The 55,507-nt window shown below is 62.5% G+C and carries 59 protein-coding genes (2 of these 59 cut by a window edge); 25 read left to right on the top strand and 34 right to left on the bottom strand.

The features are described from left to right. Positions 1-820, top strand: the 3' portion of a protein-coding gene (hemB, locus tag ACP2AV_RS06840; protein WP_426371952.1) for a porphobilinogen synthase. Its footprint begins 179 nt before the window's first position; only the last 820 of its 999 coding nucleotides appear in the window; its start codon lies off the left edge, out of view; it ends in the stop codon at positions 818-820. A gap of 45 nt (positions 821-865) precedes the next feature. Here hemB and ACP2AV_RS06835 read toward each other — a convergent pair whose 3' ends face one another. Next, the gene (locus ACP2AV_RS06835; protein ID WP_426371951.1) at positions 866-1,276 is read right to left on the bottom strand and encodes a DoxX family protein; all 411 of its coding nucleotides are present in this window, start codon (positions 1,274-1,276) and stop codon (positions 866-868) included. A 209-nt stretch (positions 1,277-1,485) separates the two neighbouring features. Here ACP2AV_RS06835 and ACP2AV_RS06830 point away from each other — a divergent pair, with 209 nt between their 5' ends. Continuing rightward, positions 1,486-2,049 (top strand): YSC84-related protein, encoded by a 564-nt coding sequence (locus ACP2AV_RS06830; RefSeq protein ID WP_426371950.1) that lies wholly within the window; start codon positions 1,486-1,488, stop codon positions 2,047-2,049. A 78-nt stretch (positions 2,050-2,127) separates the two neighbouring features. Here the strand turns inward: ACP2AV_RS06830 and ACP2AV_RS06825 are convergent, their stop codons facing one another. Next, positions 2,128-3,000: an NAD(P)-dependent oxidoreductase gene (locus tag ACP2AV_RS06825; protein WP_426371949.1), complete on the bottom strand. Its 873-nt coding sequence runs from the start codon at positions 2,998-3,000 to the stop codon at positions 2,128-2,130. Between the two features lie 86 nt (positions 3,001-3,086). On the opposite strand from ACP2AV_RS06825, the gene ACP2AV_RS06820 reads away from it, so the two are divergent. After that, entirely contained in the window at positions 3,087-5,558 is a 2,472-nt protein-coding gene (locus tag ACP2AV_RS06820) for a penicillin acylase family protein (protein WP_426371948.1), read from the top strand. Positions 5,559-5,943: 385 nt separating this feature from the next. Here the strand turns inward: ACP2AV_RS06820 and hflX are convergent, their stop codons facing one another. The 9 genes from hflX to dusB all read right to left on the bottom strand — a co-directional run bounded on the left by hflX (position 5,944) and on the right by dusB (position 17,908). After that, on the bottom strand, positions 5,944-7,230 hold the full coding sequence (gene hflX / locus ACP2AV_RS06815; protein ID WP_426371947.1) for a GTPase HflX: 1,287 nt from the start codon (positions 7,228-7,230) through the stop codon (positions 5,944-5,946). A gap of 2 nt (positions 7,231-7,232) precedes the next feature. Beyond that, positions 7,233-7,466 carry an RNA chaperone Hfq gene (hfq, locus tag ACP2AV_RS06810; RefSeq protein ID WP_426371946.1) on the bottom strand — a complete coding sequence of 78 codons (234 nt, stop codon included), beginning with the start codon at positions 7,464-7,466 and terminating at the stop codon, positions 7,233-7,235. A gap of 148 nt (positions 7,467-7,614) precedes the next feature. Then, positions 7,615-9,147 (bottom strand): TrkH family potassium uptake protein, encoded by a 1,533-nt coding sequence (locus ACP2AV_RS06805; RefSeq protein ID WP_426371945.1) that lies wholly within the window; start codon positions 9,145-9,147, stop codon positions 7,615-7,617. Next, complete coding sequence (trkA, locus tag ACP2AV_RS06800; RefSeq protein WP_426371944.1) at positions 9,147-10,523, bottom strand: Trk system potassium transporter TrkA; 1,377 nt, start codon at positions 10,521-10,523, stop codon at positions 9,147-9,149. Before trkA ends, ACP2AV_RS06805 begins: the two co-directional genes overlap by 1 nt. Positions 10,524-10,677: 154 nt before the next feature. Next, positions 10,678-12,084, bottom strand: a complete 1,407-nt coding sequence (locus ACP2AV_RS06795) for a sigma-54-dependent transcriptional regulator (RefSeq protein WP_426371943.1) — start codon at positions 12,082-12,084, stop codon at positions 10,678-10,680. Between the two features lie 15 nt (positions 12,085-12,099). Then, the gene (locus ACP2AV_RS06790; protein WP_426371942.1) at positions 12,100-14,358 is read right to left on the bottom strand and encodes an ATP-binding protein; all 2,259 of its coding nucleotides are present in this window, start codon (positions 14,356-14,358) and stop codon (positions 12,100-12,102) included. Between the two features lie 81 nt (positions 14,359-14,439). Next, a complete protein-coding gene (locus tag ACP2AV_RS06785) occupies positions 14,440-15,822 on the bottom strand; it encodes a response regulator (protein WP_426371941.1) in 1,383 nt (460 codons plus the stop codon). A gap of 38 nt (positions 15,823-15,860) precedes the next feature. Next, entirely contained in the window at positions 15,861-16,934 is a 1,074-nt protein-coding gene (locus tag ACP2AV_RS06780) for a two-component system sensor histidine kinase NtrB (protein ID WP_426371940.1), read from the bottom strand. Next, positions 16,931-17,908 (bottom strand): tRNA dihydrouridine synthase DusB, encoded by a 978-nt coding sequence (dusB, locus tag ACP2AV_RS06775; protein WP_426371939.1) that lies wholly within the window; start codon positions 17,906-17,908, stop codon positions 16,931-16,933. Before dusB ends, ACP2AV_RS06780 begins: the two co-directional genes overlap by 4 nt. A 185-nt stretch (positions 17,909-18,093) precedes the next feature. On the opposite strand from dusB, the gene ACP2AV_RS06770 reads away from it, so the two are divergent. The 4 genes from ACP2AV_RS06770 to ACP2AV_RS06755 all read left to right on the top strand — a co-directional run bounded on the left by ACP2AV_RS06770 (position 18,094) and on the right by ACP2AV_RS06755 (position 21,539). Continuing rightward, complete coding sequence (locus ACP2AV_RS06770) at positions 18,094-19,227, top strand: bifunctional 2-C-methyl-D-erythritol 4-phosphate cytidylyltransferase/2-C-methyl-D-erythritol 2,4-cyclodiphosphate synthase (RefSeq protein WP_426371938.1); 1,134 nt, start codon at positions 18,094-18,096, stop codon at positions 19,225-19,227. After that, entirely contained in the window at positions 19,224-19,721 is a 498-nt protein-coding gene (locus tag ACP2AV_RS06765; RefSeq protein WP_426371937.1) for a phosphatidylglycerophosphatase A family protein, read from the top strand. The genes ACP2AV_RS06770 and ACP2AV_RS06765 overlap by 4 nt, the downstream gene beginning before the upstream one ends. After that, positions 19,718-20,191, top strand: a complete 474-nt coding sequence (locus ACP2AV_RS06760) for a CinA family protein (protein ID WP_426371936.1) — start codon at positions 19,718-19,720, stop codon at positions 20,189-20,191. Before ACP2AV_RS06765 ends, ACP2AV_RS06760 begins: the two co-directional genes overlap by 4 nt. A 169-nt stretch (positions 20,192-20,360) precedes the next feature. Then, on the top strand, positions 20,361-21,539 hold the full coding sequence (locus ACP2AV_RS06755; protein ID WP_426371935.1) for an ammonium transporter: 1,179 nt from the start codon (positions 20,361-20,363) through the stop codon (positions 21,537-21,539). Positions 21,540-21,792: 253 nt separating this feature from the next. Here the strand turns inward: ACP2AV_RS06755 and ACP2AV_RS06750 are convergent, their stop codons facing one another. Next, on the bottom strand, positions 21,793-22,248 hold the full coding sequence (locus ACP2AV_RS06750) for a type II toxin-antitoxin system RatA family toxin (protein ID WP_426371934.1): 456 nt from the start codon (positions 22,246-22,248) through the stop codon (positions 21,793-21,795). A 71-nt stretch (positions 22,249-22,319) separates the two neighbouring features. Between ACP2AV_RS06750 and hpt the strand changes: the two genes are divergently transcribed. From hpt to ACP2AV_RS06735, 3 genes are all read left to right on the top strand, one after another. Continuing rightward, entirely contained in the window at positions 22,320-22,862 is a 543-nt protein-coding gene (gene hpt / locus ACP2AV_RS06745; protein WP_426371933.1) for a hypoxanthine phosphoribosyltransferase, read from the top strand. Continuing rightward, positions 22,859-23,026 carry a hypothetical protein gene (locus ACP2AV_RS06740; RefSeq protein WP_426371932.1) on the top strand — a complete coding sequence of 56 codons (168 nt, stop codon included), beginning with the start codon at positions 22,859-22,861 and terminating at the stop codon, positions 23,024-23,026. Before hpt ends, ACP2AV_RS06740 begins: the two co-directional genes overlap by 4 nt. Before the next feature lie 183 nt (positions 23,027-23,209). Then, the gene (locus tag ACP2AV_RS06735) at positions 23,210-24,094 is read left to right on the top strand and encodes a c-type cytochrome (protein WP_426371931.1); all 885 of its coding nucleotides are present in this window, start codon (positions 23,210-23,212) and stop codon (positions 24,092-24,094) included. 24 nt (positions 24,095-24,118) lie between these two features. Here the strand turns inward: ACP2AV_RS06735 and lipA are convergent, their stop codons facing one another. Together lipA and ACP2AV_RS06725 are read right to left on the bottom strand one after the other, a co-directional pair. After that, the gene (lipA, locus tag ACP2AV_RS06730) at positions 24,119-25,075 is read right to left on the bottom strand and encodes a lipoyl synthase (protein ID WP_426371930.1); all 957 of its coding nucleotides are present in this window, start codon (positions 25,073-25,075) and stop codon (positions 24,119-24,121) included. Between the two features lie 191 nt (positions 25,076-25,266). After that, positions 25,267-26,358: a DUF6456 domain-containing protein gene (locus ACP2AV_RS06725; protein ID WP_426371929.1), complete on the bottom strand. Its 1,092-nt coding sequence runs from the start codon at positions 26,356-26,358 to the stop codon at positions 25,267-25,269. A gap of 277 nt (positions 26,359-26,635) precedes the next feature. On the opposite strand from ACP2AV_RS06725, the gene ACP2AV_RS06720 reads away from it, so the two are divergent. The 9 genes from ACP2AV_RS06720 (at position 26,636) to ACP2AV_RS06680 (ending at position 35,161) form a co-directional block, all read left to right on the top strand. Next, entirely contained in the window at positions 26,636-26,929 is a 294-nt protein-coding gene (locus tag ACP2AV_RS06720) for a DUF6477 family protein (protein WP_426371928.1), read from the top strand. Positions 26,930-27,372: 443 nt separating this feature from the next. Then, positions 27,373-28,944, top strand: a complete 1,572-nt coding sequence (gene guaA, locus ACP2AV_RS06715; protein ID WP_426371927.1) for a glutamine-hydrolyzing GMP synthase — start codon at positions 27,373-27,375, stop codon at positions 28,942-28,944. Further along, entirely contained in the window at positions 28,941-29,828 is an 888-nt protein-coding gene (locus tag ACP2AV_RS06710; protein ID WP_426371926.1) for a DMT family transporter, read from the top strand. Before guaA ends, ACP2AV_RS06710 begins: the two co-directional genes overlap by 4 nt. A gap of 41 nt (positions 29,829-29,869) precedes the next feature. After that, the gene (locus ACP2AV_RS06705) at positions 29,870-30,793 is read left to right on the top strand and encodes a DMT family transporter (RefSeq protein ID WP_426371925.1); all 924 of its coding nucleotides are present in this window, start codon (positions 29,870-29,872) and stop codon (positions 30,791-30,793) included. A 52-nt stretch (positions 30,794-30,845) separates the two neighbouring features. Beyond that, a complete protein-coding gene (locus ACP2AV_RS06700; protein ID WP_426371924.1) occupies positions 30,846-31,721 on the top strand; it encodes an ATPase in 876 nt (291 codons plus the stop codon). Between the two features lie 57 nt (positions 31,722-31,778). After that, complete coding sequence (locus ACP2AV_RS06695; protein ID WP_426371923.1) at positions 31,779-32,702, top strand: homoserine O-succinyltransferase; 924 nt, start codon at positions 31,779-31,781, stop codon at positions 32,700-32,702. Next, complete coding sequence (locus tag ACP2AV_RS06690; protein ID WP_426371922.1) at positions 32,683-33,654, top strand: alpha/beta fold hydrolase; 972 nt, start codon at positions 32,683-32,685, stop codon at positions 33,652-33,654. Before ACP2AV_RS06695 ends, ACP2AV_RS06690 begins: the two co-directional genes overlap by 20 nt. A gap of 33 nt (positions 33,655-33,687) precedes the next feature. Beyond that, the gene (gene ppk2 / locus ACP2AV_RS06685; RefSeq protein ID WP_426371921.1) at positions 33,688-34,551 is read left to right on the top strand and encodes a polyphosphate kinase 2; all 864 of its coding nucleotides are present in this window, start codon (positions 33,688-33,690) and stop codon (positions 34,549-34,551) included. Continuing rightward, positions 34,544-35,161: a TetR/AcrR family transcriptional regulator gene (locus tag ACP2AV_RS06680; RefSeq protein WP_426371920.1), complete on the top strand. Its 618-nt coding sequence runs from the start codon at positions 34,544-34,546 to the stop codon at positions 35,159-35,161. The genes ppk2 and ACP2AV_RS06680 overlap by 8 nt, the downstream gene beginning before the upstream one ends. Here the strand turns inward: ACP2AV_RS06680 and ACP2AV_RS06675 are convergent. The 5 genes from ACP2AV_RS06675 to rplM form a co-directional block, all read right to left on the bottom strand. After that, a complete protein-coding gene (locus tag ACP2AV_RS06675) occupies positions 35,122-36,261 on the bottom strand; it encodes an ABC transporter ATP-binding protein (RefSeq protein WP_426371919.1) in 1,140 nt (379 codons plus the stop codon). The genes ACP2AV_RS06680 and ACP2AV_RS06675 overlap by 40 nt on opposite strands. Next, the gene (locus ACP2AV_RS06670) at positions 36,258-37,064 is read right to left on the bottom strand and encodes an ABC transporter permease (protein WP_426371918.1); all 807 of its coding nucleotides are present in this window, start codon (positions 37,062-37,064) and stop codon (positions 36,258-36,260) included. Before ACP2AV_RS06670 ends, ACP2AV_RS06675 begins: the two co-directional genes overlap by 4 nt. Continuing rightward, complete coding sequence (locus ACP2AV_RS06665) at positions 37,061-37,939, bottom strand: ABC transporter permease (protein ID WP_426371917.1); 879 nt, start codon at positions 37,937-37,939, stop codon at positions 37,061-37,063. The genes ACP2AV_RS06670 and ACP2AV_RS06665 overlap by 4 nt, the downstream gene beginning before the upstream one ends. A 115-nt stretch (positions 37,940-38,054) precedes the next feature. Next, on the bottom strand, positions 38,055-38,543 hold the full coding sequence (gene rpsI / locus ACP2AV_RS06660; protein WP_426371916.1) for a 30S ribosomal protein S9: 489 nt from the start codon (positions 38,541-38,543) through the stop codon (positions 38,055-38,057). A 2-nt stretch (positions 38,544-38,545) separates the two neighbouring features. Then, entirely contained in the window at positions 38,546-39,010 is a 465-nt protein-coding gene (rplM, locus tag ACP2AV_RS06655; protein ID WP_426371915.1) for a 50S ribosomal protein L13, read from the bottom strand. Between the two features lie 485 nt (positions 39,011-39,495). Here rplM and ACP2AV_RS06650 point away from each other — a divergent pair, with 485 nt between their 5' ends. Beyond that, entirely contained in the window at positions 39,496-40,092 is a 597-nt protein-coding gene (locus ACP2AV_RS06650; RefSeq protein ID WP_426371914.1) for an outer membrane beta-barrel protein, read from the top strand. Positions 40,093-40,192: 100 nt separating this feature from the next. Here the strand turns inward: ACP2AV_RS06650 and ACP2AV_RS06645 are convergent, their stop codons facing one another. Further along, positions 40,193-40,612 (bottom strand): PaaI family thioesterase, encoded by a 420-nt coding sequence (locus ACP2AV_RS06645; RefSeq protein WP_426371913.1) that lies wholly within the window; start codon positions 40,610-40,612, stop codon positions 40,193-40,195. Positions 40,613-40,671: 59 nt separating this feature from the next. Between ACP2AV_RS06645 and ACP2AV_RS06640 the strand changes: the two genes are divergently transcribed. Together ACP2AV_RS06640 and ACP2AV_RS06635 are read left to right on the top strand one after the other, a co-directional pair. Continuing rightward, positions 40,672-41,457, top strand: a complete 786-nt coding sequence (locus ACP2AV_RS06640; protein ID WP_426371912.1) for an enoyl-CoA hydratase — start codon at positions 40,672-40,674, stop codon at positions 41,455-41,457. After that, positions 41,454-41,852: a DUF1801 domain-containing protein gene (locus ACP2AV_RS06635; protein WP_426371911.1), complete on the top strand. Its 399-nt coding sequence runs from the start codon at positions 41,454-41,456 to the stop codon at positions 41,850-41,852. The genes ACP2AV_RS06640 and ACP2AV_RS06635 overlap by 4 nt, the downstream gene beginning before the upstream one ends. Before the next feature lie 12 nt (positions 41,853-41,864). Here the strand turns inward: ACP2AV_RS06635 and ACP2AV_RS06630 are convergent, their stop codons facing one another. Together ACP2AV_RS06630 and ctaA are read right to left on the bottom strand one after the other, a co-directional pair. After that, the gene (locus ACP2AV_RS06630; RefSeq protein WP_426371910.1) at positions 41,865-43,337 is read right to left on the bottom strand and encodes a carboxypeptidase M32; all 1,473 of its coding nucleotides are present in this window, start codon (positions 43,335-43,337) and stop codon (positions 41,865-41,867) included. Between the two features lie 2 nt (positions 43,338-43,339). Continuing rightward, on the bottom strand, positions 43,340-44,479 hold the full coding sequence (gene ctaA, locus ACP2AV_RS06625; RefSeq protein ID WP_426371909.1) for a heme A synthase: 1,140 nt from the start codon (positions 44,477-44,479) through the stop codon (positions 43,340-43,342). Positions 44,480-44,675: 196 nt separating this feature from the next. Here ctaA and ACP2AV_RS06620 point away from each other — a divergent pair, with 196 nt between their 5' ends. Next, on the top strand, positions 44,676-44,867 hold the full coding sequence (locus tag ACP2AV_RS06620) for a hypothetical protein (protein ID WP_426371908.1): 192 nt from the start codon (positions 44,676-44,678) through the stop codon (positions 44,865-44,867). Here ACP2AV_RS06620 and ACP2AV_RS06615 read toward each other — a convergent pair. After that, positions 44,864-45,595, bottom strand: coding sequence for an RNA methyltransferase (locus ACP2AV_RS06615; RefSeq protein ID WP_426371907.1), 732 nt, complete (start codon positions 45,593-45,595; stop codon positions 44,864-44,866). The genes ACP2AV_RS06620 and ACP2AV_RS06615 overlap by 4 nt on opposite strands. A 134-nt stretch (positions 45,596-45,729) precedes the next feature. Here ACP2AV_RS06615 and ACP2AV_RS06610 point away from each other — a divergent pair, with 134 nt between their 5' ends. Further along, complete coding sequence (locus ACP2AV_RS06610) at positions 45,730-46,350, top strand: thiamine phosphate synthase (RefSeq protein ID WP_426371906.1); 621 nt, start codon at positions 45,730-45,732, stop codon at positions 46,348-46,350. 3 nt (positions 46,351-46,353) lie between these two features. Here the strand turns inward: ACP2AV_RS06610 and ACP2AV_RS06605 are convergent, their stop codons facing one another. From ACP2AV_RS06605 to ACP2AV_RS06590, 4 genes are all read right to left on the bottom strand, one after another. After that, a complete protein-coding gene (locus tag ACP2AV_RS06605) occupies positions 46,354-47,160 on the bottom strand; it encodes a hypothetical protein (protein WP_426371905.1) in 807 nt (268 codons plus the stop codon). 137 nt (positions 47,161-47,297) lie between these two features. Next, on the bottom strand, positions 47,298-48,128 hold the full coding sequence (locus ACP2AV_RS06600; RefSeq protein ID WP_426371904.1) for a lysophospholipid acyltransferase family protein: 831 nt from the start codon (positions 48,126-48,128) through the stop codon (positions 47,298-47,300). Next, on the bottom strand, positions 48,125-48,892 hold the full coding sequence (locus tag ACP2AV_RS06595) for a GNAT family N-acetyltransferase (RefSeq protein ID WP_426371903.1): 768 nt from the start codon (positions 48,890-48,892) through the stop codon (positions 48,125-48,127). The genes ACP2AV_RS06600 and ACP2AV_RS06595 overlap by 4 nt, the downstream gene beginning before the upstream one ends. 137 nt (positions 48,893-49,029) lie before the next feature. Then, the gene (locus ACP2AV_RS06590) at positions 49,030-49,215 is read right to left on the bottom strand and encodes a DUF3553 domain-containing protein (protein WP_426371902.1); all 186 of its coding nucleotides are present in this window, start codon (positions 49,213-49,215) and stop codon (positions 49,030-49,032) included. 38 nt (positions 49,216-49,253) lie between these two features. On the opposite strand from ACP2AV_RS06590, the gene ACP2AV_RS06585 reads away from it, so the two are divergent. Further along, positions 49,254-49,850, top strand: coding sequence for a histidine phosphotransferase family protein (locus tag ACP2AV_RS06585; RefSeq protein WP_426371901.1), 597 nt, complete (start codon positions 49,254-49,256; stop codon positions 49,848-49,850). Positions 49,851-49,860: 10 nt separating this feature from the next. On the opposite strand, the gene ACP2AV_RS06580 is transcribed toward ACP2AV_RS06585, so the two are convergent. The 7 genes from ACP2AV_RS06580 to ACP2AV_RS06550 all read right to left on the bottom strand — a co-directional run. Next, the gene (locus ACP2AV_RS06580; RefSeq protein WP_426371900.1) at positions 49,861-51,135 is read right to left on the bottom strand and encodes a glutamate-5-semialdehyde dehydrogenase; all 1,275 of its coding nucleotides are present in this window, start codon (positions 51,133-51,135) and stop codon (positions 49,861-49,863) included. Between the two features lie 96 nt (positions 51,136-51,231). Continuing rightward, positions 51,232-52,338, bottom strand: a complete 1,107-nt coding sequence (proB, locus tag ACP2AV_RS06575) for a glutamate 5-kinase (RefSeq protein WP_426371899.1) — start codon at positions 52,336-52,338, stop codon at positions 51,232-51,234. Beyond that, positions 52,326-53,375: a GTPase ObgE gene (gene obgE / locus ACP2AV_RS06570; protein ID WP_426371898.1), complete on the bottom strand. Its 1,050-nt coding sequence runs from the start codon at positions 53,373-53,375 to the stop codon at positions 52,326-52,328. The genes proB and obgE overlap by 13 nt, the downstream gene beginning before the upstream one ends. 142 nt (positions 53,376-53,517) lie before the next feature. Further along, positions 53,518-54,060: a GNAT family N-acetyltransferase gene (locus ACP2AV_RS06565; protein ID WP_426371897.1), complete on the bottom strand. Its 543-nt coding sequence runs from the start codon at positions 54,058-54,060 to the stop codon at positions 53,518-53,520. A gap of 176 nt (positions 54,061-54,236) precedes the next feature. Further along, positions 54,237-54,506, bottom strand: coding sequence for a 50S ribosomal protein L27 (rpmA, locus tag ACP2AV_RS06560; RefSeq protein ID WP_426371896.1), 270 nt, complete (start codon positions 54,504-54,506; stop codon positions 54,237-54,239). 21 nt (positions 54,507-54,527) lie between these two features. Next, positions 54,528-55,154, bottom strand: coding sequence for a 50S ribosomal protein L21 (locus ACP2AV_RS06555; protein WP_426371895.1), 627 nt, complete (start codon positions 55,152-55,154; stop codon positions 54,528-54,530). Between the two features lie 228 nt (positions 55,155-55,382). Further along, positions 55,383-55,507: the 3' end of a DUF2059 domain-containing protein gene (locus ACP2AV_RS06550; protein ID WP_426371894.1), read on the bottom strand. Its footprint extends 700 nt past the window's final position; the window shows 125 of its 825 coding nt (coding positions 701-825); its start codon lies beyond the right edge, outside the window — the gene reads right to left on this strand; its stop codon occupies positions 55,383-55,385.

Below are 55,507 nucleotides of genomic sequence, written 5' to 3'. Positions count from 1 at the left end.
TCTGACCATCGACCGGCTGGTTGCCAAGGCCGCCGAGGCGTATGCGTTGGGCATCCCCGCCATCTGCCTGTTTCCCTACACCAGCCAAGAGGCGCGAACCCTAGACTGCGCCCAGGCCTGGAGCGCGGACAACCTGTCCAACACGGCCATTCGCGCGATCAAAGACCGGGTGCCCGAGCTGGCAATCATGACCGACGTGGCGCTGGACCCCTATAATATCAACGGCCATGACGGGTTCGTCGTGGACGGCGAGATCATGAACGACGAAACCATCGAGGCGCTGGTCAAGATGACGCTGGCCCAGGCCGAAGCGGGCGCCGACATCATCGGCCCGTCGGACATGATGGACGGGCGGGTCGGGGCGATGCGCCGGGCGCTGGAAGCCGACGGCCATCGCAACGTATCGATCATGAGCTATTCGGCGAAATATGCCAGCGGGTTCTATGGCCCCTTTCGCGACGCGGTTGGCGCCTCGGGCGCGCTGGTCGGCGACAAGAAAACCTATCAGATGGATCCGGGCAATGCGGACGAGGCGTTGCGGCTGGTCGAACGTGACCTGTCCGAAGGGGCCGACATGGTGATGGTCAAGCCCGGCATGCCCTATCTGGATATCTGCCGCCGCGTGAAGGACGCGTTTGGCGCGCCCACCTTTGCCTATCAGGTGTCCGGCGAATACGCGATGATATCGGGCGCGGCGAACAATGGCTGGATCGACGGCGAAAAGGTGATGATGGAAAGCCTTCTTGCGTTCAAGCGTGCAGGCTGCAACGGGGTGTTGACCTATTTTGCCCCCGCCGCCGCCAAATTGTTGAACGAATAGGGCCGTACGGCACCGTATGGGTCTGCCATACGGCGCCGTAGGGGCTCAGGCGCGGGCCATGCGCCCTTCCATGGACACCGGGCCTGCGCCCATGGCGATCACGAACAGCAGACCGCCGGTGATCGACAGGTTCTTCAGGAACATGATCATCTGCATTTGCGCGGCCATGCCTTCGGCGGCGCCAGCGGGGATCAGGTGATAGAGCACGCCAGCCAGCAGCGTGAACCCGGCCAGCGCCAGGGCCGCCAGCCGCGTCTGATATCCGACGATCAACGCAATGGCACCGATCAGTTCGACGGCAATCGTGGGCCAGACCAGAAATCCGGGCAATCCGCCGCTTGCGATATAGGCGGCGTTGCCGGCCGGATCGCCCAGCTTTTGCAGACCTGAAATCAGGAAAATCAGGGCCAGAAGAACGCGCCCTGCCGGCGCGGCGTAAATCTTGAGAGTGTCCATTTTCGTCTCCTTGGGTCAGTTGGGATATGGCTAGCCGCTCAAAATTCAGCGCGCAATTATGGGATAAAGCGCGCGCGCTGTGCATCAGCGCACATATGCCAGCCGCTCAGGTTAACGATGACAGCCGCGCCTGCACGGGCTATAGTGCCCCCCAATTGGCCCGCTATGAGGCCGAACTGGCATCTACAGGCAAACAAAGAGAGCTTCCCATGACATATCTTCCCCGCCGCCTTTTCCTGGCCGGTCTGGCCGCGACCGGCCTGATGGGTACCGCTGCGTGCGACAACGGGCTGCAAAGCTCGGGCGCGGCCACGATTGACGCGCGCGCAGATGCGACGCTGAACTATCTGTACAGCAACTACCCGGAAACACGCGATCTTGCCGACAAGGCCGCGGGCGTGCTGGTCATGCCGCTGGTTACCAAGGCGGGGCTGGGGTTTGGCGGCGCCTATGGGCGCGGCGTGCTGCAGGTCGGCGGCGTGCCGGTCGATTACTATTCCACCACGCAAGCCAGCTTCGGTCTGCAGATCGGGGCCCAGCAATACGCCCATGTGCTGATGTTCATGACCGATCAGGCGCTGGCCGAATTCCGCAATTCGCCCGGTTGGGTCGCAGGGGCCGATGTGGAATATGTCGCCGCGAACCAGGGCGAAAACCTGTCCGCCGACACCACCACCACCCTGTCGCCAGTTCTGGCGTTTGTGTTCGGTCAGACGGGCCTTGGCATCGGCGCCAGCATCGAAGGCACGAAATACACCCGCATCATTCCCTGAGCGGGTCCTGCCGCGCGCCGCGTGCGGCGCGGCGAAACACGCAAGGCACGGCCCGCAGGGTCGTGCCTTTCCTTTGGATCACCCGATCGCGTTCAGACGCGCCAGCAATGACGATGTATCCCACCGTCCGCCGCCCAGTTTCTGCACGTCCTTGTAGAACTGGTCGACCAGCGCGGTGACCGGCAGTGACGATCCGTTCCGGTCGGCTTCCTCCAGGCATATCCTCAGGTCCTTGCGCATCCAGTCGACCGCGAAACCGTGTTCATAATCGCCCGCCAGCATGCTCTGATAGCGGTTTGACATCTGCCAGCTGCCCGCTGCGCCCTGGCTAATCACTTCGACCACGGCGGCGCCATCCACACCGGCCCGCTGGGCAAAATGCAAGGCCTCGGACAGGCCCTGGACCAGCCCGGCAATGGCGATCTGGTTGCACATCTTGGTGGTCTGGCCTGCGCCGACCTCGCCCATTCTGCGGCAGATCTTGGCATAGGCGTCGATCACGGGTTGGACGCGGTCATAATCGGCCTGATCGCCCCCGCACATGACGGACAGCGCCCCGTTTTGGGCGCCTGCCTGCCCACCGGACACCGGCGCATCGACAAAGCCCAGCCCCTTGGCTTTGGCATCGTCGTACATCTCGCGCGTGATGGCGGCCGACACGGTGGTGTGATCCACGAAAATCGCGCCCGCGTCCATCGCCGAGAACGCGCCGTCCGGCCCGCAGCACACGGCGCGCAGATCGTTGTCGTTGCCGACGCAGGCAAACACGATTTGCGCGCCTTTGGCGGCTTTGGCCGGGGTGGCGGCGGCCGTGCCCTTGTGCTCGGCGCACCAGCGTTCGGCCTTGCTGGCGGTACGGTTATACACCGTGACCTGGTGACCGGCGGCGGCCAGATGCCCGGCCATCGGATAGCCCATGACCCCCAATCCCAGAAACGTAACTTTCGCCATGGCTTTCCCCTCTTGCGGCTTTGTCCTAAACAGGTTCAATCCTTCGTACCTGCCACGTGCACCCACTTCAATCATCGCCCGGCTGAATGCTCCGACTGTTTCGTATCGCTGCCAATCTCTTTACCGCGCTGATCCTGCTGGGATTGGGCGCTGCGGGGCTGTTTTACTGGCTCGCGGCGCGATCCCTGCCCGATTATGACGGCCAGTACAGCGTGCGCGGGCTGGATGGGCGCGTCGAAATCGTGCGCGACAACGTGGCCGTCCCGCATGTCTTTGGCGACACCGAGGCGGACGTGTATTTCGGGCTGGGATTCGCCCATGCGCAGGACCGGCTGTGGCAAATGATGATGCTGCGGCGCACAGTGCAGGGCCGTTTGTCGGAAATGTTTGGCGAACGCACGTTTCGCAGCGACGAGCTGATGCGGCGGCTGGCGCTCTATCCGGCGGCGCGCGCCAGCCAGGCGCATCTGGCCCCCGAAACGCAGCGTGCGCTGCGCGCCTATGCCGATGGGGTCAACGCGTGGCTGGAACAGGTGAACCGCGGCGCCCTGGGGCGCGGCGCCCCCGAAATGTTCGTATTCAAAAGCGACATCGCGCCCTGGGCCCCGGCGGATTCGCTGGCCATCCTGAAGCTGATCGCCTTTCGCATGACCGGACACCTTGAAGACGAGGTGCTGCGGATGCGCACCGCGCTTTTGGTGCCCGACCGGGTGCAGGATCTGATGCCCGATGCGCCCGGCAACGGCATCGCCGCCCTGCCCGAATTTGCCGCGCTGCGCGACATCGTGCCCGGCGATGCCCCCGGCGTCCCCGTGCGACAGGCCCTGGCCGAAGATCCGCTCTATCCGCTGGCGGCCGCCCCGCTGAGCGGCGCGTCGAACGCCTGGGCCGCCGCGCCAAGCCGCTCGGCCACGGGGTCAACCCTGCTGGCCAACGATCCGCACCTGGATTTTACCGCCCCCGGCCTGTGGTATCTGGCGCGGCTGGACCTGCCCAGCGGCGGGGTGATCGGCGGCACGATCCCGGGCATTCCGGCGGTCATGGTGGGGCGCAGCCAGGGCTTTGGCTGGGGCATGACGGCGTCTTTCGCGGACACGCAGGACCTCTTCCTGGAACGGCTGAACCCCGCCAACCAGGACGAGGTGCAGACCCCCGACGGCTTTGCCCCGCTGACATTGCGCCAGTCGATCATCCGCATGCGCGAGGCGGCGCCGATTACCATCGACATGAGCTGGTCCGACAACGGCCCGGTGCTGCCCGCCGACCAGTTCAACATTGCCGCAATCACCCCGCCCGGCCATGTGGTATCGCTGGCCTGGACCGGCCTGTCCGAACGCGACACGACGCTGGACGGCTACATGGCCTTGATGCGGGCAGGCGATATCGACGCTGGGATCGAGGCCGGGCGCGCCATCGTAGCCCCGGCCATCAACCTTGTGCTGGCCGATCAGGACGACATCGCGATGAAACTGACCGGCGCCCTGCCCCGCCGGCAAGCCGACCACCAGTCGCAGGGCCGCATCCCGTCGTATGGCTGGGTTGCGCAAAACCGGTGGGACGGCACGCTGCCCTATAGCGCGAACCCCGAGTTTCGCGCGCCGCGTGGCGGCATTCTGGGCAACACGAACAACAAGGTGATCGACCGTCCCTTTCCCAACCATGTCAGCTTTCACTGGGGTGACACGCAACGCATCCAGCGGTGGCAGCGCCTGATGCAAAACCGCGAGGTTCACACCCGCGAAAGCTTTATGGAAACCCAGCTGGACATCGTGTCGCCGTCGGCCCGGGCGCTGTTGCCGCTGATCGCGGCCGAGTTGTGGTTCACTGGCGATCCTGCCCCCGAAGGCACGCCCGAACGGCGCCGTCAACGCGCGCTGGAAATGCTGGCGGAATGGAACGGGGAAATGAACGAACACCTGCCCGAGCCGGTGATTTATTCGGTTTGGGTGCGCGCGCTGCAACAGCGGCTGATCCGGGACGATCTGGGCCCGCTGGCGCGCGCCTTCACCCATGTCGAACCGATTTTTCTAGAGCGGGTGTTTCGCGATGTGGACGGGGCCAGCGCGTGGTGCGATGTGTTGCAATCGGCCGCGATTGAGAATTGTCCTGACATGGCGCGGCTTGCCCTGGATGACGCGCTGCTGTGGATCGACGAACGCATGGGCGGATCTCTGGAAAGCCTGCGGTGGGGGGATCTGCATCAGGCCACCCACGACCACCCGGTGCTGGGGCGCGTGCCGGTGCTGCGCTGGTTCGTGAACATCCGTCAGAGCACGTCGGGCGGGGACAACACGCTGATGCGCGGGGTGGTGCGGGGCATGGGCGCGCAGCCTTACGAAAATGTGCACGGCGCGGCCTATCGCGGGATCTATGATTTCGCCGATCCGGACAGTTCGGTCTTTGTTACCGCGACCGGCCAGTCGGGCCATTTCCTGTCGCGCCACTATGACGATCTGGGCGAGCTGTGGCGGCGCGGCGAATATGTCCCGATGAGCCTGGATCCCGGTCTGGCCCGCGCGGCCGGCGTCGGCGTGACCCGATTGACACCCGCGCCCTGACCCCGCCCTGACCCCGCCCTGACCAAGCCCTGAGACCCGGCCCTGGCGCGGTATCGCGACAGCCGGCAGGGCGCGCGTATCGTCTGGCCGCCTGCCCGGCGGTTCAGAAACGTCACCCCCGGCGGATCATCACCGACACGATTGCTGCCCGGCGCCCGATGGTGCGAGGGTTTGAAGACTTCGATGCGTTTTGCGACATGGAATTTTCGAAACGGAATACGCGCGGCGACACGCAGATTGATCGTTTTCGCCGCTTGATCGTTTTCGCCGCGTGGATGCCTCTGCTACGGCTTTTCCCAACGCCAAGTTTCCTGTTGACCCGCGGGGCGGTGGCATAGCCATCGCGCCCGCCACGACCGCCGGGATCTTCGACAAATCCGGCTGATCACAGATCGCGAAAGCGTTTTTCCTGCCGCGCCGACCACGTGACCGACAGGCGGTAGCCATCTTCGGTCTGCTCTTCGCCGGTCACCAAGTCCTGATCATAGAGCCAGGCGCGCTGCTTGCCCGCGCTGAACGGCAGGTCCAGCACCGTGTCAAATGTTTCGTCCGACAGCGCGTCCGATATGGCGTCGAACACCGCTTCCAGCCCTTCGCCCGTCAAGGCCGAGGTGACAAGTATGCCATCGCTGCGGTCTGCTTGTGTGCGCAAGGCGTCGGCCTGTTCGGGCGTCACCCGGTCGATCTTGTTCCAGACCTCAAGGCGTGGCGTGTCCTTGTTCACCCCGAGAGACGCCAAAATCGTTTCGACATCGGCGGCCTGTTCCGCGCTCTGGGGGTGGCTGATGTCGCGCACATGCACGATCAGATCGGCCGACAGAACCTCTTCCAGCGTGGCGCGGAAGGCGGCGACCAGTTGCGTGGGCAGGTCGGAAATGAACCCGACCGTGTCCGACAGGATCACCTCGCGGGCCTGGCCCTTGCCCGTGGGCAGCTTGACCGCGCGCATGGTGGGATCGAGCGTGGCAAAGAGCATATCCTTGGCCATCACATCGGCGCCCGTGGCCCGATTGAACAGCGTCGATTTTCCGGCGTTGGTATAGCCCACCAGCGCGACGATGGGGAACGGCACCTTGGCGCGCGCGGCGCGGTGCAATTCGCGCGTCTTGACCACCTTGGCCAGTTGCTTGCGCAGCCGGGTCAACTGGTCGTCGATGGCGCGCCGGTCCGCTTCGATCTGGGTTTCCCCCGGCCCGCCGACAAACCCCAGTCCGCCGCGCTGGCGTTCAAGGTGGGTCCAGGCCCGCACCAGCCGCGTGCGCTGATAGGACAGCGCCGCCATTTCCACCTGCAGTACACCTTCGCGGGTGCGCGCCCGGTCGGAAAAAATCTCAAGGATCAATCCGGTCCGGTCGAGAAGCTTGACCTTCCACGCCTTTTCCAGATTGCGCTGCTGCACCGGGCTGACCGGCCCGTCCACCAGCACCAGTTCGATGTCGTTGGCGCTCAGGCGCGCGGCAATCTCTTCGACTTTGCCCGACCCGAACAGCATGCCCGGCTGCACCTTGGACAGGCGCACCACTTCGCTGCCCACGACGTCAAGTTCGGGCATGGCGGCGGCCAGCGCAACAGCTTCGTCCAGCGCCGGTTCAGCAGCGCGGCGATCCGGGTTGCTCAGAATGTCGGGGTGGATGACCCAGGCCCGCGTATTGCGAACCTCATGCTCGGGCAAGGTTACTCGTCACCTTCATAAAGACTTATCGGCTGGGATGGCATGATTGTCGAAATCGCATGTTTGTAGACCAGTTGCGATTGTCCGTCACGGCGCAGCAGCACGCAGAAATTGTCGAACCAGGTGATCACGCCCTGCAGCTTGACACCGTTGATGAGAAAAATTGTCACCGGAACCTTGGCCTTGCGGACGTTGTTCAGGAATGCGTCTTGCAGATTCTGTCTGTCACCAGCCATCGTTCAGTTGCCTATGTTTTTGCGCAGTTATGTGCGGTCTGCCTCTCGCGCGGCAGGGTTTGATTTGACAGGGATCAGTATGGCGCGGCGAATCAAAGGATTCCACCCCAAAAAACAGTCCGTTAGGGTAAATGGCTGTAATAGTGACCTATTGCCGCCAGTTCAACGGGTTGATCAGCGCCACGATGACCAGCATTTCCAGCCGCCCCAACACCATGGTTCCGGCCAGGATCGCCTTGGCCCCGGCGGGCAGCGCGGCGTAGGACAGCGGCGTGTCGGCGGCGACGCTTGCCAGCGGCCCGGTGGTCGACAGGGCGGCGACGGTCAGCACGGTGACCTCTTCGAACGACAGGTGGAAAAAGCCAAGCATGGCCATCACCATCGCGATCGACATCGCGAACAACATGAAAAAGACCCAAGCCACATAGGCCCCTTGCCGGCGAAAATGACGGTCGCGCGCACCCGCACCGGCGACCGAATTGGGAAACACCAGCTTGTCCAGTTCGCGCTGACCATGACGATAGAGCGCATAGACCCGCAGCAGTTTCACGCCCCCCGCCGTGGTCGCCACTCCGCCGCCGAAAATGGACAGCCCGAGCAGCATCAGACCGGGCGTTTCCAGCCCCGACCACAGCTGCGCGGCATCCCAATAGTCGCTTTCAAAGCCCGCCGTGGTCAGGAACGACATGGTGGTGAACAACCCGCCCCAGAATGCCGCCAGCCCGCCGGGCCGTTCGGCCCCTTCGGGCAAATCCAACACGCCCACCCAATGGTGCAGGAATATCAGCACCGGAACGACCAGCACGATCAGCAGCCCTAGGCGAAATTCGGGATCGGTGCGCAATGCTTCGGTGTCGTCGCCGCGCGCATCGGTGGTAAAGGTCTGGCGCGACAAGGCAAAAAGAAGAAACAGGAACACCAGCCCTTCGCCAATCACGCCGGACGCGCCCGACAGCCCGCCGACAGGCGAAATGCCCGATGTCGCCATGGTGGACATCGCATGACAAAAGGCCACGAACGGCGTTTCACCCAGAACCGTCAGCGCCACCCAGAGCACCGTCGTCAGCCCGGTATAGACCGGCAAAAGGCGCGTGGTGAAATGCATCAGCCGCTCGGCAGCGGTCGGCGTATCGCCGGGCAATGCGGACGCCGTGGTGCCAAACACCCGGTTGCCGCCACCGACAGGCGCGGGGTTCAGAACCTCGAACCCGCCAAGATTCAGCGGCGCCATGATCGCGATCGCCGTGACCCAGGCCAGAAATCCCCCCAACCACCCGACCAGCGCGCGCCACAAATGAACCGAGCGGCCGAGACGCTCGGGGTCTTCGAACACGGTGGCCCCCGTCGTCGTCAGGGCCGAAACCATTTCAAACCAGGCGTTCATGAAACTGGTGTCGCGCACCGCTTCGACGACCGGCACCGCCAGCACCACCGGGATGACCAGATAAGTCGCCAGCAAGGTGATCAGATGGGTCCGGCCCTGACGGCGGACCGGGCGGCCGTGCGTTGCGATCGCGGCAAAACCGCTGACAGTGCCCAGCAAGACGGCCGAATAAAAGAACGCCCGCATCTCTTGATGTTCGCCCACAGTGGCGGCGAACCCGGCCGGCACCAGCATGGCCAGCGCGGCCACCGCCAACAGCAGGACGAACAGCGGCAGATCCAGAAGCAGGCGGCGCATCAGAAAAAGTCGATCGAGACCTGGAGCAAGCGCTCGACCTCGGGCACGTCGCTGGCCATCGCAAAGATCGCAATCACATCGCCTTCTTCGATCCGCGTCTCGCCGGTGGGTTTCACCAGCTTTTCCCCCTTCATGATCGCGCCGACCAGAACGCCTTCGGGAAAATCGATGTCGCGGATCGAATGCCCCGCAATGGGCGAGGTCGACAGAACCTGCGCTTCGATCACCTCGGCCTCGGCGTCGCCCACCGAATAGACCCCGCGCACGCGCCCATGGCGCACATGACGCAGGATCGACGACACAGTGGTGGCGCGCGGGTTGATATAGGCATCGATGTGCAGCGGGCGCAGCAGCGGAACCAGTGTGGGATCGTTGACCAGACAGATGGCCATCGCGCAGCCCGCTTCCTTGGCGCGCACGGCGGTCAGAATGTTGGTCTTGTCGTCGTCCGTTACGGCCAGAATTGCGTCGGCGCGGTCGATCCCCGCCTCGTTCAGCAGTTCGCTGTTCAACCCGTCACCGTGCAAAACGATCGTGCGCTCTAGCGTGTCGGCGGCGGATTCGGCAACGTCGCGGTTCTGTTCGATCACCTTGGCGCGCACCCGTTCGGTCCGGCTTTCCAGGGCCTTGGCCACAGCCAGACCGACGTTTCCGCCCCCCACGACCACCACGCGCTCTTGCTTGCGGCTGGTCTTGCCGAAAATCTCGATCAGGCGGTTGAGGTCCTGCGAATGGGTGAACACATAGACCTGATCCCCTGCGAAAAGCTGATCGCCCGGATCGGGCGCGAACAGTTTCTTTTCACGCCGGATCCCCACAACGATGGCCCGCAAAGTGGAAAACAGATCGGTCAACTGGCGCAGCGGGGTGTTGATCACCGGGCAGTTTTCATCCAGCGAAATGCCGACCAGCTGCGCGGTGCCGCCAAGAAAGCTCTGGGTGTCGAAAGCGGCCGGGGCGGCAAGGCGGCGCAGCGCCGCTTCGGCTACCTCACGTTCGGGGCTGATCACGACGTCGATCGGCATGTGATCGCGCCGGTAAAGGTCGGAATAGATCGCCGTCAGATAGCTTTGCGAGCGCAACCGCGCGATCTTGCGCGGTACCGCGAAAATCGAATGGGCCACCTGGCAGGTGACCATGTTGACCTCGTCCGAGTGGGTCGCGGCGATCACCATGTCGGCGTCGCGCGCGCCGGCCCGGTCCAATACATCGGGATAGGACGCGAACCCGGCAATCCCCTGCACATCCAGCGTGTCTGTGGCCCGGCGCACCAGTTCGGGGTTGTTATCGACCACCGTAACGTCGTTTTTCTCACCCGACAGGTGCCGTGCGATCTGCCAGCCGACCTGGCCTGCCCCGCAAATGATGACTTTCATGCATCCCGTCCTGAAATTGCCAGCACCGCCTTGGCATGGCACGCGCGGCCCCTGGGGTCAATTGCGCGCCCGCGCCTTCTGTTGTGCGCGCGCACTACGGCGCGCGGGGGCTGGCGCATCACGCAGCGGCGCGGCGCAAGAGCGCGCGCTTGCGTTACTGCGCCGCTTCCTGTTCGACATAGGCCACACGGGCCCCGGCCTTGTTGGCCGTTACCACACCCAGCGACTTGAGCTTGCGGTGCAGCGCGCTGCGTTCCATCCCCACGAAGGTCGCGGTCCGGCTGATATTGCCGCCAAAACGATTGATTTGCGTCAGCAGGTATTCGCGTTCGAACAGCTCGCGCGCCTCGCGCAGCGGCAGCGATGCCAATCCCCCTGAAATCGTCATCCGGCCGGCGTCGCTCGGGCCGTCTTCGGCGGTGGGCAGATCGCTTGCTGCAATTTCGCCCGTGCCATCGCCCAGGATCAGAACCCGCTCGATCACATTGCGCAGCTGGCGCACGTTGCCCGGCCATTGCATGGTCTGCAGCATGGCGGCGGCATCATCGGAGAGCACGCGGGCAGGCAGGCCCTGGGTTTCGTTGAACTGCTTGATGAAGAGCGCGACCAATTCGGGGACATCTTCCAGCCGCTCTTGCAGGGACGGCACGGAAATCGGGACCACGTTCAACCGGTGAAATAGCTCTTCACGGAACCGGCCCGCTTCAATTTCGACTGGTAACACCTTGTTGGTACTCGAAATAAGGCGCACATCTACCCGTACCTTGTCGCTGCCACCGACCCGCGTGAAACTCTGATCGACCAACACGCGCAGGATTTTCGATTGGGTGCCCAACGGCATGTCGGCCACTTCGTCAAAGAACAAGATACCGCCGTGGGCCTCTTCCAGCAGACCCTTTTCGATCCCCCGTTCGGTGCCTTCGCGCCCGAACAGAACCTCTTCCATGCGGTCGGGTTCGATCGAGGCGGAATTGACCACCACGAAGGGCGCGTCGTTGCGGTTGGAATGGGCGTGAATATAGCGCGCGGCAACTTCCTTGCCCGACCCGCCCGGCCCGGTCAGCATCACCCGGCTGTTGGATTTGGTCACCTTGTCCAGTTGCGTTTTCAATGACTTGAACGACGCGCTTGATCCAACCATTTCGACTGCGACGGTCTCGCGGCGGCGCAGGGCGCTGTTTTCCCGGCGCAGGCGCGAAATTTCCATCGCCCGTCCGATGACGACCATCAGTTGATCAATATTGAAGGGCTTTTCGATAAAGTCATAAGCCCCCTGTTTGATCGCGGCGACGGCAATTTCGATATTGCCGTGACCGGAAATGATCACCACCGGGACATCGGGGTTGTCCCGCTTGACGTGTTTGAGAATGTCGATCCCGTCCATCTGGCTGTCCTTGAGCCATATATCCAGGATCATCAGCGCAGGGGCTTCGGCGTTCAACTGTGCCATGCATTCGTCTGAGTTGCCTGCCAGACGTGTCCCGTACCCTTCGTCTTCCAGAATATCCGCGATCAACTCGCGAATGTCCCGTTCATCATCCACGATCAGGATATCACCCATTGCTCATCTCCGCTCTCATACTGCCAGCTCCTGTTTTTCAGTGTCGGCGACCTCGCTGCTGAGACGCAGCCGCATTTCGGCGCGCGCGCCGACCTGCCCCGACCCGTCCAGCGGGTCGGCATCGGTCAAAATCAACGTGCCGCCGTGTTCTTCGATGATCTTCTTGACGATGGGCAGACCCAGCCCGGTGCCCTTTTCGCGCGTGGTCACATAGGGTTCGAACAGGCGCGATCGATCCTGGGGCAGCCCGATCCCGTTGTCCGAAATCGTGACGGCCACATCGCCGTCGTCCAGCATCATGGCCACATGAACCCGTGGTCTGTAGCCATCGGGTACGCCCAATTCCTGCAGGCTTTCAATGGCTTCCCCGGCGTTCTTGATCAGGTTCGTCAAGGCCTGCCCGATCATGGTCGTGTCCACGTCGGCCAGGACGCGGCCGGTGGGAAGATCGGCTGTGATATCGATGCCGACCTGGGCGTTTTGTTGCAGCAGGACCGCGCCGCGCACCAGTGCGACCATGTCTTCGGTGCGCCGCTCGGGTTCGGGCATCCGGGCAAAGCGCGAAAATTCATCCACGATGCGGCGCAGATCGTTGGTCTGGCGCACGATGACATCGGTGTATTGTTCCAGCTGGTCGGCATCCTCGGTGTCCAGTTTGCGGGAAAACTTGCGCTTGATACGCTCGGCAGACAGCTGGATCGGGGTCAGGGGGTTCTTGATCTCGTGGGCGATCCGGCGCGCCACGTCGCCCCAGGCCGCCATCCGCTGGGCACTGACCAAATCGGTCACGTCGTCGAAGGCCACCACGTAACCTTCCAGCGTGCCATCCTTGTCGCGCCGGGGCGACATGCGCACCAGCAGGCTTTCCAGCTTGCCGCCCCGCACCAGGCGAATTTCCTCTTGGGCGACTTTGCCGCCTTCGCGCAAGCGATTGAAAAGATCGGTAAATTCGGGAACGACATCCGACAGCAGCTGATCGCCCGCCCCATCGCCATCAATACCCAAAAGCGCTTCGGCCGAGCGGTTGACCACGGTCAGGCGGCCGTCAGGATCAAGCCCCAGAACGCCGGCGGTGACCGATCCCAGCACGGAATCGAACAGGCGCCGCCGTTTGTCGATCTGCTCGGAATGTTCGATCAACGTGTCGCGCTGCGTTTTCAGTTGCCGGGTCATCTGGTTGAAGATCTTGCCCAGCATGGCGATTTCATCGCCGCCGTCGTCTTCGATCACCTGCACATCCAGATCGCCGTCGCCCACCCGCTGCGCCGCCGAGGTCAGCCGCCCCACCGGGCGCGACAGGCGGTCGGCAAACAGCAGGCCAAGAAAGGTCGCCGCCAGGATCAGAATCAGCGCAAACCCCAGATAGATCAGCGCGAATTCGAACAGCACCTGCCCGCGTTCGCTTTCCAGCTGGTTATACAGCTGCACCGTTTCCTGCGTGCTATCCAGCAGCGACAGGATTTCGCCATCGACGTCGCGCGTGACATACAGATAGCGATCGGCAAAGCCCGGCATTTTCATGAGGGCGCGAAATTCGTTGATGTCCCAGTCTTCGATGATCACGACATCGCCGGTGGCCGCATCCGCCAGCGCCGCATCCGAAGGACGCTCGTAGTCAAACAGGTATGACCGGTCACCGCGCACCTTGATGTCCCCGGTGGCGTCAATGACATAAGCCTCGCGCAGGCCACGCTGGACCAGCGGCTGGCCCTGGCTGAGCACCCGTTGCAGCCCGCCATCGTCCAGAAAAAGGGATTGGCGCCGCGCCTCGGTGATCAGCGCCGACAGCGCGCGGATATCTTCGGTCAGGTCCTCAAGATGTTCCTGTTCATAGGCTTGCGCCGCGGTCAGCGACGTGCCGACCACATCGCGCACCCGCTCGGAAAACCAGCCCTCAAGCCCGATGTTGATCGTGATGGTGGCGAATACGGCGACGGTGACCGTGGGGATCAGCGCCAACAGGGCAAAGACGCCTGTCAGGCGCAGGTGCAGGCGCGCACCGGCCGAATGGGCGCGCCGGGCCGCGATCATCTGCACCACCCGGTATGCCACAAGGGCCGCGACCGCCAGCACATAGACCAGATCGAGAAGCAGCACCGCGCGCAGCAGCGGCGATGTCGCCCCCTGCCCGCCCGGCCCCACGACAAGGAAGGTCGCAAACACCAAGATGGGTCCCAGAATTACGAGCCCGATGGACATCGCATTCTGATAGCGCCGCAATCGACGCAACCGGATCAACCTTTCCCAGGTTACGGATCGGACAGATGTCCGCACGCATCACCTCATGACTACCGCTCAGTGCCGTGGTTCTTTTTCAGGGCTGCGCCCGATTTGCCACAGTCTTATGTTGCGGTTTTACATCAATTTACGGCGGCGTGTCACCTGAATATCGAGGTCGGTGATCTTTTTTCTCAAGGTATTGCGGTTGATGCCAAGCAGATCGGCACATTTGGCCTGGTTCCCGCCCACCGAATCCAGTGCGATTTCAATCAACGGTAGTTCGACTTCGCGCAGCACACGCTGATAGAGACCCGGCGGCGGCAGCACGCCCCCGTGCAAATCGAAGTACCGGCGCAGGTGTTTGGCCACGGACGCGCTCAGCTTGTCGCCGCTTGCGCCCTGGGCGATCGGCTCCATCGCGGGCTGGTTGCCCAGCACCATTTCCACTTCGGTGCGGGTGATCATTTCGTCCGACGCGGTGACCATCAGCCGGCGCACGGTGTTTTCCAGCTGCCGCACATTGCCGGGCCAGCTGTAGGTGCGGATCAGGTCGATCGCATCGGGCGCAAACCGCCGGGGGCTGAGCCCGTCGCGTTCCGAGCGGGCAAGAAAGTGTTCGGCCAGCAACGTGATGTCATCGACCCGTTCGCGCAGACTGGGGACGTTCACCGTCACGCCGCCCAGCCGATAGAACAGATCCTGGCGAAAATCGCCTGCTTCCATCTTGGCCGACAGGTCCGATTGGCTGGCGGCCAGAATGCGCGGTGCATTGTCTGTGAAACTGTCGAGCATGCGCACGATACGTCCCTGCGCCTCTTCGGACAGATCGCCGACCTCGTCAAACAGGATCGAGCCGTTCTTGGCGCGGCTGAGGATCGCGGCGGGGCCGTCCATTGTGGCCAGATCGGCCGCCCCGGCCACAACAAAAGGCAAGGTGCGCCGGTCTGACAGGTCATGAATGGCCCGCGCGATCAGCGATTTTCCGGTCCCGCTTTCGCCCGTGATCAGAACCGGCAGATCGCTGTTCATGACCCGCGCGACAAGACGATACAGGTTCTGCATCGCCGGGGTGCGGCCCACCAGCGGCAGTTCGCTGGCGTCTTCGCTGGTCAGCCCGCTGCCATTGGCCCTGGATTTGGGCGGGTTGGCGCGGCGCTTGACCTCAAGCGCGCGGCTGGCCCGTTTCATCAGGTCGGGCAGGTCAAAGGGTTTGGGCAGGTAGTCAAAGGCGTCGGCCTCGGCGGCCTGAATGGCGGTCATGATCGTGTTCTGGGCGGAAATGACGATGACCGGCAGACCGGGGCGGCGTTCGGCGATCTGGGGCAACTGGTCCAGACCGTTGCCATCGGGCATGATCACGTCTGAAATCACCAGATCGCCCTTGCCCTCGTCGACCCATCGCATCAGCGTGACCAAAGAAGACGTCGCATGCACCTTGCACCCGGCGCGCGTCAGCGCCTGGGTCAGAACGGTGCGGATCGTGCGGTCATCATCCGCAACAAGTACGGTGCCATCCATGGCTCAGAACTCCCTCGGTTCAGTGGATTTGCAAGGTCTCATCCGGCGTCCCTTGGAGCGACGGGCAAGGAAATGCGAAAAACGGTCTTGCCGGGGACGGACTCGACGCCGATCCAGCCTTCGTGGTCGGAAATAATCTTGGACACCAGCGCCAGGCCCAGCCCGGTGCCATTCTCGCGGCCCGAAACAAAGGGCTCGAAAATATCGGCGGCGATTTCGGGCGGCAGGCCCGGCCCGTCGTCGATGATTTCGACCTGGAGCGGCAGCGCCCCGCCGGTGCCATCCTTGCGGCGCAAACGCAGGGACAGATCGTAAAAGGTGCGGATCTTGATCGTGCCGCCGTCCTTGCCTGCTGCCTCCGAGGCGTTCTTGAGAAGGTTCAGGAACACCTGCAAAAGCTGATCGCCATCCACATAGGTGGGGGGCAGAGACGGGTCGAATTCTTCTACGATGCGCATGTTGGCGGCATAAGACAGCATGGCCGACTTGCGCGCCCGATCCAGCAGGTCGTGGATATTGACCGCCTTGCGTTCGGGCGGGCGCAAATTGCCGAATTGTTCGACCTGGTCCAGTAGCGCCACGATGCGGCGGCTTTCGGCCACGATCAGATCGGTCAGTTCCAGATCATCGGCCGTCAGGTTCATCGACAAAAGCTGCGCTGCCCCGGTGATCCCGGCCAGCGGATTCTTGATTTCGTGGGCCAACATCTCGGCCATGCCAATCGCCGAGCGGGCCGAAGATTTGACCGATTGCGCCTGGCCCAGCCGGTCGGCGATCTGGCGCGGCTCCATCACCAGAAGGATCGATCCGGCATGGCCCGACAGCGGCGCCATCTGCACGTTGCAATGGACCGGCGGCGCGTTGCCGCCCGACACATCGACATTGTTGATGAACAGCGGCGCGTTGTGTTCACGCACACGCGCAAAGCTTTCTTCCAACGGGGCGTCGATCACGATGCGGTCCAGGATCGGATGCCCGCGCAACGCCTTGGCCGACGAATTCAGGAAATCCTCGGCGGCGGGATTGGCATCGAAAATGGCGCCCTCGGCATCGACGATCAGCGTCGGGACCGGCAGCGACAGCCAGATGGTGGAATCGGAAATGGCTGTCATGCGGCCTCCATCGCGCCGCACAGCGCGTCGGGCAAAAGGGTCAGAACCTGGGGCGGCTCGGCGGTCAGCACACGGCGGCGCAGGTCGAGCGGGGTGTCGGCGTGGTCCATGTACCAGCCAAGGTGCTTGCGCACGACGCGCTTGCCCAGGTCGGTGCCATAAAAGCCCAACGTATCCTGGTAGTGGCGCGCCACCAGATCCACCAGCGCCTGCCCTGAGGGCGCCGGGCCGGGATCTTGCCCGCCCAGACGCGCGGCGATGTGGGCGATTTGCCAGGGCCTGCCCTGAATTGCGCGCCCAACCATCACCCCTTGCGCGCCCGAATTCTCAAGCGCCATGCGCGCGTCGTCGGCTGTGCAAATGTCGCCATTGGCGATGACCGGGATGTTGACCGCCTGCACCACCGGCGCGATCGCGGCCCAATCCGCGCGGCCCTTGTAGAACTGGCACCGGGTGCGGCCGTGGACCGTCACCATTTGCACGCCCACGTCTTGTGCGCGGCGCGCGATGTCGGGGGCGTTCATCATCTGCCCGTCCCAGCCAAGACGCATTTTCACCGTCACCGGCACCTGCACGGCGCTCACCACCGCGTCGATCAATTCCAGCGCCAGATCCGGTTCCCGCATCAGCGCCGAACCCGACATCCCGCTGACCACCTTCTTGGCCGGACAGCCCAGATTGAAATCGATGATTTGCGCGCCATTGGCTTCGACCATCCGCGCCGCCTCGGCCACCCATCGCGGGTCGCGGCCGGCCAGTTGCACGGCACTGGCCCCGGCGCCCAAAGCCAATTCGGCCCGTTCGCGGGTGCCGGGTTTGGCCTGTACCATTTCCTGGCTGGCCACCATTTCGCTGACCACCAGTCCGGCGCCAAAGCTCTGAACCAGTTGGCGGAACGGAAGGTCCGTGATGCCAGCCATCGGGGCCAGGAAAACCGAAGGGTCGAATTGCAGATGTGCGACTCGCACGGGCAAGTGATTAATCCTTGAGCAGTTACTCAAGAGCTAGCGAAGCATTGGGCAAAGCGCAATTCTAGAGCCACCAAAAAAGATCGAAAAACAGCATCTGCTCATTTTTTAGGCAGCGCTGCTGCCGGTTCGCCCCATTGTCACATCTGCATCAACCACTTAGACACTTCGCGACACCAGCCGGGGGAACCATGACAACAGCAGCGATCATCGTTGCCGCAGGGCGCGGGCGGCGCGCGGGGCGGGCAGGCCCCAAACAGTGGCAGATGCTGGCCGGACAGCGCGTCGCCAACTGGACCGTGGCCGCGTTCGCCGCGCACCCGGCGATATCGCGCCTCATCGTCGTGCTTCACCCCGATGACATGTCACTGGCGGGCAGTTTTTTGCCGGGGTGCACCAGTGTGCCCGGCGGCGTTGACCGCGCTGCATCCGTTCGCGCAGGTCTGGAGGCGTTGGCGGGCGATCCCCCTGACCGGGTTCTGATCCACGATGTGGCGCGCCCGCTGGTCGACGGCGCTCAGATCGACCGGGTGATCGCAGCCTTGGACACCGCCCGGGGCGCGGCCCCTGCCCTGCCCGTGACCGACGCATTGTGGCGCGGCGACGGCAAGGTTCAAGGCGTGCAGACGCGCGACGGGTTGTGGCGCGCGCAGACCCCGCAGGGCTTTCACTTTGGTGCCATCCTTGACGCGCACCGGGCCCATCCGGGCGGCGCTACCGATGATGTCGAAGTCGCCCGCGCTGCCGGAATTGAGGTGGCGATTGTGCCCGGCGACGAACGCAACCTGAAAATCACGCTGCCTGACGATTTCGCCCGGGCCGAGATGTACCTGAAAGGACCAAAAATGGATGTAAGGCTGGGCAACGGTTATGATGTGCACGCGTTCGAAGATGGCGATCATGTCATCCTGTGCGGCGTGAAAATCCCCCATGCACGCGGCCTGCGCGGCCATTCAGACGCAGACGTGGCGATGCACGCGCTGACCGATGCGATCTATGGCGCGCTGGCTGACGGCGATATCGGACGGCACTTTCCGCCCAGCGATCCGCAATGGAAAGGCGCGGCGTCAGACATCTTTTTGCGCCACGCGATCGGGCGCGCCCGCGAAAAAGGGTTTGATCTGGGTAACTGTGATGTAACCATTGTGTGCGAAGAGCCTAAAATCGGGCCCCATGCGGGGGCCATGATGGCGGAACTTGCGCGGATCATGGGAATCGATGTGACCCGCGTGTCGGTCAAGGCGACAACATCAGAGCAGCTCGGCTTTACCGGGCGACAGGAAGGAATTGCCGCATTGGCCACAGCGACACTGGTGACACCATGACCGCGCTTGCACAGATGCTGGCGACGGTCTTTGGCGTGGGCAACATGCGCCCCGCGCCGGGCACCTGGGGCTCGGCCGCGGCGCTGCCGTTGCTATGGGCGCTGCACACGGCGGGTGGCTTTACCCTTGTCGTGATCGCAACGCTTGCGGTGTTCTTCGTTGGGATCTGGGCCACGGGCGAAGTCACGCGCGCCACCGGCAATCACGACCCGTCCGAGGTGGTGATCGATGAAGTGGTGGGCCAGTGGATCGCGCTTTGGCCGGTGTCTCTGGGGGCCGGCTTTATGGGGATCGACGTGCTGCGGCTTTGGCCCGGATGGGTTGCCGGGTTTGTCCTGTTCCGTCTGTTCGACATATGGAAACCGGGCCTTGTGGGCCGGGCCGACCGGCGCAATGACGCGGTCGGGGTCATGCTGGACGATGTACATGCGGGTATCTTTGCCGCGCTGTGCACGGCGGCTCTGGCGTTCCTCTTTCACGGAGTATTGACATGACTGTATCGCCCGAAGAAGTTCTGGACGAAGCGCGCGCCAAGGGCTGGACCATCGCCACCGCCGAAAGCTGCACTGGCGGCATGTTGTCGGCCGCGTTGACCGACGTCCCCGGCGCGTCGGACGTGTTTTCGGGCGCCGTCGTGAGCTATTCGAACGAGGTCAAGATCGGCCTGCTCAAGGTGCGGCCGACCACCTTGACCGAACACGGGGCGGTCAGCCAGGCCGTGGCGCGCCAGATGGCCGCGGGCGTATACGAACAGACGGGCGCGCGCCTGACCATCGCGATCACCGGCATCGCCGGCCCGGGCGGATCTGGCCACAAACCCGAAGGGCGGGTCTGCTTTGCCGTTGCCAGCCCGGATTTTTCGCATGCTGAAACGGTCGAATTCGGCGCTATTGGGCGGCAGAATGTCCGCCAGGGCGCCGTTGACCGGGCGCTGGATCTCTTGATGATGGCGATGACCCAGTAATTTATTTCTTGCGCAGATTTTGGGCAGCGCCGCCTTTTGCGGCCCAATTGCCGTGCATTTCGCAAACCGCCACTGAAATAGACGTGGCCATGGGGTGTCCGCCTCTTTTCAAAGCAGCCTGAAGCCGCCTTAAGCCCCCGCAACCAACAAATTGGATCGGAGGGGACCAATGGTAGCAGCGGATACAGCCTGGATCATCGTGGCCACGGCCTTGGTATTGTTCATGACACTGCCGGGGCTGGCACTGTTTTACGGCGGGCTGGTGCGGGCGCGCAACGTGCTCAGCGTGTTCATGCATTGTTACGCGATTGCCTGCGCGATGAGCGTCGCGTGGTTCGCGGTGGGATATTCAATCGCCTTTGGCGACGGCGGCGCGCTGTGGGGCGGGCTGGGCAAGGCATTTCTTGCAGGCATCGACGCGGACACGCTTTCGGGCACCATCCCCGAAATCCTGTTCTTCGCCTTCCAGATGACCTTTGCCATCATCACCCCGGCGCTGATCGTCGGCGCCTATGTCGAGCGCATCAAGTTCAGCTTCGTTCTGACCTTTTCCACCCTGTGGATGCTGATCTGCTATGCCCCGGTCACGCACTGGATCTGGGGCGGCGGGATGCTGTCGGATGGCGGCATCTTCGGCGAAACCGGCGCGCGCGATTTCGCTGGCGGGATCGTGGTGCACGAAACGGCCGGTCTGGCAGCGCTGATCCTGGCGTTCATGCTGGGGCGCCGCAAGGTCGACAACAAACCGCCGCACAACCCCGGCTATGTGGTGATCGGCGCGTCGATGCTCTGGGTCGGCTGGTTCGGGTTCAACGGCGGCTCGCAACTGGCGGCGGACGGCGGCGCGGCCATGGCATTGACCGTCACGCACCTGTCGGCGGCCACCGCATCGCTGACCTGGGCGGCGTGGGAAAAGATCAAATACGGCAAGGCCAGCGTTGTCGGCATCGTGACCGGGACCATTGCGGGCCTTGCATCGATCACCCCGGCCAGCGGGTTCGTCACCCCGATCCAGGCGCTGATCATTGGCGCTGTCGCGGGGATCTTGTGTCAGGAAGCGGTGAACCTGATCCGCAACAAAGTCCGGATCGACGACACGCTGGACGTCATGGCCGTGCACGGTGTGGGCGGCATTTTCGGCACGCTGATGATTGCCGCCTTCGGTCACGGCAGCTGGATCGCACAAACAGGATCGCTGGTGATCGTGGGGTTGTGGACCGCCGTGACCACCGTGGTCATCGCGCTTGTCGTCAAGGCAATCACGGGTCTGCGCGTCGATCAAGAGATTGAGCATACCGGTCTCGATCTGGCCTGCCACGGCGAAAGCGCCTACGACCACAATTCATGACCGGATCGGCCCGCCGCGCGCGGGCCTTTCCACCCCGTCTTGCGCGCGGGTGTTTCAGGCCACCGGCGCCATGACCCGGGGCGCAACGCAAAATTGCCGGTGCGATAGACGGGCACGCAGATCGCGCTGATCAAACATCAGCAGCCTGGCGGGCATGGCCCGGATCGCGCACAGTCAGTACGGGGGCAACTTTGGCCGGCCCCACAGTTTTTCGCCCCCCGTTGGCCATGCCAATCGTCGCGGGCGGCCCCTGTCAGGCGCCAGCGCCATAAAGCTGGTCGGCGCGCTTTTCGAACGCTTTGACGATCCGCGCCATCGCCTCGTTGAAAACGACGCCGATCACGCGCTGCAAAATCGCGTTCTTGAATTCGAAATCCACAAAGAAATCCACCCGGCATCCGCCCTGCGGCAGATCGGTGAAATCCCATGTGGATTTGAGGTATTTGAACGGCCCGTCCAGATATTCGGTGTCGATATGACGGCGCGCGGGCCACAAGATCACGCGGCTGCCGAACCGTTCGCGAAAGACCTTGAAGGAAATCACCAGATCCGCCTCCATCACTTCGTGATCCCCGTGGTCGGTGCGGCTGCGGATACGCGCGGCTGAATTCCATGGCAGAAACTGCGGATAGGCCGCAACATCGGCCACAAGGTCGTACATTTGCTGGGCGGTATACGGCAGCTCTCGGCTATCGGACTGGGTAGGCATGTTGCGGTCTGACCTGTGGTGACTTTCCCGACAGAACAACTAGACTGACGCACGAATTGCAAGGGGGTGACATGCCGCATCAAGCGTATCAGATAGACAAGATGATCTCGGCCAAGCAAATCGCGGCGCGGATCGAAGAACTGGCGCGCGACATCCGGGCGCGGTTTTCCGACACCGACAAGCTGGTGGTTGTGGGGTTGCTGCGCGGATCATTCGTGTTCATCGCCGATCTTGTGCGCGAGCTGGACCTGCCGGTCGAGGTCGATTTCCTCGAAGTTTCATCCTATGGCAATTCTACCGAAAGCAGCCGCGAAGTGCGTATTTTCAAGGATCTGCGCGGCGAAGTCGAAGGCCGTGACGTGCTGGTGGTCGAAGATATCGTCGACACGGGCCACACGCTGACCCATGTGATGAACCTGCTGAATGCGCGCCGCCCGGCCCGAATCGAAACCATTGCGCTGCTGGACAAGCCATCGCGCCGCGAGGTGCCGTTCAAGGCGACATGGACAGGATTCGAAATTCCCGATGAATTTGTCGTGGGGTATGGAATTGATTATGCGCAGCGCAACCGGAACCTGCCCTATATCGGGAAAGTCAGGTTCACCGAGGAATGAATATCCGCTGGTTTTTGCGCGCAAAACGGTTGGCCCAGAACCCGCCAAGCTGGGGGCGGGTCAAACTGGTGCTGGGCGTGGTGGCGGTCTGTGTGGCGCTGGTCTTGCTGGAACGGTTCGTCGGCTGGCCAGAGGCATTGACGCTGGAGCGGATGCCGCGCTAGGGGCGGACGGCGCCGATGACAGGCAATACGCCGGGGTCCAGATTCGCGGCGCGCCGCCAAATGGCCATTGGGCGGCGCTCAATCAAGGTCGCCAAATGTGATCCATGCTCTATCATGAACATCCATGCTCTATCATGAACAAAGGTGTCCCGCACGCAGGGATACCTGCAAAAAGGAGGTCCCATGCGCATTGTTCGCCTTGTCATCGTTTTCCTTGTCATTGCTGTGGGCGCGGGGCTGTGGCTGACCGCGCCCAAGACCGTTACGCCGGGCGACATCAGCGCGATTACGCCCGACCTGGAACGCGGCAAATGGGTGTTTCACGCAGGCGGCTGTGCGGGATGCCACGCGGCACCCGACAGCGATGATCCGTACCTATTGGCCGGTGGTTTGGCACTCGCCTCGCCATTCGGGACATTCTATGCGCCGAACATTTCGTCAGATCCAGACCATGGCATTGGCGACTGGACGGCCGAGGATTTGGCGAACGCGATGATCCACGGCACATCGCCGGATGGGCAGCACTATTATCCCGCCTTCCCCTACCCCAGCTACACCAAGGCTGATCCGTCGGACATCGTGTCACTGCATGCCTATATGCAGACGCTGCCCGCCGATGCCACCCCGTCCCGCGCGCATGACTTGGGCTTTCCTTTCAACATCCGGCTGGCGCTGGGTGGTTGGAAACTGTTGTTCATGCGCGACGATTGGGTCGTGGCCCCGGGCGATCTGAATGATCAGGAAACCCACGGGCGTTATCTGGCCGAAGCCATGGGGCATTGCGGGGAATGCCACACGCCGCGCAATCTGCTTGGGGGGCCGGCGACCGGTGAGTGGCTGGCCGGCGGGCCGAACCCGGCCGGCCAAGGCAAGATTCCCAATATCACACCCGCCGGTCTGGCGTGGTCGCAAGACGAAATCGCAGAATACCTGTCGTCGGGATTTACGCCTGATTATGACGTGGTCGGCGGGCATATGGCCGAGATTGTCGAAAACTATGCCCGATTGACGCCTGAGGACAGGGCGGCGGTGGCGGCCTATCTGAAACGGGTGCCCCCGCGCGAATAATCCGCGCGGGGCCTGCAGCCGGGTTCAGGCGTTGGCCAGTTTGGTCATCCGCGCCGCGCGCAAACGCGCGAAATCGTCGCCCGCGTGATACGACGAACGGGTCAGCGGCGTGGCCGAAACCATCAGGAACCCCTTGCCATAGGCCGCCTTTTCGTAGCTGGCGAATTCATCGGGCGTCACAAAGCGGTCAACGCGGTGGTGCTTGGGCGTGGGTTGCAGATACTGCCCGATGGTCAGGAAATCGATATCGGCGGCGCGCATGTCGTCCATGACTTGCGAGACCCCTTGCCGGTCCTCGCCCAGCCCGACCATGATGCCCGACTTGGTGAACATTGTCGGATCCAGTTCCTTGACCCGTTGCAGCAGGCGCAGCGAATGGAAATAACGCGCGCCGGGCCGCACGCTGGGGTAAAGCCCGGGTACGGTTTCAAGGTTGTGGTTGAACACATCCGGCTTGGCTTCGACGACCAATTCCAGCGATCCCGGTTCGGCCTTGAGAAAATCGGGGGTCAGGATTTCGATCGTGGTGCCGGGGGCGCGGTGGCGCACAGCGCGGATGGTCTGGGCGAAATGCTCGGCCCCGCCGTCCGCGACGTCATCGCGATCTACCGAGGTAATCACAACGTGCTTCAGCCCCAGTTTGGCCACCGCGTCGGCCACGCGGCCCGGTTCGAATACATCCAGCGTATCGGGCCGCCCGGTGGCCACGTTGCAGAAGGTGCAGCCGCGGGTACAGATGTCGCCCATGATCATCATGGTCGCGTGTCCCTGGCTCCAGCATTCACCGACGTTCGGACAACCGGCCTCTTCGCACACGGTGCTCAGCTTATGTTCGCGCATGATGTTGCGGGTGTCGGCATAGCCCTGCCCCGACGGCGCCTTGACGCGGATCCAGTCCGGCTTTTTGGGCTGGGCATTGTCTGGCCGGTGCGCTTTTTCGGGGTGGCGCTGATCGGGTATTTTCAGGTCGCGGGGCGACATGGGCGTGCTCCTGTGGTGCCTGAGTCCTTTTTACGGAAATTCGCGTGGAAAGTCCAATTTCCTCGGGTGCATAGCCGCTTTGCAATCGGGCATGCAAACCTGGACCCATAAGACGGCAAAAAGGGCGCAGCCGGGAGGAGCCGCGCCCTTTTCATCAGATCAGCCGCTGCGCCCGCGCGGCCGACCCAAGCTCAGCCGATCAGGTCGTAATCAGAGCGTGACGCATAGTGCTGGGCCAGCCGCTGCAATGCGATGCGCAGCACGATCTTGCCCGAACGCGCCGACCAGCCCATCCGTTTTTCGGCCGTTTCCATACCTTCGAGCATGCAGCAGCACCGCAGCACCACATCGCCCAGCCCCGGGCCCAGATCGGCCAAGACATTGGCCACGCGCTGGCGCGCCGGGTTCGTGCCGGGCACGACGGGCGTTTCACTGTCCGCGGTAATATAGCTTTCCCAGGCCGCATTGGGGCTGTCCATGCGGGCCAGTTCGAAATCTTCGTGCAGACGTTCGGCGGCGCGCACAAGTTTGGGGGACAGGAATGGTGCGCCATCGCGGTCACGCCGTCGCGACAGGGCCTGGATCGGGCTTTCGACAACCGCATAGCGGGCCCGGCCTTTTTGCTCGCCCCCTTCCTGATCGCGGTTCCAGCTGGCCGACTGTCCGTCGAAATTCGCCGGCGCTTCGGAAAAGCCGGGGCGCAAGTCGTCGGTTGCAAGCATGTCGCGCAGCGCGGTGCGCCCGGCGCTGGTGATCTTGTATTTCGCGATACGCCCTTGCTTTTCAACGGCAATCCATTCCTTTAGGGCGATCGCCTGCGCAATGGCGCGGTCCAGCACCGCCGTCCGGTTTGACCGCCCATCGGGCATATCACGAACGACAACGGCCTTTTCCATGTCTTTGGCCACGGCAAGACAGGCGCCCGGCTCGGCCAGGCGGCGCAGAACGCGGCGCGCTTCCCTGTCAAAGGTTTCACTGTCGGGTGTGGCCCCCGCAGGCGCCGCATCGTCAAAGGTGGTCATGTGTGCATCCTTGCTCTCAACACCTGATTTCGAGCGGTTGATGCGTCCCAGGGTGACCAATGCCTCGTCGATAAGTGGATCGTCGCGGCGCGATTCAAGCTTGTGGACCTGGCGCATCACGGTCGAGGCATGACAGCCCGCCGTACGCGCAACAGACCGAATGGACTGCCCCAGTTGGGTGTGGATGATGTAGTGCCGTGCGTCTTGCGGCACCCAGTTCGGCAGCGCGTCTGTGGCGGACGCGTTGGTTCCAAGTGTCATTCGGTCTTCCCCCGTTAATCGACGCCCGTTCTGGGCGATGGTCCAGCATACGAAGGCCATGATTGCGTTTGGCAGAGTATGCGATCATCCCGTGGCCTGCGACTCAACCTAAAGTTGTTTTGGTTACCTGAGAGTTAATTTCAACCGGTGTCCCTATAATTGTTGTTTCTTTGTAAACATCACAGTAACCAAACGAACGGTCGTCTTTTCGCAACGCAACACCCGTCTGGGTTGTGGCAATCCTTGGTCCACACTTGCTGGACAAAGGACTAGACGAATGAAAGATCTCCGCTCGATTCTCGCTCAACTCAAACGTCCCCGCCTGCTCATTCGGGCCGCGCGTTTTGGTGCCGAACACTATGACCGCGCCCGGGATTTGGCCCGCATTATCAAGGCGCCGGCCAATCTGTCGCCGGCCGTCGCGCTGGATGCGTTGATCGCGCAAGAGGCGCAGCTGGAACTGACGCGCAAGTCGGGCGATGCGTCCTATTCGGTGTCCAGACACGTGGATGTTCTGATCGCGCTGATGGCCGAAGCCCGCCTGTTGCCTGAGCGCAAGGAATGCGCCTGAAAAGGCGCTACGATCTGGTCCGGGCTGCCCGAAAAGGGCGCCGAGTGGGGTCCCCCCCCTCGGACGGGCAGTGTTGCGACAAACATCGTCGCGACGCCATAAATCGGCAAGGGCAGCCCGGCCAGATCAACATGAAACGCGCCCGCCGTGTGCCTTGGCGCGTTTTGCTTTTCCCTGGACCGTGGCGGGCGACGGCCCGCCGCGGTCCTGAACCGGGGTGAAACATGAACGATCGCAATGTCGCTCGCAGGTCACCCCAAGGAAGGGACAGGCGGCGCCCGCCACGCGGGGCAGCCAGGTGGATTTTGCCACACCGCGCCGGCAATTGGCTTGGCCCTCTGCCACGCGCGCGCCCGTGCTCATCGCATTGAGCGAAGCGGCGAATGCCCGCTGCGGTGCCCGAGGGGCTTGCACCGCCCTGCCCCACGGCCTATTCCGCGATCATGAGCACCACATCGCATGACCGCCTTCTTATTATCGACTTTGGCAGCCAGGTGACGCAGCTGATTGCGCGCCGCCTGCGCGAGTTGAATGTCTATTGTGAAATCCATCCCTATCAGAATGTCACGGATGACAGTCTGAGGGCGTTCGATCCCAAGGCGATCATCTTTTCCGGCGGCCCCGATTCGGTCATGCGCGAGGGCTCGCCCCGCCCGCCCAAGGCCGCCTATGATCTGGGCGTGCCGATTTTGGGCATTTGTTATGGCCAGCAGGTGATGATGCACGATCTGGGCGGGCGGGTCGAAGCGGGCGAACATGCCACGGCTGAATTCGGCCGGGCCTATGTCACCCCCACCGAGCGCCATACGGATTTCTTCAACGGCTGGTTCATGGATGGGTCGGGGCGCGAGCAAGTCTGGATGAGCCACGGCGATCACGTCGCCGAACTTGCGCCGGGGTTTCAGGTCTACGGCACCTCGCCCGGTGCGCCCTTTGCCATGACGGCCGATGTCGAGCGCCGGTTTTACGCCGTCCAATTCCACCCCGAGGTGCACCACACCCCCAACGGCAAGACCCTGTACGAGAATTTCGTCAAGATCGCCGGGTTCAAGGGCGACTGGACGATGGGCGCCTACCGCGAGGAAATGATTGCCAAGATCCGCGAACAGGTGGGTGACAAAAAGGTCATCTGCGCGCTTTCGGGCGGCGTGGACAGTTCGGTCACCGGCATCTTGCTGCACGAGGCGATCGGCGATCAGCTGACTTGTGTTTTCGTCGACCATGGCCTGTTGCGCCTGAACGAGGCCGAACAGGTCGTGCAGATGTTCCGCGACAACTACAACCTCAACCTGATCCATGCGGATGAAAGCGATCTGTTTCTTGGCGCGCTCGACGGTGTCAGCGACCCCGAAACCAAACGCAAGATCATCGGCAAGCTGTTCATCGACGTGTTCCAGAAATATGCCGACGGGATTGAGGGCGCCGAGTTTCTGGCCCAGGGCACATTGTACCCCGATGTGATCGAAAGCGTCAGCTTCAGCGGCGGGCCGAGCGTCACGATCAAAAGCCACCACAACGTGGGCGGCCTGCCCGAAAAGATGGGTCTGAAACTGGTTGAACCGCTGCGCGAGCTGTTCAAGGACGAGGTGCGCGAACTGGGCCACGAGCTGGGCCTGCCGGCCAGCTTCATCGGCCGCCACCCCTTTCCCGGCCCCGGGCTGGCGATCCGCTGCCCCGGTGAAATCACCCGCGACAAGCTTGAAATCCTGCGCAAGGCCGACGCGGTCTATATCGATCAGATCCGCAAACATGATCTCTATGATGACATCTGGCAGGCGTTCGCAGCGATTCTGCCGATGCGCACCGTCGGGGTGATGGGCGACGGGCGCACCTATGACTATGCGCTGGCGCTGCGTGCGGTCACCAGTGTCGATGGCATGACCGCCGATTACTACCCGTTTACCCATGATTTCCTGTCCGAAACCTCGACCCGGATCATCAACGAGGTCAAAGGCATCAACCGCGTCTTTTACGATTGCACCTCGAAACCGCCCGGCACGATCGAGCTGGAATGAGCGCGCGGCCGCTGCATGCCGCGCTCTGGATGATGGGCGCAGTGGGTGGGTTTTCGTCGATGGCGATTGCCGGGCGGCAACTTGGCGGGCAACTGGATACCTTTGAAATCATGGCCTACCGATCGGTGATCGGCTTTGGTATCGTGCTGGCGCTGGGCTGGGCGACAGGGGCGTTGCGCAGCGTGAATAGCGCGCATCTGCAGCTGCATTTCTGGCGCAACGTGTTTCACTTTACCGGGCAGAACCTGTGGTTCTTTGCCGTGGCGATCATCCCGCTGGCGCAGGTCATCGCACTCGAATTCACTGCCCCGATCCTTGTCGTGCTGCTGGCGCCCATGGTTCTGGGCGACCGGCTGACCCGGTTGAATGTGATCACCGCACTGATCGGTTTTTGCGGCATCCTGATCGTCGCGCGCCCTTTCGGCGCAGGGGCCCTTTCGCCCGGGCTGATCGCGGCGGCGCTGTGTGCCTGGGGGTTTGCCGGGTCGATCCTGTTTACCCGAAAGCTCACGCAAAAGGGCGATGTCACTGTCACCTGTGTCCTGTTCTGGCTGACGCTGATGCAGATGGTGTTCGGCTTTGCCTGCGCGGGGTTGGATGGTGACATGACCTTGCCATCGCTCCCCACCGCTGGCTGGCTGGTCGTCGTCGGGATGGGCGGGCTGGTGGCCCATTTCTGCCTGACAACCGCGCTGTCCCTGGCCCCGCCCGCCATCGTGTCGCCGATCGACTTTGTGCGCCTGCCGCTGATCGCGCTTCTGGGCGCGGCGATCTACGGCGAAGCGCTGGAATGGCCCGTCTTGCTGGGCGCGGCCATCATCTTTGGCGCGAACTACGCGAACATTCTGGGTTTGGGCGGACGGGGCACTGCCAAATCCGCATGATCCAGATTGCGGTGCCTGCGTTCAGACCCTAGCGTCGCGCCATGGTTGAACAGAAATCCATATCGCTGCGGGCCTGGGCCGGGCTGTTGTTGCTGGCCCTGATCTGGGGTGCCAGTTTTCTGTCAAATGCCGTCATGCTGCGCGAAATGGCGGTTCAGTGGATCGTGGCCAGCCGGGTCGGGCTGGGTGCGCTGGTGCTGTGGGTCTATGTGCTGATCCGCGGGCTGAGCGTGCCGCGCAGTGGGACATTCTGGCGCGCCGCGGCGGTCATGGGCATGTTCAACAACGTGGTGCCTTTCATGCTGATCACCTGGGGACAGCAACATATCGCCTCTGGGCTGGCATCGATCCTGAACGCATCCACCGCGTTTTTCGGAATTCTGATCGCGGCATTGGTCTTTGCCGATGAACGGCTGACGCCACACAAACTGATCGGTGTGACGCTGGGCCTTGGCGGCGTGGCACTGGTCATCGGCGTGTCGGCGCTGCGCGGGTTTTCCATCACGTCGCTGGGCCAGCTGGCCGTGATCGGGGCCGCGATTTCCTATGGCGTCACAGGCAGTTTTGCCCGCGCAAGGTTGACCGGCATCCGCCCCGAGGTCGCAGCCCTTGGCATGCTGACCTGCTCGACCATCGTCATGCTGCCGCTGGCGTGGTTGGTCGCAGGGCCGCCGCCCACCGACCTGTCGGCGGACGTCATAGCGGCGACGCTCTACCTGGCGGTGATCGCGACCGGCGTGGCCTATCTGCTCTATTACTGGCTGGCCAAGGCCGCCGGGTCGGGCAACCTGCTGCTGGTCACGCTGTTGGTCGCCCCTGTGGCGGTTGCGCTTGGCGCGATCTGGTTGAACGAAAGCCTGAGCCCTCAGGCCTATGCCGGGTTTGCCCTGATCGCGGCGGGCATGATCTTGATCGATGGGCGCGTGTGGCGCAAGATCGCGGGTCACGGCGCGCGCCGGAATTGACCCCGCCGCTTGCAACCGGCTAGATGCGCCCGCGAAGCAAGGGACGCAACACATGATCTATTCATCCGGACAAGACTGGCGGGACGCCCCGCAAAAACGCGTGATGCTGTTTGGCATGTCCGGACTGGGCAAGACATTCGTGTCGACCATGCTGCGCGACAGCGGCGACTGGTTCCACTATTCGGCCGATTACCGCATCGGCACGCGGTATATGGGCGAACACATCGCCGACAACTTCAAGGCCGAGGCGATGAAAAACCCGTTTCTGGCCGAGCTGTTGCGCACTGACAGCGTGTATATCGCGTCGAACATCACGTTCGATAACCTTACGCCCCTGTCCACGTATCTGGGCAAACCGGGCGATCCGGCCAAGGGTGGCTTGCCGATTGACGAATACAGGATGCGTCAGGCCCAGCACACGGTGGCCGAAATCGCAGCCATGCAGGACACGCCCCATTTCATCAACCGGGCCAAACGGCTGTACGGGTATGACAACTTTGTCTGCGACACGTCGGGGTCGATCTGCGAAGTGGTCGATCCCGAAAATCCCGAAGATCCGGTGCTGAAACCACTCAGCCAGGTGTTGCTGCCGGTCTGGATTCGCGGATCGCACGCGCATACCGAAGAACTGATCCGCCGCTTTGACCGCGCCCCCAAACCGATGTGCTACCGGCCCGAATTCCTGTCGGCGCAGTGGGATGCCTATCTGGCCGCGCGCGGTGTGGCGCCCGACGCCGTCGATCCCGACGATTTCATCCGGTTCACATATGCCAGGGCCCTGGCCCATCGCCAGCCGATCTATCGGGCGATGGCCGAAAACTGGGGCGTGAGCGTCGATGCCGCCGATGTCGCTCAGGTCAGCACGGCGCAGGATTTCACCGATCTGATTGCCCATGCGCTGGACGCGCGCCAGCCCCCCCGCACTTGAGCCCACCGCGCCAAAGCCCTATCTTCCCGCTTCACGCAACCGCCAAAGGCCGATCCGATGCCCATCACCCTGCCCGAAAACCTGCCCGCTTATGATGTCCTGTCGGCCGAGGGCGTCATGGTCATGGGCGAGGGCCGTGCGCAGACACAGGACATCCGGCCGTTGCGCATCGGGCTTTTGAACCTGATGCCCAAGAAAATTCAGACCGAAAACCAGTTTGCGCGGCTGATCGGGGCCACCCCGCTGCAGATCGAATTTCACCTGCTGCGCATGTCCGAGCATCAGACCAGAAACACCGCCGCCGAGCACATGGCCGAATTCTATCGCCCCTTTGCCGACGTGGCCGCCAGTGGCGAAAAGTTCGACGGGCTGATTATCACCGGCGCCCCGATCGAAACCATCGCGTATGAAGACGTGACCTATTGGGACGAGCTGACGCAGGTCTTCGACTGGACGCAAACCCACGTGCATTCCACCATTGGCGTGTGTTGGGGCGGCATGGCGCTGCTTTATCATTTCCACAACATTCAGAAACACCTTCTGGATCGCAAGGCGTTCGGCTGTTTCCGCCACAACAACCTGGCCCCGGCGTCGCCCTATCTGCGGGGGTTTTCGGATGATTTCGTTGTCCCGGTCAGCCGCTGGACCGAAATGAAACAAGCCGAAATCGACGCGCACCCGTCGCTGATCACGCTGCTGGGCAGTGACGAGGTGGGGCCGTGCCTGGTGCAAGACCCCGAGCATCGCGCGCTGATGGTTTTCAACCACTTTGAATATGACAGCGAAACGCTCAAGGAAGAATATGATCGGGACGTGGCATCGGGCAAAGAGATCAACGTGCCGCGCAACTATTACCCGGACGACAACCCGGACCTGCCGCCGCTGAACCGGTGGCGCAGCCATGCCCATCTGCTCTATGGCAACTGGGTGAATGAAATCTACCAATCCACCCACTACGACATTGAAAAAATTGGCAGTTAACGCCCTGTTCCTGTCAACCATCGCCGCCGTGGCAATTGCGGCGACGGTGGGCGCGGCCACATTGCGCACCCGCGCTGTGCACAGCGCCTATCCGCCCGAAGGCCGCCTGATCGACATCGACGGGCGGGCAATGCTTGGCACGGTGGCGGGGCCTCAGGACGCGCCCCATGTGGTGCTGATCCACGGCTCGTCCGGGTCGACCCGCGACATGAGCTTTGCACTGGCCCCCGCACTGGCACAAAGCTTTCGCGTGTTTTCCATCGACCGGCCGGGGTTGGGCTGGTCGCAGGCGCGCCCTGATGGTCACCTTTTGTCCGACCAGGCGGATGCGATACGGCGCACGGCCGGCGCGATGGGTGCCAGGGCCCCGATCGTACTAGGCCAAAGTTACGGCGGCGCAGTATCGCTGGCCTGGGCTCTGGATGCGCCGGGCAGCCTGTCGGCGCTGGTGCAGCTATCCGCGCCCAGCCATGAATGGGACGGCGGCCTGTCGACCTATTACAAGGCGTTGTCGCATCCACTCAGCGGCCCCGTCATGGCATGGCTGCTGAACGCGTGGGTTCCGCGGGCCGTTGTGCGCCGAGAAATGGCCAGCGTCTTTACTCCGCAAACGATGCCCGAAGGCTACCCCGATCATTTCGGGCCGCGCATGACGCTGCGCCACCGGTCATTGCGCGCCAACGCCGTTCAGCGTGCGGCCCTGCAATCCCAGATCGCGGGGATGGACGCCCGCTACGGATCCCTGACCCTGCCCATCGAAATCCTGCACGGGACCCATGACGACACGGTACCCCTTGCCATCCACGCCGAACAGCTTGCACGGGACGCGCCGAATGCGCATCTGACCCGCTTGGACGGGATCGGACACATGCCGCACCATGTGGCGGTCGCAGACGTGGTGGCCGCCGTTGATCGGGCCGCCCTCCGCGCCGGATTGTACTCGGGCTTCTAACCCGCGATAGTGGCCGAAACGAAAGGTGAGCAGATGACCCTTCCCTTCGACGGAGCGATTTCCGATTTCTACGAAAATGGCGCGCCCGAACATGTGCGGCGCGCGATTGACCAGGGCGACAAGAAAGACATCCTGCGCGACAGCTACCCCTATGATCGGTGGATGAAGAAATCGACCTATCAGGACCAAATCGACATGCTGCAACGCGAGCTGGTCAAGCTGCAGGCCGACGTCAAGGAAAACGGCAAACGGATCGTGGTGGTTTTTGAAGGCCGTGATGCGGCGGGAAAAGGTGGCACGATCAAGCGGTTCCGCGAGAACCTTAATCCACGGATCGCGCGCACCGTGGCCCTGTCCAAGCCGACCGAACGCGAAGCGGGGCAATGGTATTTCCAGCGCTACGTGGATCATCTGCCCACGGCGGGTGAAATCGTTCTGTTCGACCGGTCGTGGTACAATCGCGGCGTCGTGGAAAAGGTGTTCGGCTTTTGCACCGACGCGCAGCGCGAAAAGTTTTTCCACCAGTTGCCCGAATTCGAAGACATGCTGGCCAGCGAAGGCATCCAGTTGTTCAAGATCTGGCTGAACGTGGGGCGCGCCGAACAGCTGCGCCGCTTTCTGGCGCGTGAAAAAGACCCGCTAAAGCAATGGAAACTCTCATGGATTGACGTTGAGGGTTTGAAGAAATGGGATGACTATTCAGCGGCGATTTCCGAAACCTTCGCGCGCTCGCACACGCAGGTGGCCCCGTGGACGGTGGTGCTGTCGGATGACAAGTACCGTGCCCGGTTGGCCGCCATTCGCGCCGTTCTGAACCAGATTGATTATGCCGGCAAAGGCAAGGTTGACGCGCCCGACCCAAAGGTGTGCGGCACCCCGGACATTTGGCATGGCTAAGCGCGGCTATCACCATGGCAACCTGCGCCAAGCCCTGGTCGACGCTGCGCTGGAGCTGATCGAAAACAAGGGCCCCACCGGCTTTACCCTGTCCGAAGCTGCCAAGAGCGCCGGCGTCACCCCGGCCGCCGTCTACCGCCATTTCGAAGGGCGCGCGGACCTGATCGCGGAAATCGCGCTGCAGGGGTACGGGATCTTCGGCGACCTGGTGGAATATGCCCGCGCCACTGGCAGCACATCCGATCTGGCCGCGTTCGAAGCGACGGGCCACGCCTATCTGGCGTTCGCGCGCAAACACCCCGGCCATTACATCGCGATGTTCGAAAGCGGGATTTCGATCCAGCGCACGCCGGAACTGTACCAGGCCGCCAACAGGGCCCTATCGATACTGGAAGATGCCGCGGCCGAATTGACCCGGCATATCCCGGCCGACAAGCGGCCCCCGGCCAAGATGGTCGCCTCGCATATCTGGGCGATGTGCCACGGGGTGGTCGAACTATTTGCACGCGGCAGCCCCGGCACCAAGAGCCCGTACCCGCCCGAGGACCTGCTGGAGAGCGGGATCGGGATCTACCTGCGCGGCTTGGGACTGATTCCGGCAGACAGCTGATCTTTGGGGAAGACCACAAGGCTTTCGGGGTTCCACGCGATCCGCGCCGCGTCCCCACGGCCCAGCACCGGGCGCCCGACAAGGTTTTTCATCGTGATCGAGATCGGTTTGTCGACGCCATCAAGCGCCACGTCATAGCTGGTCATGTCGCCGTAATACGTGACCTCGACCACCGTGCCCCGGGCTTGCGGCAGCGCGCTGACATCGCCTTCGTATAGGATCGACAGGGTCTCGGGACGCAGCCCCACCTGCACCGACCCCGGCGTCAGCCCTGCAGAGCATTGATCGGCCGCCATCGTGCCGTCGCCCAGCCCGGCAACGCGCACATGGATATCGCGCCCGTCGGCTGGGGAAATTTCGGCAGGCAGGAAATTCATCACCCCGATGAATTCCGCCACCCGCCGGCTGGCCGGGCGTTTGTACAGGGTCTGCGGATCGGCCACCTGCGCGATGCCGCCGTCGAACATCACCGCGATCCGGTCGGACATGATCAGCGCCTCTTCCTGATCATGCGTGACCAGAATGAAGGTGATCCCGACTTCGCGCTGCAGGCGGCGCAATTCGTGCTGCATCTGGGCCCGGATCTTGGCATCGAGCGCCGACATCGGCTCGTCCAGCAGCAGAACCTTGGGCCGCAACACAAGGGCGCGTGCCAGGGCCACACGCTGGCGCTGACCGCCGGACAGCGCATGGGCCGCGCGCCCGCCAAATCCCGCCAATCCCACCATCTCCAGCGCCTCGGCCACCGCACGCGCTTTGCTGTCGCGCCCCATTGCGCGCCGCTTGCGCAGGCCGAAGCCGACGTTTTCACCCACGCTCATATGTGGAAAAATCGCGTAGGACTGGAACACCATGTTGGTGGGGCGTTCGTTCGGCGGGACACCGGCCATGTCACGCCCATCGATGCGCAGATTGCCTTTTTCGAACCCTTCGAACCCGGCAATGGCGCGCAGCAGCGTGGTCTTGCCGCATCCGGACGAGCCGAGCAGGGAAAAGAATTCGCCCTCGAAAATATCCAGATCGATGCCGCGCAAGACTTGAAAGTCGCCGTAGAACTTTTCCAGATTGGATAGCGTGATGATCGGTTTGCCTGGGCTCACAGGACGCCTCCGGTAATGTTGCCGCCCGCGCGCCGGATCCCGCGGCGGCGATAATATTCGGCGATGCTGAGCAGCAGGATCGACAGCACCACAAGGATCGTCCCCAGTGCCATCACCGCGGGAAGCTGCTTGGGAAAGCGCAGCATGGACCACAGGTAGACCGGCAAGGTCGGTTCGCCCGAGGTCAGGAAAAAGGCGATGATGAATTCGTCCATCGAAATGGTGAACGAAATGAGCAGCGCCGAGATAATGCCGGGCATCACCAGCGGCAAGGTGACCAGGCGAAAGGTCGCGATGCGCCCGGCCCCCAGATCGGCCGCCGCTTCCTCGAGCGACCCATCCAGCGCGGCAAAGGCAGTAGTGAGGATGGCAATGGCAAAGGGCACGCAAATCAGCGTGTGGCCCGCAATCACCGCCCAGGTTCCCGTATCCAGACCAAGGCGCAAGATCACCACCAGCAGCGCCACGGCCACGATGATTTCCGGCAGGACCAGCGGCAGCATGATCAACCCCATCAGCCCCTTTTGTCCGCGAAACGGATACCGCGTGACGGCCATGGCCGCGCAAACCCCGAGCGCCGTGGCCGCAAGCGCGGAAATCGCCGCCACTTTCAGTGACGTCAACACCGCGGCGCGCATTGCCTGGATCCCCCAAAGCTCGGAAAACCAACGCGTCGTAAACCCCTTGAGCGGAAAGGTGATCGTCGACGCGTCGTTGAACGCAAAAAGCGGCAACAGGAAAATCGGCGCATAGAGAAACACCAGATAGAGCAATGCATATGTCCGCAGGCCGCGCCCGCTCATTGCGCCAGCCGCCGGGTCAGTTTGCGCAGGACAAGTACAAAGACCAGTGCCAGCACCGCCACGATCCCCATTGCCTGCACCGCCAGCGCCGCGCCCATCGGCGCGTTGTTGAGCCGCAGGAACTGGGTCTGGATCATATTGGCAATCATCAGCCCGCCAGGCCCGCCCACAAGGCGCGGGGTGATGTAATCACCCACCGTGGGGATGAACACGATCAGACTGGCGGCGATGACGCCGGGCATGGCCAGCGGCAGGGTCACGCGGCGGAAGGTCTGCACAACCCCTTCACCCAGATCGCGCGCGGCTTCCAGCAGGGGGCGGTCGATTTTTTCCAGCGCCACAAAGATCGGCAGAATTGCGAAGGGTGCATAGGCATGGGCCAGCGTAATCACCACCGCATTGACGTTGTAAAGGATGACGGTCAGGGGATCATCAATGATCCCAAGCCATTGCAAGCCGGTGTTCAACACCCCGGAATATCCCAGGATCACTTTCCACAGGAACACCCGGATCAGGTAAGACGTCCAGAACGGGATCGTGATCAGAAAGATCCATAGCGGCTTGCGGCGCGGTGAAACGTGAAAACTGACGTAATAGGCAATCGGAAAGGCCAGAACCACGGTCACTAATGTCACTGCCGCCGACACCCAGACGGACCGCATCATGAGCTGGAGATACAGCGGATCGCTCAGCGCTTCGCGGTAGTTTGCCGTGGTCAGGGCGGTGTCGAAATCGCGAATGCCGGTCTGGGTCCAGAAACTGATCAGCACCACGGCGGCCAGCGGAACGGCCAGCAGCGCCACGGCAAAAAACGCGGGGGGGCTGATCAGCCACGCGCCTGCGTTGATCCGGTTGCGCGTTCCAGTCTTCGTCATGGGGCCCGTTTGCCAAGTTCACACAGGTCACGGTTTCACCGAAACACGCGCCGATGCAAGTGCAAAGAAAAGGGCCGCCCCACCGGACGGCCCCTTTGCAAAGATATCTGTGGTATCAGCGCTTCGAGAACTGGAAGCTCTTACGGGCTTTGGCCTTACCGTATTTCTTCCGTTCCACGACGCGGCTGTCGCGGGTCAGGAAGCCAGCGGCTTTCAGCGGGCCGCGCAGGTCCGGGTTGTAAAGCTGCAGCGCCTTGGAAATGCCGTGCTTGACCGCGCCGGCCTGACCGGTCAGTCCGCCGCCCTTGACGGTTGCCATGACGTCGAATTCGCCTTCGACACCGGCCACCTGGAAAGGCTGGCGCAGGATCAGGCGCAGAACGGGGCGTGCGAAATACACATCCATGTCCTTGCCGTTCACCACGACCTTGCCCGAGCCGGGCTTGATCCAGACGCGGGCAACCGCGTCTTTCCGCTTGCCGGTGGCATACGAGCGGCCCAGTTCGTCACGAACGGGTTCACGCGGCTCGGCCGTTGATTCGACAGCGGGCGTACCTTCGGCCACGGCGGCCAGGTCTTCGAGAGTGTTGATCTGATCGGCCATGATTATGCGCTCCGGGTGTTCTTCTTGTTCATCGACTTGACGTCGAGAACTTCGGGCTTCTGGGCCTCATGCGGGTGCTCGGTACCGGCATAGACGCGCAGGTTGGTCATCTGCTGACGGCTCAGCTTGCCGCCGGGCAGCATGCGCTGAACGGCCTTGGTGACCAGGCGCTCGGGGTGGTCACCTTCCAGGATCTGGCCTGCGGTGCGCGACTTGATGCCGCCCGGGTAGCCGGTGTGCCAGTAGTGCACCTTGTCGGTGCGCTTCTTGCCGGTCAGCTGGACCTTGTCGGCGTTGATGACGATCACGTTGTCACCCATGTCCATCGACGGGGTGAAAGACGGCTTGTGCTTGCCGCGCAGACGCATGGCGATAATCGAGGCAAGACGACCCAGCACCACGCCCTCGGCGTCGATGATGATCCATTTCTTGTCGATATCCGCCGGGGTAGCGGTAAAGGTGTTCATGGTTGTGCCCTATACGTGGGTAAATTCGGATTGCGGTGTTCTAAGCGTTTTTCGCGCCCAGTCAAGCACCGCCCAACCGAAATTACGCCGCTAAAACAATACGTTAAAAATAAGGTATTATATTACCCCATTTTTGGCCCCTTTTCCAGGCCCGAAAACGCCCGCCAGACGCAGTTTGCCCGATTTTTCGGCTGGGACAATTTTCTTGCGGCGGAAACGCTCGGTTTTTGGGCAGCGTATGTCGTCACGAAATTTTGAACGTGCATCTGCAGCATATCGTGTTGCACCGCAGAATGAACGGCGTACTTCAGGTCTAGAGGTGGTCACGTTTTGGACGGACTTGTCACGATAAGGTCGTTCCAGTCAGCGACGAGCAGGCAACCAATACAAAGCGACCCACCTAGCAAGCCGGAGAATACCGGCAACCCAGAGTTCCGGCGCGGTCTGCCCGCGCAAACGGTTCGATTGATAGGAAGAAGGTCAAAATGAAACTATTTGCAACATCCGCAGCCGCACTGGCACTTGTCGCCGCCCCAATGGCGGCGTCCGCCGTGGAACTGTCTTACGGCTACCAGGCGAACGCCATGTTCCCCGAGGACGGCGACACCTACTATTCAGGTGAAGGTTATATCGAAGGCACGGCCAGCGGCGTGACCCTCGGCCTGTGGGCCGGAACCACCGATATCGACGAGTCGGTCGATTTCGAGATCTCGCTGGGTTACGGCTGGGAATTCGCAACCGGCGTCACGCTGGACGCAACCGCCACTGGCTACACCAACAGCGAAGACGGGTATGACGACACCGACGTGAACCTGGAACTAGGCTTTCCCGTTTCCGACCCCTTCGCGATCTACGCTGGCGCGACCTACCTGATCGATGCGGAAGACTGGGATGTCTACGCCGGCGCCGTGTATTCCTTCGGTGATTTCGCCGTGACCGGCGAAGTTGGTGACGATGGCACCACCTACTGGAGCCTGGAAGGCGCCTATGCCTTTACCGACAACGTCTGGGCTTCGGCCGAATATGCAGACGCAGACGGCTCGGACTATGAGGTCACTGTGTCGGTCGGCTACGACTTCTGAGACTTTGTACCCCTTCCCCTCAGGGGGTCCAAAGGTGCAGGGAAAAGGCGGGCTTCGGCCCGCCTTTTCTATTTGCCGAACGCGGCATATTCTGCGCCAATCATTTCGGCGGGATCGAATAGGTCAGTGTCGCGCGCGCCACCGGGGCCTCTTGCCCTTCGGAATAAAGCAGCACATCGCCCACGGCCAGAACGCGCCCCAACTTCAACAGACGGCAATCGGCGATCATATCCTTGTCACCATCCGGTTTGCGCATGAAATCAAACGATGAATTCGTCGTGACCGCCAGCGCTTCGGGCCCGATGCGCGACAGAACCGCCAGATAGACCGCCACATCCGCCAGCCCGAACATCGACGGGCCCGATATGGTGCCGCCGGGCCGCAGATGCTTGTGGCCCACGTTCAGGCGGACGCGGACGCCTTCTGGTGTGATTTCTTCGATCTCGTATTCTCCGGCAACCTGCTCGAACACGTCGTTCAAAAGCTGGTGCAGCGCGCCGGTGTCCATAACTATGTTCAAAACCTTCCCCCTTCGTGCGTTTCGCTCTAACCTTGTTGGAAAACGAGGGAGAGGACAAGATGACACTATTGGACCGATGCGATACGGGCGCGGTGGCCCATATCCGCATGATATCGCCGGGAAATCTGAACGCCCTGTCGGACGCGATGATTGCTGCATTGCAGGACGAGCTGGACGGAATCGCCGCCACGACCGACATCCGCGCGGTGGTGCTGTCGGGGGAAGGCAAGGCATTTTGTGCCGGCCACGACCTGAAGGAAATGACAGCCGGGCGACAGGCCGACGATGGCGGGGCGGGCTATTTCGCTGATCTGTTTTCGCGCTGCGCCCGACTGATGACGACGATCACCCACCTGCCCCAACCCGTCATCGCCGCGCCGCACGGCATCGCCACCGCGGCCGGCTGCCAGTTGGTGGCCAGCTGCGACATGGCCGTGGCCGCGCAAAGCACGCGCTTTGGGGTCAACGGGGTGAACATCGGGCTGTTCTGTTCGACACCGATGGTGGCGCTCAGCCGGAATATTCCGCGCAAGCACGCGTTCGAAATGCTGACCACGGGCCGGTTCATCGATACCGAACGCGCCCAATCGCTGGGGTTGATCAACCAGACGGTGCCGGACGGGGCCCATGAAGACGCCGCGCTCCAACTGGCCGAAGTCGTGGCGGCCAAATTGGGCTCGGCGGTGCGTATCGGCAAAGAAGCGTTCTATCGCCAGATCGAAATGACCTTGGCCGATGCGTATGAATATACCGGCACCGTGATGGTGCAGAACATGCTGAACCCGGACACCGAAGAAGGCATCGCCGCCTTCATCGAAAAGCGGTCGCCGAACTGGTCCCAGTGAGCCAGGTTGCCGCCTATCTGGACGCTGTTGAACACCCGCAGCGCAAGGCCGATGCGATCCGGCTGGACCGGATCATGCAGGACGCCACCGGCTTTCAACCCCGATTGTGGGGCAAGATCATCGGCTATGGCCGGTATCACTACCGCTATGACAGCGGGCGTGAGGGCGAATTCGCGGCGACCGGCTTTCATCCGCAAAAGGCGCGGCTGTCGATCTATATCATGCCGGGCTACACCGATTTCGGCGACATCCTGGACCGGTTGGGCAAGCACAGGCGCGCAAAGGCGTGTCTCTATATCAACAAGCTGGCCGACGTGGACGAGACCGTTCTGGCCGATCTGATCCGCGCGGGCGTGGCAGATCTGGCCAGTCGGTGGCCGATCACCCCGACCTGACCGCGCCGCGTTTCACAGGTTGTAAAGCGCGGTGAACTTGGTTTCGAGATAGTCCAGCAAAGGCGCTTCGCTGGGTTCAAAGCCGCAGGCACGGGTGATCAGATCGCGCGGGGTATAGACGGCGCCATGGCGCTGCACCTTTTCGCCCAGCCAGGCCGTTGCCGGGCCAAGATCGCCGCGCGCCAGGTGCGCGTCCAGATCGGGTATATCTGCGCGCAGCGCCTGATGCAGGCACCCGGCATACACATTGCCCAGCGTGTAGGTCGGGAAATAGCCGAATAGCCCCACCGACCAGTGCACATCCTGCAGCACCCCATGCGACGGCTGATCTACCTGCACCGAAAAATCACTGTGGAACCGGGTATTCCACGCCTCTTCCAGATCGCACACGTCCAGCGTTCCGTCGATCAATTCGCGTTCCAGATCAAAGCGCAACATTACGTGCAGGTTGTAGTGCACCTCGTCCGCTTCGGTACGGATATACCCCGGAGCCACGCGGTTGATCGCGCCATAGAACGCATCGGCATCGGGCGTCGACAACGGCCCAAAGACCTGGCTCATACGCTCATACAACCACCCGGTGTACGCGCGGCTGCGACCTAGCTGGTTTTCATAAATCCGGCTTTGGCTCTCGTGCACGCCCATCGAAACGCCCTGCCCCAGCACCGACAACGCAAGCTCGGGCGCGATGGTCTGCTCGTAACAGGCATGGCCGACCTCGTGGATCGTGGAATAGAGACAGTTGAAGGGATCGGATTCGTCGGTCCGGGTCGTGATGCGCACATCCGCACCCGAACCGGATGAAAACGGGTGCACCGCCTTGTCGATCCGACCGCGGGTAAAATCATAGCCGAACTGCGCCGCGATTTCGCGTGTCAGCGCCATCTGGTCGGTTTGCGAAAACCGCCCCACAAGCCCATGCGGTGGGCGGCCAGACCCGATGATACGGTCGCGCAAAGATACCAGCCCAGGGCGCAGCGCGTCGAACATTGCCCCGATCGAGGCGGCCGTTGCGCCCGGTTCGTAATCGTTGAGCAGCGCATCATAGAGCGGCCCGTCCCCGGCCAACGCGGCGGCCTCTTCGCGGCGCAGGTCGACCACTTTTTTCAACGTGGGCACAAAGGCGGCAACGTCTTCGTTGGCGCGCGCTTCGGCCCAGATGCCTTGGGCTACTGATGTTTCGCGCGCGATCTCGGACGCCAGCCGCGCGGGCACCTTGGTATTGCGCTCATAGCTGCGCCGCAATTCGCGCAACTGCGCTGCGGCCACGTCGCCCGTCGTCTCGGCCCGGTCCAGCCAATCGCCGACACGCGCGTCGGTGCGCCGCGCATGCAGCACGCTTTCCAAGGCGGCCATTTCGTCGGCGCGTTGGGCGGCGGCGCCGCGCGGCATCACGGTTTCCTGGTCCCAGCCCAATCGCCCGGCAACCTGGGCCAAGGCGACCGTCTCGCGGGAATAGGCAATCAGTTCGTCATAGGCGGACATGATCATGCTCTCCGGATCGATTGGGGCAACGGATACTGCGCCAGGAACCGTGCCCGCAGGACCGCCACCCACAGGGCGACCGCGCCAAGCTGGTGCGCGATTCCCAGGGCCAATGGCGCGCCGTTCATCACCGTCACGACGCCCAGAACGACCTGAAAGGCAACCAAAGCCCCCATGACATCGAACGCCCGCCTGGTGGCGCCATTTGCACTGGCATGCCCACGCGACCAGACCACAATCCCGAAAATGAACACCAGATAGCCGGCAACCCGGTGCATGAACTGCACCAGCCCTTCGTCTTCGAAAAAGTTGCGCCAAAGCGGCTCAAGCGCAAACGGATCGGGGGGAAAGATATGCCCCCCCATCAGCGGCCAGTCGGTAAAACCGCGGCCCGCATCGATTCCGGCCACCAGCGCGCCCAGCAGGATCTGGATGAACGACAGGTGCAGCAGCCCGGTCGACAGACCGAACAGCTTGGGGTTGCGGTCGCGCCGGGCCTGTAGGAGCTGCGCTTCGGGCCGTGACAGCAAAAAGACGTACCAGGCGATGAACCCGAGAATGACAAACGCCAGCCCCAAGTGCACCGCCAGACGGTAAGACGCCACATCCAGCATGCCACCGTCCAGCCCAGACGAGACCATCCACCAGCCGATCGCCCCCTGCAAACCGCCCAACAGGCCAATCCCCAACAGGCGCTTGTTCCAGCCCGTCGGGATCTTGCGCGCCGCAAGAAACCCAAGAAAACCGACCGCCCAAACCAGCCCGATCACGCGTCCCAATTGCCGGTGGCCCCATTCCCACCAATAGATCGCCTTGAACTCGGACAGGCTCATACCCTTGTTCTGTAACGTGTATTCGGGGATTTCCTGGTATTTCGCGAATTCGCTGTTCCAGCCTTCGGCGTTCATCGGGGGAAGCGCGCCGGTAACGGGGCGCCATTCGGTGATCGACAGGCCCGAATCCGTCAACCGGGTGAGCCCTCCGACGCAGATCATCGCAACAACCAGCGCAAAGAGCGCGATCAACCAGGCACGGATGGCCTTGCGGGCCCCGGCCGGCCGGTCGATCCGCCCCTTGGACGGGGTGGACCCGGTCGGTTTATCGGTCGAGACATCTTCGAAAATCGTACGGTTCTGGCTCATGCGGGCTCTCTGTCTTTGTGTCGCGCGAAATCTAGGCGCTTGGCTGGGTGGCGGCAAGCCTGTGCGACGTTTCGCCGAGCGCGCAAAAATCTCATGACGCAACTTGCCGTTGGGACAATCTGGCCTTAAAGCTATGGCCGCTATGTCCGGGCAATATCAACCCAAGCCGACACGGAACGAGCAGGAACAAAATAATATGACAGAAAAAGGCCCGAACCTGCCCTTCGAGGCGGGCAGTGTAGACCATTTCGAATTCAAATTTCGCCCCACGAACGATCCAGCCAGAAAACGCCCCCTGGTCGGAGGCGACAGTATGTCCACGCGTCTGGCCAGCGAACAGGTGATTCAGACGCTGATCGACCACTTCCGCCAGCGCCCCCAGCGTTAACCGCGTTCTTTCCACCGCACCATCTGGCGCAAAATTCCGTGCAGCATCTGCACGTCTGCGCGGGTCAGGGGCATCCGGCTCCACATATTGCGCAGCACGATTTTCATGCCGTCGGCTTTTTCGGGCGGGAAAAAGAACTGTGCGTCGTCCAGCCGGTCTTCGTAGTGGCGGGCCAGCGCCTCGACCTCAACCTGACCGGCCCAATCGGTCTTGGCCATGTCCACCACTTCGGGGCTGACCGAACTGGTCTGGCGGCCCCATTCATAGGCCACCAGCAACACACATTGGGCCAGATTGAGCGATGCGAAATCCGGGTTCACCGGCACAGAAATGATGGCATTGGCCAGCGCGATGTCTTCGTTTTCCAGACCCGCGCGTTCCGGCCCAAAGAGCACGCCCACCTTCTTGCCTTCCCCCATCAGCGCGCGCGCCTGCGCCATCGCGCGTTCGGGCGTCACGACCGTTTTGGTCAAGCCCCGCGGGCGCGCGGTGGTCGCGAAAATATAGTCGCAATCCGCGACGGCCCCTGGCAGATCGCCATATACGCTGGCCCCATCCAGCACCCGCCCTGCCCCCGACGCCATGGCCACCGCCTTGGGGTTTGGCCAGCCGTCGCGCGGGGCGACGATCCGCATACGATCACAGCCGAAATTCAGCATCGCCCGTGCGCTGGCCCCAATGTTTTCACCCATTTGCGGGCGGGTCAGGATGAAAGCGGGCGTGGACATGGCGCGACCTTGGGATGCAGCGGGATTGACGCGGGTTTAGGCCGGTGTCGTCCGGGTTGCAAGGGATCGCGTAAGCCCTTCCGCCCTAACGAAAACATAGGTATAGGTTCTGAAAACCAGACAGGAGCCGCCCCATGGCCGAGAGCGAGCAGCCGCAAATCTATCTTATCACCCCGCCCGAATTTGAACTGTCGAGCTTTCCAGCGCAGTTGGCCCGCGTTCTGGATTCGCATGACATCGCCTGCCTGCGCCTGGACCTTGCCAGCAGCGATGAAGACAAGATCAGCCGCGCCGCCGACGCGGTGCGCGCCGTGGCCCACGAGCGCGACGTGGCTTTGGTGATTACAGAGCATCTGGTTCTTGCCGAACGGCTCGGGCTGGACGGGGTACACCTGACCGACGGCGCCAGATCCGTGCGCAGCGCCCGCAAGATGCTGGGCAAAGAGGCGATTGTCGGGGCGTTCTGCGGCACGTCGCGTCACGACGGAATGACGGCAGGCGAAGCCGGTGCGGACTATATCTGTTTCGGGCCAGCCGGGACGTCGGATCTTGGCGATGGCAGCCGGGCCGAAGCGGATTTGTTCCAATGGTGGAGCCAGATGATCGAACTGCCGGTTGTGGCCGAAGGCGCGCTGGACGTTGAAACCGTCGGCGCGCTAGCACCCTACACCGATTTTTTCGGCATCGGGCGCGAAATCTGGGACCAAGACGATCCCGTCGCCGCACTTGGGCGCCTCATCACAGCAATGGGCTGATCGTCAACTGTCCTTGGCCCGCGGGCGCAAGGGCAAGACGTTGGGGCTGGCGGCAACCGCGGCGACATGATCGCGCAGCGTATCGGGATGATGCACCGATTTTTCCAACGCAACCTGGGCTTGCGACCGCTCTTCGGTTTGAAGCGCGAAGTCGGTCAGTAAACGCAGATGCCTTTCAATTTCGCCAACCTGGTCCTGCAGCGTGGCGAGTTGTTCAAGACAATATTCAAGCCGCACTGGCCTACCCTGCCCAATGGCGGGCGACGGATCCGCTTCGTCGCCGGCGCGCTGCAGGAAGCGCGCGGCTTCGTCCCGCGCCTCACCGGACATGCGGGCCAACCCAAACAACGGCCCGGCAATTTCGACCAGCGTCGAGACCGCAACCCGGTCCACATGCGACAGGGTGTCTTTTGCGATGGCGCGGTCAGAGGAAAACAAAGCGTCTATCCGCCCGACGAAATGCTTGAAATGCAGCGCATAAGCGCGGCTCTTGGGAACACCGCGCGCGCGCTCGATGCGAAGCCCCGACAGAGCCGCCCCCTTTAGTTGCAGCTTGAAATCGGGCACCTCAAGCGCCGTGTCTTGTCTGTGAAAGCCGCCATACAAATAGTCGGACAGGCAGCGCCCGACCTGCAAGCCAAGCGGCATGACAAGGGTCTTTTGAACGTTCGCGCGCTTGGGAAACGCCAGTGTGCTGGACATGTCGCGGCTGGTGACGCGTATATCCCACAGGCGCAATGTCAGGTCATCGTCAACAAGGACTCGAATCGTCAGATCATCTGGCTCATGGGCTATGTGGGCCGTACTCATCTGCGTATCCTCATCCCATTTGCCATATCAACCAATACGACAAAACAGGGCGACGGAGTCTAGCGAAGAGTTGACCCAACGTCGTGTCAGACCATGGTTCAAGATGAATAAAATTTTGGAACAGCGGCGTATCTGGCTTATTTTCGCGCTTCGGTCGGCATCGCTGATCGCACTGCGGCCTCGCATTTGGCGGCCAGTTCCTTGCGCGTCGCAAAGTCCGACACTTTGCATGGCGGATGGTAGACCAAGGTGACCCCGCCCCCGCGCGGTGCGCTCAAGACCCGGACAAAGCTGTCGCCAAAGCTCATATCGCCCCACCACCCGTAAAAGCGCGGATCGAAGCCTTTGGGCGCATCATAGATCACGGTCACGGGCTGGACATACATGAATTCGCGCAATTCGGGCGCGAAAAACGCGGCGAACAGGGTAGACCGGAACGGCAAGACCCTCTGATTGTCAGACGACGTGCCTTCGGGGAAAAACAACAGCTTGTGTCCTGCATGCAGGCGCTGTTCGAACAAGGCGACCTGCGCTTTGGCATCACGTGGATCACGGCGAATGAAAATCGTTCCAGCCGCCTTGGCCAATGGGCCGATGCCCGGCCAGTCCGCCACTTCGGCCTTTGACACGAAGAAAATGCGTTTGCGCGCGTTCAGGGCCAGGATGTCCAGCCAGGTGGAATGATTGGCGACCACGGCCCCTTCATGGGGCATCCGCTTACCCTGAACACGGTGCGCCATGCCGATCACGCGAAAAAACAGGGCCGAGAAAAGGCGAGGAAAGTGGCTGCTGACGGGGCGGCGTTGGCCGACGAAGGGATATTCAATCAGGCGCACCAGCAACATGACACAGGTCATGATCAGCAGCGTTGGAAACAGGACGATCAAACGCGCGACAAGGCGCAGCCAGGCCGCGACGTTCAGCGGCGGCAGGTCGGGCTGCTCATCCCCCTGCCATACCATGCTCATGTGCCGCGCTCCGCTGCGTAAATGGCCTTTTGTCGCGCCGAAAGCGTGGCCATATCGACCAGCAGAAAAATGTCGGTCGTGTTAAAGGCGTGATCGATATAGGCGCCGTCCCCGACGACACCGCCCAGACGCAGGTAGGCCTTGATCAGCGATGGGATCTGGCGGACGGCCGCGCGCCGGTCCAGATCGCTTTCGGGGATCAGATCCATGCGCTGGTAATGCTCATCACGCGCGCGCGGACGCAAAGCCGCGGGGGCAAGATGGCGATAATGCAGCAGCGACAGCGGCGCCGCCAAATCTGCGACGTTCGTGCCGCGAAAGGATGCGGTGCCGAACAACAGACCGACGTCCGTGTCCTGAACATAGCGCGCAAGATGTTGCCAGAGCAGGTGCATGGCCATTCCGCCGCGGTAGTCGCGATGCAGGCACGAACGGCCCAGCTCCAACAGCTTGCGCCCTGACCGCAACAGCGGCCCCAGATCATATTCCGTTTCGCTGTAGAACCCCTGCACGGCACGATCTTCGGGCAACAGCCGATAGACGCCGACCGCCTGGTCGCCCGGCGCGCGCGCGCGGTCAAACAGGATCAGGTGCAGGCATTGATCATCGTAGCTGTCTTGTTCCAGCCGCTCGTCATGGTCCACCAACGTGCCATCGCTGCCCATTTCCAGAACGAAAACGTCATAGCGCAGACGTTGTGCTGCGCGCAGATCGTCGGGCGTCGCCGCGAACTTGATTTCGAATTGCGGAGACATGCTTGGCATCCGGCCCCAAAGACCACTTTACGTACGGTGAACGGGTTCTACGCAAGCTGGTCAGGCTTTGCAATAAAAGCGAATTTTCCGGGTTTGCGTTTTTCCCGCTAAGGTTGTATTCCCTTAACAAACAATAACGATGACCCTTATATGTTGTCGTCAAACACGGGTAACAATTCAATATGCGCACTATCGATCACGACCTTCCCGGCGTGCTCAAACATCACGGTAACCTTTCCTCCGATGTTCGACTGCACCTGCCCCAACCCCCAATTCGGTTGCGCAGGATGGCGAACCACCTGGCCCGGTTCAAGCAGACTGTTCAAACTCATCCCCACAGCCTTTCCAGCCACAATAACGGAGCGCAGCCATGAGCACGTTGCAAAATGACCTCGCGGCGTTGATCGGCTCTCGGATATGTCACGATTTGATTTCACCTCTTAGCGCAATTGGCAATGGGGTCGAGCTGTTGACCATGTCCGGTTCCGCCGATACCCCCGAGGTCAGCCTGATTTCCGATAGCGTAGACAACGCCAATGCCCGCATCCGCTTTTTCCGCGTGGCCTTTGGTGCCGCCGGTGCCGAGTCTATCCTGCCCGCACGTGAATTGCACGACATCCTGACAAAGATGACCCAAGGGTCGCGGTTCGAGGTGATCTGGGGCGTTGACGGAGACCTTCCCCGCGCCGAAGTCAAATTGGCCTTTCTGATGTTGCTTTGCTTTGAAACGGCCATGCCCTGGGGCGGCGAACTACAGGTGACGCGCCAGGACGGCGCCTGGAAGATGCGCGGCAGCGCCGAGCGGATGAAAATCGACCCCGACCTGTGGCAGGTGGTCAGTACCGGCACGGGAAAACAGATCGCCCCGGCCGAAGTGCAATTCCTGCTTGCGCCGCTGGTCGCCGCCGACCAGGACCGATCGGTGCGATGCAGCATCGAAGAAAACCGCATCGCCGCGTTGTTCTGAAGACCGGCCGTCAGGGGCGTGTCGTGCCGTTGCCGGTGACAAGGTATTTGAAGGACGTCAGCTGTTGGGCCCCGACCGGGCCGCGGGCGTGCAACTTACCCGTGGCAATGCCGATTTCCGCGCCCATGCCGAATTCGCCCCCGTCGGCAAACTGGGTCGATGCGTTGCGCATCAGGATCGCACTGTCCAGCCGTTGAAAAAACCGCGCCGCGGTCGCGTCGTTTTCGGTCAGGATCGCATCGGTGTGGTTTGAGCCATAGCGCCTGATATGGGCAATCGCATCGTCGACGCTTTCAACAACGCGCGCCGAAATGATTCTGTCCAGATGCTCTTTACCCCAGTCATCGTCTGCGGCTGGAACGGTGCCTGCAATCGCGGCCAGATCGGGATCGGCCCGCACTTCGATCCCGGCATCAATCAGCATTTCGATCAGGGCACGGCCCAGCCCGTCCGCGATATCGCGATGGATCAGCAGGCACTCGGCCGCGCCGCAGATCCCGGTGCGGCGCGTCTTGGCGTTCAGCACCACGTCCATTGCTTTTTGCGCGTCAGCTTCGGCGTCTACGTAAACGTGCACAATCCCTTCAAGATGCGCAAAAACCGGCACGCGGGCCTCTTTTTGCACCAAACCGACCAACCCCTTGCCGCCCCGGGGCACAATCACGTCGATCGTATCGACCATGGTCAGCATTTCCTGAACCGCGGCGCGATCGCGCGTGGGCACCAACTGGATCGCGGCATCTGGCAGCCCGGCACTGCGCAGCCCCTGCGCAAGGCACCGGTGGATCACGCCCGACGAATGAAAGCTTTCGGATCCGCCGCGCAAGATCACCGCATTGCCCGCCTTGAGGCACAGGGCCCCGGCATCGGCCGTCACGTTCGGACGGCTTTCGTAAATCACGCCGATCACGCCCAAGGGCGTTCGCACGCGCTGGATATGCAGACCCGACGGCATATCCCATTCGGCGATCACCGCCCCGACGGGATCATCCTGTTCGGCGACGGCGCGCAAGCCATCCACGATCGACTGGATCCGGTCTTCGTCCAACAACAGCCGGTCCAGCATAGCCGCTGACAACCCCTTGTCGCGGCCATAGTCCATGTCCAACGCATTGGCTTCGATGATTTCGGCGCGCCGGTTCCATACTGCATCGGCCGCGGCCATCAAAGCGGCCGTCTTGTCCGCTGCACTGACCGTAGCAAGCTCGGAGGCGGCGGCGCGCGCGCGTGCACCCATGGCGTGCATCAACGCAGGCACGTTGTCAAAGTTTTCCAGGTCTTTCATCGTTCCGTCCCCAGCTGGACACTCTACCCCGGCCTTGAAATACCCCAACATGCGGGCATTGTCACCTTTGTGTTTCAATTCGCTCGGCCAAACCGGCTACGCGACCATGTCATCCCGGTGAACAAGTGCGGCGCGGGCCGGGTAGCCAAGGCGCGCTTCGATCTGGTCCGAGCGGCACCCCGCAATCGCTTGCGCCTCGCCCGAGGCATAGCGCGTCAGGCCCAGCCCGATACGCGCGCCGTCCGGTCCGCAAATGCTCACCGGCTCGCCGCGCCCAAAGTCGCCCGTGACCGATGTCACGCCAGCGGGCAAAAGCGATTTGCCCGCCAAAAGCGCGCGCGCCGCGCCCGCGTCGACCCGCAACGTGCCGCGTGGTTTCATCGCCGCGATCCAGCGTTTGCGTGCCGTTTGCGGATCGCCCTGTGCCTGGAACCACGTGGCGCGGGCGCCGTCTTGCAGCGCGCGCAGCGGATTTTGGACCGACCCTTCGGTGATCGCCATGGCGCAACCGCCCCCCATGGCAGTCTTGGCCGCCATCAGCTTGGTTTTCATCCCGCCCTTGGACAGGCCCGACGCGGCATCGCCGGCCATCCCCTCGATTTCGGGGGTGATTTCACTGATCCTGGTGAAGAATTCGACATCGCCGCCGCCGCGCGGATCACCGGAATAAAACCCATCGACATCTGACAGCAACACCAACTGATCGGCCCCGACCGTCACCGCGATCTGGGCGGCCAGGCGATCATTGTCGCCAAACCGGATTTCGTCCGTGGCCACGGTATCGTTTTCGTTCACGATCGGCACCGCGCCGTTTTTCAGCAACGTCGCCAAAGTGGCGCGGATGTTCAGATAGCGCCGCCGATCCGACGTATCTTCAAGCGTGATGAGAACCTGACCCGTGGTGATGCCGTAAGGCCCGAGCACCGCTTCGTATGCACCCGCCAGCCTGATCTGGCCCACGGCCGCGGCAGCCTGGCTCTGTTCCAGCGCCAACGGTCCCTGCCCCAGGCCCAAAACGCCGCGCCCAAGCGCGATCGAGCCCGACGACACCAGCACGACCTGCGTGCCGCGGGCGCGTATATCGGCCACATCCGCCGCAAGCGAAGCCAGCCAGTCCCCCCGCAATGCGCCGGTGGAGCGGTCTACCAGAAGGGCCGACCCGATCTTGACCACCAACAGCTTGGCATCGCTCAGGGTTGCCATGTGCTGTCCTCGCCGGTGTCCCCCTCTTCCTCGCGCTTGCGACGCAGCCGGTCCACACTGATTTCCGCCTTGAGCGCGCGCAGAACCTCGGTCACGCCCTCGCGCGCGACGCCTGACATCTCGTAGACGCGCCCGCCGCTGGCCTGTTCCAGCGCGGCCCGTCTTTCGGCCCTTTCGTCTGCACTGAGCGCATCGACCTTGTTCAGGACCGTCACGCGCGGCTTTGCGGCCAGCGCGGGTGAATAGGCGTCCAGTTCACCGATAATGACGTCGTGGTCATGGGCCACATCCTCGACGGTGCCATCGACCAGATGCAACAACACCGCGCAGCGTTCAACATGGCCCAGGAACAGATCCCCCAGGCCGCGCCCTTCTGAGGCGCCTTCGATCAGTCCGGGGATATCGGCGATCACGAATTCGGCGTTGTCCACACCAACCACGCCCAGATTGGGGTGCAACGTGGTGAACGGGTAGTCGGCGATCTTGGGCCGGGCGTTCGACGTGACGGACAGGAATGTGCTCTTGCCCGCGTTCGGCAGCCCCAAAAGCCCCGCGTCAGCGATCAGCTTGAGCCGCAGCCACAGCGTGCGCTCGACGCCGGACTGGCCGGGGTTGGCGTGACGCGGCGCCTGGTTGGTGGGCGTTTTGAAATGCGCGTTGCCAAAGCCGCCGTTCCCGCCCTTGGCCAGCAGAACGCGTTGGCCCACTTCGGTCAGATCGGCAATCACGGTTTCTTCGTCTTCGTCCAGCACCTCGGTGCCGACAGGCACGCGCAGGATGATGTCATCGCCATCCTTGCCCGTTTTGTTCGACCCCTGCCCCGACGCGCCGTTCTTTGCGAAAAAGTGCTGCTGGTAGCGAAAGTCGATCAGCGTATTCAGCCCGTCGACCGCCTCGGCCCAGACATCGCCGCCACGCCCACCGTCGCCGCCGTTCGGGCCACCATATTCGATGTATTTTTCGCGTCGGAACGCGATGCAGCCGTTACCGCCACTGCCCGAGCGGATATAGACCTTTGTCAGATCGAGGAATTTCATGTCGCACCGGTCCTTTTGATGGCGCCAGCAATAAGCCGCCCGCACACGGAACTCAATGCAAGATCCCTGCAGCAATCGCAGCAAGATGTGTGTGTGGGACCCGGGATCGGACGGGCTGCAGCAGCGGCCGCACCCGTGCCGCTCAGCCCAGTTTACGCAGGTAGGTCCAGGTTGGCACGGTCGCCTGGCGCGCCACAGAATAGGCTTCGGCTTCGCCAAGGTATTCGAACCCGTTGTTCGTCACCACGCGGGCGGAAGCTGCATTGTCCTGAAACACGGTGGCGAAAAAGGTCTGATCGGCGAACGGGTTGGCAGAGACCACCGCCCGTACCGCCGACGAGGCGATGCCAGTGCCCCAGAACGCCGGGGCCACCCAGTAGCCAATCTCGGATTGGCCGCGATCCATCGGACGCAGGGAAATCGTGCCGAGCACTTCGGACAAGTTGGCGGCCGATCCATCCAGCGCCCAGGTCATTGCGCCCGACGGCAATTCAAGGCTGCGCGCAATGAACGCTTCGGCGGCGCCCGGCGGGTACGGGTGCGGAATGCGGGTGGTGTTGCGGGCCACACGTTCGTCGCCAGCATAAAGAGACAACAGCCCCGCATCTGACGGCCGCATGGGGCGCAGCACGAAACGGTCGGTTTCGATCACGGGAATCCGGGTCAGTTCTTTGGCCTCAGTCATGTCTCTCTCTCCTTTCCAAGGAGTAAAGTAATCACCAGAAACATACGGTATAGATACGTCAGTTGCCGCGTCATACAAGGGATCGGTGATCGCCGGTTCGCCGCGCGCGCACCGCCAATAAAAAAGGGGACCGGCGACGCCGATCCCCTGGAATGTCAAACCTTTCGGGTTTCGGCTTACTCGGCGGCCTCCGCCGCCGGGAGGACCGAAATAAAGGTGCGGCCCTTGAGGCCCTTGTGGAAGGTCACTTTGCCTTCAGCGGTCGCAAAAATCGTGTGATCCTTGCCCAGACCAACGTTCTGGCCAGGCCAGAACTTGGTGCCGCGCTGACGCACGATGATGTTGCCAGGAATGGCCGCTTGGCCACCGTAGATCTTTACACCAAGGCGACGACCGGCAGAGTCGCGACCGTTACGGGATGAACCGCCTGCTTTCTTGTGTGCCATCTCGCTTCTCTCCTATCTCTCTCAGCCTTTGGCCAGTTCTTTGGCCTGCTCAACCCAGCCTTCACGCTCGATACGGCCCTTGAACGACAGTTTTTCGTCGAACTCGGCAATATCAGCTTCGCTCCAGGCGGCGATCTGCGCGAAGGCGGAAATACCGTTTTCGTGCAGTTTCTTTTCCAGTGCCGGGCCAACGCCCGACAGTTTCTTCAGATCGTCCGCGCCGGCTTCAGCCTTGGGCGCAGCGGCTTTCTTGGCCGGCGCCTTTTTGGGTGCGGCAGCAGCAACGGCTGCGCCCGACACCGAACCGGCCCCGATTGCGGCCTTGACGCCCGACTTGTCAGCACCCTGTTCAAGGATGTCGGTGATACGCACGAGGGTCAACTGTTGGCGGTGCCCCTTCTTGCGCTGCGAGCTGTGCTTGCGGCGACGCTTGACGTAGTGGATCAGCTTGGGGCCTTTGATCTGGTCGATTACCTCGGCCTGAACGCCCGCGCCATCCACCAGCGGCGCACCCACGGTGCTGCCAACCATCAGAACATCGTTGAATTGTACTGTTTCGCCGGCATCCGCTGCCAGCTTTTCGACACGCAGCACGTCGCCCGACTGAACGCGATACTGTTTGCCACCAGTCTTGAGGACTGCAAACATCTGATCTTCCTTGTTTTCCCGCGTCCTGTGGCCCCCGTTTCCGGGCGTTTTGGGGCCAAGCCCCGCCGCGAACAGCGCGCCCCGATCAGGGCGTCATTGACGTCTTTCCCGCAGAATCGACCCGCAGGAGCCGAGCTTATGCGCCCGATCGCCCCATGGGTCAAGGAAAAAGGCCGCCATCTGTTACCGCCATCTGTCACCGGCATCTGCATCGTGTGTATGCCAAGCTCACAGGTCCTGGCCGGCCAGAAATTGTGCGGCGCCCATCCCCAGTTGCCGCGAGATCGACACATACATCTTGTCATACGCCGAAAAGAGCGCCCGGTTGAGCGCCTGCCCCTCAGGCGTTTCGC

The organism is Aliiroseovarius sp. PTFE2010 (assembly GCF_049943335.1).
Lineage (GTDB): Bacteria > Pseudomonadota > Alphaproteobacteria > Rhodobacterales > Rhodobacteraceae > JBNFVY01.
This window is presented reverse-complemented; position numbering and strand designations above follow the sequence as displayed.

Bases quoted from the DNA above. Each gene is read 5' to 3' on its own strand.
- ACP2AV_RS06835 (WP_426371951.1), bottom strand. From the start codon at position 1,276: ATGGACACTCTCAAGATTTACGCCGCGCCGGCAGGGCGCGTTCTTCTG.
- ACP2AV_RS06830 (WP_426371950.1), top strand. From the start codon at position 1,486: ATGACATATCTTCCCCGCCGCCTTTTCCTGGCCGGTCTGGCCGCGACC.
- ACP2AV_RS06825 (WP_426371949.1), bottom strand. From the start codon at position 3,000: ATGGCGAAAGTTACGTTTCTGGGATTGGGGGTCATGGGCTATCCGATG.
- ACP2AV_RS06820 (WP_426371948.1), top strand. From the start codon at position 3,087: ATGCTCCGACTGTTTCGTATCGCTGCCAATCTCTTTACCGCGCTGATC.
- hfq (WP_426371946.1), bottom strand. From the start codon at position 7,466: ATGGCTGGTGACAGACAGAATCTGCAAGACGCATTCCTGAACAACGTC.
- ACP2AV_RS06805 (WP_426371945.1), bottom strand. From the start codon at position 9,147: ATGCGCCGCCTGCTTCTGGATCTGCCGCTGTTCGTCCTGCTGTTGGCG.
- trkA (WP_426371944.1), bottom strand. From the start codon at position 10,523: ATGAAAGTCATCATTTGCGGGGCAGGCCAGGTCGGCTGGCAGATCGCA.
- ACP2AV_RS06795 (WP_426371943.1), bottom strand. From the start codon at position 12,084: ATGGGTGATATCCTGATCGTGGATGATGAACGGGACATTCGCGAGTTG.
- ACP2AV_RS06785 (WP_426371941.1), bottom strand. From the start codon at position 15,822: ATGGATGGCACCGTACTTGTTGCGGATGATGACCGCACGATCCGCACC.
- ACP2AV_RS06780 (WP_426371940.1), bottom strand. From the start codon at position 16,934: ATGACAGCCATTTCCGATTCCACCATCTGGCTGTCGCTGCCGGTCCCG.
- ACP2AV_RS06770 (WP_426371938.1), top strand. From the start codon at position 18,094: ATGACAACAGCAGCGATCATCGTTGCCGCAGGGCGCGGGCGGCGCGCG.
- ACP2AV_RS06765 (WP_426371937.1), top strand. From the start codon at position 19,224: ATGACCGCGCTTGCACAGATGCTGGCGACGGTCTTTGGCGTGGGCAAC.
- ACP2AV_RS06760 (WP_426371936.1), top strand. From the start codon at position 19,718: ATGACTGTATCGCCCGAAGAAGTTCTGGACGAAGCGCGCGCCAAGGGC.
- ACP2AV_RS06755 (WP_426371935.1), top strand. From the start codon at position 20,361: ATGGTAGCAGCGGATACAGCCTGGATCATCGTGGCCACGGCCTTGGTA.
- ACP2AV_RS06750 (WP_426371934.1), bottom strand. From the start codon at position 22,248: ATGCCTACCCAGTCCGATAGCCGAGAGCTGCCGTATACCGCCCAGCAA.
- hpt (WP_426371933.1), top strand. From the start codon at position 22,320: ATGCCGCATCAAGCGTATCAGATAGACAAGATGATCTCGGCCAAGCAA.
- ACP2AV_RS06740 (WP_426371932.1), top strand. From the start codon at position 22,859: ATGAATATCCGCTGGTTTTTGCGCGCAAAACGGTTGGCCCAGAACCCG.
- ACP2AV_RS06735 (WP_426371931.1), top strand. From the start codon at position 23,210: ATGCGCATTGTTCGCCTTGTCATCGTTTTCCTTGTCATTGCTGTGGGC.
- lipA (WP_426371930.1), bottom strand. From the start codon at position 25,075: ATGTCGCCCCGCGACCTGAAAATACCCGATCAGCGCCACCCCGAAAAA.
- ACP2AV_RS06725 (WP_426371929.1), bottom strand. From the start codon at position 26,358: ATGACACTTGGAACCAACGCGTCCGCCACAGACGCGCTGCCGAACTGG.
- ACP2AV_RS06720 (WP_426371928.1), top strand. From the start codon at position 26,636: ATGAAAGATCTCCGCTCGATTCTCGCTCAACTCAAACGTCCCCGCCTG.
- guaA (WP_426371927.1), top strand. From the start codon at position 27,373: ATGAGCACCACATCGCATGACCGCCTTCTTATTATCGACTTTGGCAGC.
- ACP2AV_RS06710 (WP_426371926.1), top strand. From the start codon at position 28,941: ATGAGCGCGCGGCCGCTGCATGCCGCGCTCTGGATGATGGGCGCAGTG.
- ACP2AV_RS06705 (WP_426371925.1), top strand. From the start codon at position 29,870: ATGGTTGAACAGAAATCCATATCGCTGCGGGCCTGGGCCGGGCTGTTG.
- ACP2AV_RS06700 (WP_426371924.1), top strand. From the start codon at position 30,846: ATGATCTATTCATCCGGACAAGACTGGCGGGACGCCCCGCAAAAACGC.
- ACP2AV_RS06695 (WP_426371923.1), top strand. From the start codon at position 31,779: ATGCCCATCACCCTGCCCGAAAACCTGCCCGCTTATGATGTCCTGTCG.
- ppk2 (WP_426371921.1), top strand. From the start codon at position 33,688: ATGACCCTTCCCTTCGACGGAGCGATTTCCGATTTCTACGAAAATGGC.
- ACP2AV_RS06680 (WP_426371920.1), top strand. From the start codon at position 34,544: ATGGCTAAGCGCGGCTATCACCATGGCAACCTGCGCCAAGCCCTGGTC.
- ACP2AV_RS06670 (WP_426371918.1), bottom strand. From the start codon at position 37,064: ATGAGCGGGCGCGGCCTGCGGACATATGCATTGCTCTATCTGGTGTTT.
- ACP2AV_RS06665 (WP_426371917.1), bottom strand. From the start codon at position 37,939: ATGACGAAGACTGGAACGCGCAACCGGATCAACGCAGGCGCGTGGCTG.
- rpsI (WP_426371916.1), bottom strand. From the start codon at position 38,543: ATGGCCGATCAGATCAACACTCTCGAAGACCTGGCCGCCGTGGCCGAA.
- rplM (WP_426371915.1), bottom strand. From the start codon at position 39,010: ATGAACACCTTTACCGCTACCCCGGCGGATATCGACAAGAAATGGATC.
- ACP2AV_RS06650 (WP_426371914.1), top strand. From the start codon at position 39,496: ATGAAACTATTTGCAACATCCGCAGCCGCACTGGCACTTGTCGCCGCC.
- ACP2AV_RS06640 (WP_426371912.1), top strand. From the start codon at position 40,672: ATGACACTATTGGACCGATGCGATACGGGCGCGGTGGCCCATATCCGC.
- ACP2AV_RS06630 (WP_426371910.1), bottom strand. From the start codon at position 43,337: ATGTCCGCCTATGACGAACTGATTGCCTATTCCCGCGAGACGGTCGCC.
- ctaA (WP_426371909.1), bottom strand. From the start codon at position 44,479: ATGAGCCAGAACCGTACGATTTTCGAAGATGTCTCGACCGATAAACCG.
- ACP2AV_RS06620 (WP_426371908.1), top strand. From the start codon at position 44,676: ATGACAGAAAAAGGCCCGAACCTGCCCTTCGAGGCGGGCAGTGTAGAC.
- ACP2AV_RS06615 (WP_426371907.1), bottom strand. From the start codon at position 45,595: ATGTCCACGCCCGCTTTCATCCTGACCCGCCCGCAAATGGGTGAAAAC.
- ACP2AV_RS06610 (WP_426371906.1), top strand. From the start codon at position 45,730: ATGGCCGAGAGCGAGCAGCCGCAAATCTATCTTATCACCCCGCCCGAA.
- ACP2AV_RS06605 (WP_426371905.1), bottom strand. From the start codon at position 47,160: ATGAGTACGGCCCACATAGCCCATGAGCCAGATGATCTGACGATTCGA.
- ACP2AV_RS06600 (WP_426371904.1), bottom strand. From the start codon at position 48,128: ATGAGCATGGTATGGCAGGGGGATGAGCAGCCCGACCTGCCGCCGCTG.
- ACP2AV_RS06595 (WP_426371903.1), bottom strand. From the start codon at position 48,892: ATGCCAAGCATGTCTCCGCAATTCGAAATCAAGTTCGCGGCGACGCCC.
- ACP2AV_RS06590 (WP_426371902.1), bottom strand. From the start codon at position 49,215: ATGAGTTTGAACAGTCTGCTTGAACCGGGCCAGGTGGTTCGCCATCCT.
- ACP2AV_RS06585 (WP_426371901.1), top strand. From the start codon at position 49,254: ATGAGCACGTTGCAAAATGACCTCGCGGCGTTGATCGGCTCTCGGATA.
- ACP2AV_RS06580 (WP_426371900.1), bottom strand. From the start codon at position 51,135: ATGAAAGACCTGGAAAACTTTGACAACGTGCCTGCGTTGATGCACGCC.
- proB (WP_426371899.1), bottom strand. From the start codon at position 52,338: ATGGCAACCCTGAGCGATGCCAAGCTGTTGGTGGTCAAGATCGGGTCG.
- obgE (WP_426371898.1), bottom strand. From the start codon at position 53,375: ATGAAATTCCTCGATCTGACAAAGGTCTATATCCGCTCGGGCAGTGGC.
- ACP2AV_RS06565 (WP_426371897.1), bottom strand. From the start codon at position 54,060: ATGACTGAGGCCAAAGAACTGACCCGGATTCCCGTGATCGAAACCGAC.
- rpmA (WP_426371896.1), bottom strand. From the start codon at position 54,506: ATGGCACACAAGAAAGCAGGCGGTTCATCCCGTAACGGTCGCGACTCT.
- ACP2AV_RS06555 (WP_426371895.1), bottom strand. From the start codon at position 55,154: ATGTTTGCAGTCCTCAAGACTGGTGGCAAACAGTATCGCGTTCAGTCG.